General features: G+C 58.3%; 39 protein-coding genes and 1 pseudogene (1 of these 40 running past the window's edge). 11 read left to right on the top strand and 29 right to left on the bottom strand.

Annotation, left to right across the window (positions count from 1 at the left end; all coding sequences use genetic code 11):
- Nucleotides 1-203: 203 nt before the first annotated feature.
- The 5 genes from B5G09_RS07935 to B5G09_RS07955 all read left to right on the top strand — a co-directional run bounded on the left by B5G09_RS07935 (nucleotide 204) and on the right by B5G09_RS07955 (nucleotide 4,863).
- A complete protein-coding gene (locus B5G09_RS07935; RefSeq protein WP_087404767.1) occupies nucleotides 204-1,118 on the top strand; it encodes a WYL domain-containing protein in 915 nt (304 codons plus the stop codon).
- 84 nt (nucleotides 1,119-1,202) lie between these two features.
- Nucleotides 1,203-1,949: a hypothetical protein gene (locus B5G09_RS07940; RefSeq protein ID WP_087404768.1), complete on the top strand. Its 747-nt coding sequence runs from the start codon at nucleotides 1,203-1,205 to the stop codon at nucleotides 1,947-1,949.
- A 28-nt stretch (nucleotides 1,950-1,977) separates the two neighbouring features.
- Complete coding sequence (locus B5G09_RS07945) at nucleotides 1,978-3,045, top strand: hypothetical protein (protein ID WP_087404769.1); 1,068 nt, start codon at nucleotides 1,978-1,980, stop codon at nucleotides 3,043-3,045.
- Nucleotides 3,042-4,316, top strand: a complete 1,275-nt coding sequence (locus tag B5G09_RS07950) for an MBL fold metallo-hydrolase (protein ID WP_087404770.1) — start codon at nucleotides 3,042-3,044, stop codon at nucleotides 4,314-4,316. The genes B5G09_RS07945 and B5G09_RS07950 overlap by 4 nt, the downstream gene beginning before the upstream one ends.
- Before the next feature lie 79 nt (nucleotides 4,317-4,395).
- Complete coding sequence (locus B5G09_RS07955; protein WP_087404771.1) at nucleotides 4,396-4,863, top strand: WG repeat-containing protein; 468 nt, start codon at nucleotides 4,396-4,398, stop codon at nucleotides 4,861-4,863.
- A gap of 327 nt (nucleotides 4,864-5,190) precedes the next feature.
- Here the strand turns inward: B5G09_RS07955 and B5G09_RS07960 are convergent, their stop codons facing one another.
- The 5 genes from B5G09_RS07960 to B5G09_RS07980 form a co-directional block, all read right to left on the bottom strand.
- The gene (locus B5G09_RS07960) at nucleotides 5,191-8,820 is read right to left on the bottom strand and encodes a hypothetical protein (protein WP_087404772.1); all 3,630 of its coding nucleotides are present in this window, start codon (nucleotides 8,818-8,820) and stop codon (nucleotides 5,191-5,193) included.
- A 62-nt stretch (nucleotides 8,821-8,882) separates the two neighbouring features.
- Nucleotides 8,883-9,761, bottom strand: coding sequence for a hypothetical protein (locus B5G09_RS07965; protein WP_143256503.1), 879 nt, complete (start codon nucleotides 9,759-9,761; stop codon nucleotides 8,883-8,885).
- 8 nt (nucleotides 9,762-9,769) lie between these two features.
- Nucleotides 9,770-10,564: a hypothetical protein gene (locus tag B5G09_RS07970; protein WP_143256504.1), complete on the bottom strand. Its 795-nt coding sequence runs from the start codon at nucleotides 10,562-10,564 to the stop codon at nucleotides 9,770-9,772.
- A gap of 53 nt (nucleotides 10,565-10,617) precedes the next feature.
- Nucleotides 10,618-12,126 carry a hypothetical protein gene (locus B5G09_RS07975; protein ID WP_087404775.1) on the bottom strand — a complete coding sequence of 503 codons (1,509 nt, stop codon included), beginning with the start codon at nucleotides 12,124-12,126 and terminating at the stop codon, nucleotides 10,618-10,620.
- A complete protein-coding gene (locus tag B5G09_RS07980; protein WP_087404776.1) occupies nucleotides 12,093-14,897 on the bottom strand; it encodes a hypothetical protein in 2,805 nt (934 codons plus the stop codon). Before B5G09_RS07980 ends, B5G09_RS07975 begins: the two co-directional genes overlap by 34 nt.
- Nucleotides 14,898-15,122: 225 nt before the next feature.
- Between B5G09_RS07980 and B5G09_RS07985 the strand changes: the two genes are divergently transcribed.
- The 3 genes and pseudogenes from B5G09_RS07985 to B5G09_RS07995 all read left to right on the top strand — a co-directional run.
- A complete protein-coding gene (locus B5G09_RS07985; protein WP_087404777.1) occupies nucleotides 15,123-16,460 on the top strand; it encodes a hypothetical protein in 1,338 nt (445 codons plus the stop codon).
- Complete coding sequence (locus B5G09_RS07990) at nucleotides 16,457-17,008, top strand: hypothetical protein (RefSeq protein ID WP_087404778.1); 552 nt, start codon at nucleotides 16,457-16,459, stop codon at nucleotides 17,006-17,008. Before B5G09_RS07985 ends, B5G09_RS07990 begins: the two co-directional genes overlap by 4 nt.
- A 907-nt stretch (nucleotides 17,009-17,915) precedes the next feature.
- A pseudogene (locus B5G09_RS07995) lies at nucleotides 17,916-18,392 on the top strand (Arm DNA-binding domain-containing protein); the annotation flags it as partial.
- 224 nt (nucleotides 18,393-18,616) lie between these two features.
- On the opposite strand, the gene B5G09_RS08000 reads toward B5G09_RS07995, so the two are convergent.
- The 4 genes from B5G09_RS08000 to B5G09_RS08015 form a co-directional block, all read right to left on the bottom strand.
- Entirely contained in the window at nucleotides 18,617-19,258 is a 642-nt protein-coding gene (locus tag B5G09_RS08000) for a lipid-binding protein (RefSeq protein ID WP_087404779.1), read from the bottom strand.
- Nucleotides 19,259-19,288: 30 nt separating this feature from the next.
- Nucleotides 19,289-20,707 (bottom strand): SusD/RagB family nutrient-binding outer membrane lipoprotein, encoded by a 1,419-nt coding sequence (locus B5G09_RS08005; RefSeq protein ID WP_087404780.1) that lies wholly within the window; start codon nucleotides 20,705-20,707, stop codon nucleotides 19,289-19,291.
- A 34-nt stretch (nucleotides 20,708-20,741) separates the two neighbouring features.
- Entirely contained in the window at nucleotides 20,742-23,969 is a 3,228-nt protein-coding gene (locus B5G09_RS08010) for a SusC/RagA family TonB-linked outer membrane protein (RefSeq protein WP_087404781.1), read from the bottom strand.
- Between the two features lie 251 nt (nucleotides 23,970-24,220).
- Complete coding sequence (locus B5G09_RS08015) at nucleotides 24,221-25,432, bottom strand: site-specific integrase (protein WP_087404782.1); 1,212 nt, start codon at nucleotides 25,430-25,432, stop codon at nucleotides 24,221-24,223.
- Nucleotides 25,433-25,647: 215 nt separating this feature from the next.
- Between B5G09_RS08015 and B5G09_RS08020 the strand changes: the two genes are divergently transcribed.
- From B5G09_RS08020 to B5G09_RS08030, 3 genes are all read left to right on the top strand, one after another.
- Nucleotides 25,648-26,844 (top strand): FprA family A-type flavoprotein, encoded by a 1,197-nt coding sequence (locus tag B5G09_RS08020; RefSeq protein WP_087404783.1) that lies wholly within the window; start codon nucleotides 25,648-25,650, stop codon nucleotides 26,842-26,844.
- Between the two features lie 2 nt (nucleotides 26,845-26,846).
- Nucleotides 26,847-28,160 (top strand): UDP-glucose/GDP-mannose dehydrogenase family protein, encoded by a 1,314-nt coding sequence (locus B5G09_RS08025; RefSeq protein WP_087404784.1) that lies wholly within the window; start codon nucleotides 26,847-26,849, stop codon nucleotides 28,158-28,160.
- 159 nt (nucleotides 28,161-28,319) lie between these two features.
- Complete coding sequence (locus tag B5G09_RS08030; protein ID WP_087404785.1) at nucleotides 28,320-29,498, top strand: multidrug effflux MFS transporter; 1,179 nt, start codon at nucleotides 28,320-28,322, stop codon at nucleotides 29,496-29,498.
- A 247-nt stretch (nucleotides 29,499-29,745) separates the two neighbouring features.
- On the opposite strand, the gene B5G09_RS08035 is transcribed toward B5G09_RS08030, so the two are convergent.
- The 20 genes from B5G09_RS08035 to B5G09_RS08130 form a co-directional block, all read right to left on the bottom strand.
- A complete protein-coding gene (locus B5G09_RS08035) occupies nucleotides 29,746-30,195 on the bottom strand; it encodes a YhcH/YjgK/YiaL family protein (protein ID WP_087404786.1) in 450 nt (149 codons plus the stop codon).
- A gap of 49 nt (nucleotides 30,196-30,244) precedes the next feature.
- Nucleotides 30,245-31,393: an endonuclease/exonuclease/phosphatase family protein gene (locus tag B5G09_RS08040; protein ID WP_087404787.1), complete on the bottom strand. Its 1,149-nt coding sequence runs from the start codon at nucleotides 31,391-31,393 to the stop codon at nucleotides 30,245-30,247.
- A 3-nt stretch (nucleotides 31,394-31,396) separates the two neighbouring features.
- Complete coding sequence (locus tag B5G09_RS08045; RefSeq protein ID WP_087311007.1) at nucleotides 31,397-32,011, bottom strand: rhomboid family intramembrane serine protease; 615 nt, start codon at nucleotides 32,009-32,011, stop codon at nucleotides 31,397-31,399.
- Nucleotides 32,012-32,054: 43 nt separating this feature from the next.
- Entirely contained in the window at nucleotides 32,055-34,103 is a 2,049-nt protein-coding gene (mutL, locus tag B5G09_RS08050; protein ID WP_087404788.1) for a DNA mismatch repair endonuclease MutL, read from the bottom strand.
- Between the two features lie 23 nt (nucleotides 34,104-34,126).
- Nucleotides 34,127-34,579 (bottom strand): hypothetical protein, encoded by a 453-nt coding sequence (locus B5G09_RS08055; protein ID WP_087404789.1) that lies wholly within the window; start codon nucleotides 34,577-34,579, stop codon nucleotides 34,127-34,129.
- Between the two features lie 342 nt (nucleotides 34,580-34,921).
- A complete protein-coding gene (gene dnaJ / locus B5G09_RS08060) occupies nucleotides 34,922-36,091 on the bottom strand; it encodes a molecular chaperone DnaJ (protein ID WP_087311004.1) in 1,170 nt (389 codons plus the stop codon).
- 4 nt (nucleotides 36,092-36,095) lie between these two features.
- Nucleotides 36,096-36,740: a nucleotide exchange factor GrpE gene (locus B5G09_RS08065; protein WP_087404790.1), complete on the bottom strand. Its 645-nt coding sequence runs from the start codon at nucleotides 36,738-36,740 to the stop codon at nucleotides 36,096-36,098.
- Nucleotides 36,741-36,795: 55 nt separating this feature from the next.
- Nucleotides 36,796-37,509 (bottom strand): SAM-dependent methyltransferase, encoded by a 714-nt coding sequence (locus B5G09_RS08070; RefSeq protein ID WP_087404791.1) that lies wholly within the window; start codon nucleotides 37,507-37,509, stop codon nucleotides 36,796-36,798.
- Between the two features lie 20 nt (nucleotides 37,510-37,529).
- Nucleotides 37,530-39,899 carry an alanine racemase gene (alr, locus tag B5G09_RS08075; RefSeq protein WP_087404792.1) on the bottom strand — a complete coding sequence of 790 codons (2,370 nt, stop codon included), beginning with the start codon at nucleotides 39,897-39,899 and terminating at the stop codon, nucleotides 37,530-37,532.
- A 251-nt stretch (nucleotides 39,900-40,150) separates the two neighbouring features.
- Entirely contained in the window at nucleotides 40,151-41,524 is a 1,374-nt protein-coding gene (locus B5G09_RS08080; RefSeq protein ID WP_087404793.1) for an MFS transporter, read from the bottom strand.
- An 85-nt stretch (nucleotides 41,525-41,609) separates the two neighbouring features.
- Nucleotides 41,610-42,524, bottom strand: a complete 915-nt coding sequence (locus B5G09_RS08085; RefSeq protein WP_087404794.1) for a glycerophosphodiester phosphodiesterase family protein — start codon at nucleotides 42,522-42,524, stop codon at nucleotides 41,610-41,612.
- Nucleotides 42,525-42,590: 66 nt separating this feature from the next.
- Nucleotides 42,591-44,624 (bottom strand): endonuclease/exonuclease/phosphatase family protein, encoded by a 2,034-nt coding sequence (locus B5G09_RS08090; protein ID WP_087404795.1) that lies wholly within the window; start codon nucleotides 44,622-44,624, stop codon nucleotides 42,591-42,593.
- Nucleotides 44,625-44,644: 20 nt separating this feature from the next.
- Nucleotides 44,645-46,504 (bottom strand): PKD domain-containing protein, encoded by a 1,860-nt coding sequence (locus B5G09_RS08095; RefSeq protein WP_087404796.1) that lies wholly within the window; start codon nucleotides 46,502-46,504, stop codon nucleotides 44,645-44,647.
- 25 nt (nucleotides 46,505-46,529) lie between these two features.
- On the bottom strand, nucleotides 46,530-47,954 hold the full coding sequence (locus B5G09_RS08100; protein ID WP_087404797.1) for a glycerophosphodiester phosphodiesterase family protein: 1,425 nt from the start codon (nucleotides 47,952-47,954) through the stop codon (nucleotides 46,530-46,532).
- A gap of 11 nt (nucleotides 47,955-47,965) precedes the next feature.
- Entirely contained in the window at nucleotides 47,966-49,426 is a 1,461-nt protein-coding gene (locus B5G09_RS08105; RefSeq protein ID WP_087311025.1) for a RagB/SusD family nutrient uptake outer membrane protein, read from the bottom strand.
- Nucleotides 49,427-49,439: 13 nt separating this feature from the next.
- Nucleotides 49,440-52,997 carry a TonB-dependent receptor gene (locus B5G09_RS08110; RefSeq protein ID WP_206384430.1) on the bottom strand — a complete coding sequence of 1,186 codons (3,558 nt, stop codon included), beginning with the start codon at nucleotides 52,995-52,997 and terminating at the stop codon, nucleotides 49,440-49,442.
- A gap of 107 nt (nucleotides 52,998-53,104) precedes the next feature.
- The gene (locus B5G09_RS08115; RefSeq protein WP_206384431.1) at nucleotides 53,105-54,088 is read right to left on the bottom strand and encodes a FecR domain-containing protein; all 984 of its coding nucleotides are present in this window, start codon (nucleotides 54,086-54,088) and stop codon (nucleotides 53,105-53,107) included.
- Between the two features lie 215 nt (nucleotides 54,089-54,303).
- Nucleotides 54,304-54,864, bottom strand: a complete 561-nt coding sequence (locus B5G09_RS08120) for an RNA polymerase sigma-70 factor (RefSeq protein ID WP_087404798.1) — start codon at nucleotides 54,862-54,864, stop codon at nucleotides 54,304-54,306.
- Between the two features lie 149 nt (nucleotides 54,865-55,013).
- The gene (locus B5G09_RS08125; protein ID WP_087404799.1) at nucleotides 55,014-57,506 is read right to left on the bottom strand and encodes a Smr/MutS family protein; all 2,493 of its coding nucleotides are present in this window, start codon (nucleotides 57,504-57,506) and stop codon (nucleotides 55,014-55,016) included.
- A gap of 143 nt (nucleotides 57,507-57,649) precedes the next feature.
- Nucleotides 57,650-57,671: the end of an MlaD family protein gene (locus B5G09_RS08130; RefSeq protein WP_087404800.1), read on the bottom strand. Its footprint extends 980 nt past the window's final position; the window shows 22 of its 1,002 coding nt (coding positions 981-1,002); the start codon falls outside the window, past its right edge — the gene reads right to left on this strand; it ends in the stop codon at nucleotides 57,650-57,652.

Raw genomic sequence — 57,671 nt, forward strand, 5'->3', positions numbered from 1 at the left:
GTTTCAAACCGATGGTATAAGTATCTGTCGTATTGTCATTTTCCATATCTTAAAGATACGCAAAACAGATGGATTTACAAAGAGATTCGAGCGCTATTTATGCTGTTTTTCAAAGAAATGGCATACAATGGGAAAAATTCCAACCATGTGCAATATTTCGGCATATACTCTTGCTACCTTTGTAACAGAAAAAGACAAACACCATGGCATCCAATCTCTTCAAAAGGTACATCTGGCTGGCCGACACGATTCATCGCTATGGCCCCATCACGCTGGCCGAGATCCGTGCCCGCTGGCAGCGCAGCGCGCTCTATGACGGCCGTCCGCTGGCACGGCGGACCTTCCACACCCACCGCGACGCGGTCGAGGAGCTGTTCGATATCTCGATTGTCTGCGACGAACACACCAACCGTTACTCCATTGCCAACAGCGAGGACCTCAACTCGCACAACATCACAAACTGGTTGCTGGACAGTTTTGCCGTCAGGCAGTCGCTGCGCGAGGCCCGCACGCTGCACAACCGCGTGCTGGTCGAGGAGGTTCCCTCGGCCCGGGGGCATCTTCCCGAACTGCTCGACGCCATGCGCGAGAACCGGCAGGTGGTCGTTACCTATCAGCCCTTCACGGGGGACGAGGCTTTCGACCTCCGTCTTCGGCCGCTTTTCGTCAAGCTCCGCGACCGGCGCTGGTACCTCTACGCCAACAAGCCCGACAATGCGAAGATCAAGCTCTATGCGCTGGACCGCATGGTGAAGATCCGCGTGACCGAAGATCGCTTTATGCCGCCCGAGGAACTGGATCCGGCCAGCTACCTGGCCGGCGCCTTCGGCGTGGCGGTCTACGACGACATCCGCCCCTGCACAATCCGGGTCCGGGTCACGGGCGACGGCGTCAAGTATCTCCGCACGCTGCCCCTCCACGCTTCGCAGCAGGAGGTCGAGACGCATGACGACTATGCCATCTTCGAATTTCACGTGGCACCGACGCCGGAGTTTTACCAGGCCATGTTAAACTGCCACTGCAATTTCGAGGTGCTCTCGCCGGGCAATGTACGGGAAGAGATGCGGCGCATCATCCATACTATCGGAGCCTGCTACGACCACGTTTTCGACAAATGATTTTCAGCCTGTCAACACTATCGGCTGCCACATTTCTCTCATCCAGAACCTATACCAGACCTGGAATCTTTAACGGCAAGAATTATGACTGACAAGAAAAAACAATACGCTCAAAAAACAGCGACTTCATTTCGGACGTTCAGCCAGCGGGCCGATGCTCCGAAAACAGCAGAGGCCGTCATCCCGATCGATATCGTCGACCGACAGGGCCGAAACTACACGCTGCGGAATGCCGAGGGATTGCAACTCCGGATCGACGAATCGTTAATCGTAGACAACGGATTGCATATCGATGCGCAAGCAGGGAAACTGCTCGTCCCCGAATCACTCGTCCGGGGCTGGTTTGAACCGATTCGCCGAGAGCAACAGAAGCGGGAAGAGCAACGGCTCCAGGACCTCTTTGCCAAATCGGTGCCGCTTATCTGGCGCCAGCGTGAACGGATTCTTGCCGATCCGCAACTCTTCGGAGCCCGCACGCCGATGCGCATCCGCATGGCCTATGTATCGATGAGGGATTCAGGGCCCTATCCACTGGGCGTAGTGGTCCGAGCATGGACCGAATACGAGGAACGCTACACGCGCGTATGCCCGAAATGCGGCGGACGGATGCTGATCTACTCCGTCTCGGGGTCACCGCTGAGCGGCCGCAGCAGCCATTCGGCCACCTGCACCGCATGCGGTTGCCAACAACACCATGTCGACGAAGGCAGTTTCGGGAGTCTAGCCTCACCGATCATGCGTATTGCCAGCGAGTATCGGGATCTGCCGAAGGGCGATGCTCTGTCGTTCGAAGAGGCCATGGCACTTCTCAACAAAAGAAAATCTCTATGATAATTGTATCTTTATAAAAAAGATTCTTATGAAAAGTAAAGTAGATGACCGTAAATCGTCCATTCAGAAAGAGATAGAAGTCCAGATCCTAAATGTTCTGAGGAATCGAATTACATGTAGCGGAACGAAGAATCGAATCATCTTCACTGATTATATCGATTTTTTAGTCGACAGCAAGACCAAAAAACTATCCATGGCTATCCATGAAAAAAAGTTTTATTACAAAGGGAAGACTGTAAAAACAAAATACGGTTATGAAATGAACCCAGTCTGCCAAAACATGCAGACGGATTATGCCTCATTCGAAGCCTGGGCTCTCTGTCTCAAATATTGGCTTTCGGACCAGATTGAAACAGTCAGTCTAAGATGGGATGAGCCGCAGCACATCGATGTGGTCCGACAACGTCACTACAACCGGTTTCTCTATCGGGTTCTCAAAATGCAGGAACACTTCGAATGGTTCAGCATTGAAGCAGAAAATACTCCGGCAGTACGGAACTTCCAGACTGAACTTGAAAGCGGCAACCTGTACCTCAATATTCCCCGCAACGAGACATCAACGCCACAAAAGGAGTCATCCGAAGCAACCATCGAAAGAAGTTTCATCTCCCGAAAAGAGTTGTTCAAGGGTGTGGATTTCGACGCATGCGGCAATCAATTGCCGGTAGGGGTTTTCAGGGATTCGGTTTCCAACACAAATGCCCTGTTTACCGGAGGAAAAAGTGCCATTGACTTGTGGGCAATCCGTTCCGATGAATTGTGGATTTTTGAATTGAAATACCGAAATAAAAAAATCGGCATTCTGACCGAGTTGCTTTTTCATCTGTGGCTCATGGAGGATCTTTGTCTGAATCATACAATCCATTACGGCCCGAACACTGACAAGACAACCATGCCCCGAAACTTCGACAAATTCTATGACAGGACAAACGGCGACATTGCGGCTATCCACGGAGTTCTGCTGATTGATGAATTGCATCCAGCCATTTCTCCGGATCTTCTTGCTTTTATCAATCGTGAAGACAGGAATAAACGGAGTACGATCCACGCCCAATATTACAAATACCAATCCGACAAAAAGATCATACTGCTATGACCATCACCATCCACCGCGGAACACACGAAATCGGGGGCAGCTGTGTCGAGATACGGACCCGGCAGGCAAAAATTCTGCTCGATCTGGGTCTGCCGCTCGATTTCGACTCCCGGCCCCAGGAGCAGCAGGAACTAATCCGCCGCGAGGCCCTCGAATGGGCTCAGGATGCCGATGCCATCTTCATCAGCCACTACCATGCCGACCACCACGGCCTGTTGCCCGACACGCACCAGGATGTGGCCATCTATGCTACGGCCGGGACGGCGGCCATGATGCACGTCACCGAGGTGATCCATGGCCGCGGCGATGCCGACTATCTGCACCATATCAACGTCCTCTCCAAGGAGGCGGACGACCGGAAGTTCGAACCGGTAACCGTGGGCGATATCCGCATTACACCCTATACGGTCGATCACGCCGCCTACGATGCCTGCGCCTTCCTGATCGAAGCCGAAGGCCGGCGAATCCTCTACAGCGGGGACATCCGCCGCCACGGGGTGAAAGGTTTTCTCTATCACAACCTGCCCCGGAAGGTCGACTGCCTGCTGCTCGAGGGGACCAATCTGGCCACCGAAAAGGAGTGTATGAGCGAAGCGGAGATTTGCGAACGTTTCAAGGAGCAGTTCCGCACCGATGCCGACAAGTTGCACTACATCTGGTGCTCGGGGCAGAACATCGACCGGATCGTCCAGATCTACAAGGCGGCGCTCGTCTGTTCGCGCAAACTGATTGTGGATACCTACGTCGCCTATGTGCTGGAAGCGGTCCACCGTTTCAAGTCGTCGATCCCGTCGCCGCTCTCTCCATTCGAAGGGCACGATGTCTTCCGGTATTTCTGTTTGCCCGCTCAATTGAAACGGCTCGAAGAGGCCGGAGATCCGGAGATTGTGGAGCGTCTGAAGGCACTTTCGACGGTCGACACAAAAGACCTCGGACGCAATCCGGGCAAATATGCCTGGCTCATCCGCCCTTCCATGCTGTACTACATGCAGAAGTACAGCCACACGCCATCGGTCGTAGTTACCTCGATCTGGGAGGGATACGAGAGAAACGAACCTGCATTCATGGATTGGATCCGGGAGCGGGGTTTTGCCAATCCGCACATCCATACCAGCGGCCATGCCGATGCGAAATCGTTGCAATCGATTGTACGGCATGTCGATCCCGGGCTGTTGATCCCGATTCATACCACTGTTCCGGAACGCTTCGCCTCGCTCTTCCCCGACCGGATGATTCGCTGTCCGCAGGACAATGAATCGATCGAGCTGTAGTCTCTTTTCTCCAGATTCAGCCCTGTTGTGCCGCCATTCCGCACAGCAGGGCTTTTACTTTGCCGAAAAGGCAAGGTATATGGGAATCAGATACTACTGCAAGAACGGCAAAACGGGATTTCAGACCTCGGGCGAATGCCACCTTACGAAGGCGTGCTGGGACGAAGCCTGGCTACTGGACGATACGGGCCGGGCATTGGTGTGTGACAGAGAGGGATATGCGCTGCTGCGCATCCGCAGCGGGCGACTTATTCGCCTGGATTGTGACCGTGCGGCACCCTATGGCGACACCTTGCTGCGCATCCGCCGCAACGGGAAATACGGACTGGTGGATTTCGAGGGCCGCACCATCATTCCTCCACGGTACGATGTGCTGACCAACCACCATGCGCAGTTCAACATCATCGGTCGCCGAGGCCGCTACGGATTGCTCAACCGGCAGGGCGGATGGGCACAACCGCTCCGCTTCGACGTGATTCTGCCCGTCAACCAGCGGGGAAACGACCGCCTGGCCTGTATCCGACGACACAAGGTGGTGTTTTTGTGAGATAAACCATCTTCTTTCAATTCATTCTTTCCACTCGATAGCGACAAGCCCCGGACTTGGCGGGGTCGGATGCAAGGCCGTTGCCGTAGAATTTGTTTTGCAGTTAACGAGCAGTTGTTCCTTGTTGCGCATGCATAGCTGATACTTCTTATACTTACGGAGTATCTCCTATGAAATATTGTGCATATTGCTAATCATCTGACACTCCTTGCAATCCTCGGAAATCGCTTTTTCGACAGCCGTGTGACCTCTGAATTGTACCGGGGCAAGAAGAAAAAATCTACGTATAGCAGAACCGATGCTATGGCAGAGGGTTGATAGTGTTTGTTAATCCTCAACACCTTCAGCCAGTCGACGTTTTCGGCTGAATATAAGTTTAACATTAGTCTCTTCCGAATGGTCGATGTTCAGGACAACAACACCTACATAGTCGTTTTCGAAGCGCTCCGCCCATGCCTGAATGTCGGCATTGGGATTCCAGCTCACCTCGTCCAGGGGAATCATTCCGATCATTCCCGAAGAGTGTTGTACCTTCACTCCCGTCTCGTTAGCCCCCAATACGAGTACAGACGTCTCGTCTCCAGGTTTTTTGAAGTCCAGCAAGTCGTAGATCCCATTGGGATATAGACTTAACACACTGCCCTTGAACAGACAGGTGTCCATATCGATCGACGAGACGACGCAGGCAATCGTCTCACCCTCTTTGTAGAGATGCTTTAACGAAACCACGTTTTGCGGAATGATATCATGCTTCAGAATGCTTCCGGTCAGTACTCCCCAGTGAACAAAGAGTCGGGAGTTCGTGAGTCCGCAGATGACACATGTGATCTTGAGGGATCCCTTCTCAAGCCTTCTCTGCAACAACTCGGCCTGCGTCTTGATCACCTTCTGATTGCAATGTAGCATGCCCTGCTTAACACCAACGACCGGGAGGTATATGCCTCCCTGCTCGGCAATAGTGGTTTTTATCTCGTCCAAGCTCTGAGTCGCATCCTCACTGCACAGAATGGCGGGGACGTTGTATTTGTCAAGCAGTTGGAGATCAACAGACGAAGCTCTGTTCAGAGTGAACCACCGCATTTCAGGATGTTCGGCCGCATCGATCGCGGCGGGGCCACTTTCAGGTCGGGGCAGACACGCCTTGATACTCGCCTTGATCTTCATGGTGTTTGTGTTGGCACTCGTCACCTTGATCCGAACGGTAGCTCCAATCTCGTAAGGCCGTTTGTCCAGCGAACAGGGTTCCCATGTGACCTCTCCGTGGGGCACGATTGCCACCCACTCGTAAAAGGCGACGTAACAGGCATGGCTGTGTCGTTCCCGGTAGGATTTGATAGTGGCCGTATATTCCAGGTCAAGCTCCGGCTTCGAACATGGGGTTCTCTTTTCGGCCAGTCGTAGTTGAAATCGTTGCTGCGGGACAAGCCATTGCAACAGCCCGTCGTTCAGGCATTGCTCTTCGCTGTAATAGTCGCTCAAATCAAGTCCCTCCCATACGCCCAATTCATCGGCACCAAGAGGCATGATTATACCGTCGAGACTGACATAAAGGTGCCTTTTGCCCACTCTCTGGACAACCAGGCTTTGGAAACTCTGATCCTCAACGGCCTTCTTCCATCGCTTCTCGATGTCGGCGTGAAGCCCAATCCAGTCAGCATCCAGATACGGCTGCTCGAGATTCTCGGGGGTAGAAAGGCCAACGGCAATAAGCGACCCTATAGGCAGATACTCCTCTATGATCGATGTGCCAGATAACAGATGGAACCACGAAGCCTTCTCCCACGGAAGCAGCGCCTTGATCTGGTACTGCTCTAGGATATAGCCCTTCTGATTGTAACCGACGACCTCCATCTGGTAGACGCCGCTGATCCGGTCGTTCTGCAGCAGATTACATTGAGGCAGCAACTGCTGGCGATCGAGGATGATGGTATCGTCGTCGATGTCGACCACACGTGCGTCGAAAACACAATCCTTGATCATCTCGAAATTCTTCAACGGTTTGATATCGCACCAGTTCCACGACGAGATGGGAATTTGATAGTTCTTGCGCAAATACGAAGGTCTTACGGGCTCCACGAGGTAGTACGCCCCATCGTCAGAGACTCCGCACAGGCGCAGCGTGATATTTCTTCCGATGATCAACTCCTCGGCCTCTACCATCATGCAGAAGTCCGTCTCCCCGTAGGAGGTGTCCGGAATCAGCAACAAGGTCTCTCCGGCCTGCCAGCCCTGAACGGCGGCAACGGCGATGGTGCCATCCTCGCCCTTAACCACCCAATCGCGGTGGCGCTTGTTTTGTCGCGTGTGCTGCCTGATGAGTGTATAGGCGCTGGCTGCACGGGAACAATGGTTGTTGAGCTCATACTCGTCGCCATTCTTGATGATCGACCAGGAGGATTCGACTGGAAAGATCGTATCGAGCGGGGCACACATGTTTAGCGGAATATGCAACTGGTGCTCAGTGGAAAGCTGTACCTCCTTCGAATCGACAAAAAACAATACGGTATGAGTGCTGGTGTCGACCGATAGCACGTACCCCATATACCTCTTGGAGGAGGACTCCGATCGGTTTGTAACCGTATTGTTTTCACTATAGTCGGGCTTGCATATCAGGGCATTTAGATCGTCCACCTGGCCCGTGTAGACCACTCGCGATACCGGTCCGTTTTTCAGCTCATCCGGATTGCAGGTCAGCACGACGTCATAGTAAAGAACCCGCGGATTCTGCTTCGACATGGGGGTAGATATCTGTATGGGGTTCAGCGCCAGCAGTTGACTGTAGTCGGCGCTGCATGCAATCTGTTCAAACTTGCAGCGGCCTACTGCCGATCGTCCGAACCCACTTTGGGTTGGGCCGACAAAAACTGGGATATTGGGGCCGTAGAGCTTCATAAGGTTTGTGAGTAGATGCGACTCAGCCCTCGATGCCTCCATGATCGCTTGATGGCCGTTACTGTCGGTGCACAACCAGAGAGTAGGCGTAATATGCATGCTCAACGACATTCTTCGCACCATCGTGATAGGCTCCTTGTAGAGCTTGGGCTGAGCTGTAACGATCAGCCGGCAATTTCTCTCGTCAACCTCCACGATCATGAGATAGGGGGCCTCCTGCAACATCTCCGGCGTCTCAGATTTGATCTGTATGCATGTCAGTTTGTTCCAGGTCATGGCGTCGTTCTCATCACGCTCCACCTCGTGTGTGTCAATCATTGTTCCGGGTTGCAGGCTGAGCAGTGCGACTTGCTGTTTGAATGCACCCACGGAGGATACCTCAAGCTGATCGCCGGTGATGCGCTCCAGACAGAATTCCATGTAGGAGAACATATTCTGGCGGATACTCTCCACCTCAAGGTCTGACATACAGTGGTATGCCACAGGATATCCGTTTCGCGTGGTCATGTAGGCCCAACCGTTGCTGATGACACATATCTTCAGATCTATCAGCTCCCCGATTTTACCGCGAAGATTCGTCAGTTGCTGCTGTAGGGCACTCTTTATGTCGAAATATACCGTGCGTTTACGGAGCTTGACCTTGGCCGGAACCTGATATTCCGTGGTGAATATGCGCGACTGGGCATATTTGATCATGGCGCAGGGGGTGTTCTTGTCCAATGCGATACCTGCATATTGTGGCGAAGTAATGTAGGTACCGGTGTCATCATCCAGACGCGCGTATGGGGAGACCGTCACCATCGAACAGAGCTCTCTGTCCTGCACATTATGAGCCTCGTAATTGGTGCTCACGCGCCCTTCGATCTGAGGGCTGAAGCCAAGGAGGCGCAGTCGGCTGTTCTGAATGTTCCCCGACTCACCCAGAATATAGTCAAAGGTAAACTGCGCCGGGAAACCCAGGGGCAGGTAGGTGAAAATTTTCGGCCCCAAACTCTGCAGATCAACCTGATTGCGAAATACGGTTCCACCCCACTCCCAGTTGTCGAAAGCCGCCCACAGAAGCATGGGGGGGGGAGTTTTGAGATGAGTAGCAGCAGACAATGCCCGTGACAGTTTGCAGCTCGGCTTTAGGCAGTTTGGTCGGGTTTTTGTAGCGAAACACAGCGGCCATGCGCGAGGGGGGGGGTGGTCGATATTCTCCATATGAATGAGGAGCCTTGTGTCTTTGTGGACGACTCTTCCTCTGAATTCTCTTGTGTAATCGTTTGGCGTTTGTCTACCCACAGGCGCACGTTTGTCCCCGTCTCCAGCTTCTTTCGGGTGAGATACGTGGGGTACCAAGACAGACTGTAGATACCAGGCAATACCTCTCCGCCTATCTCCAGCGTGTTACAGGACCTCTCCTTGCCTGTTCGTTTATCGATTAATGTCGACAAACTATGTATCTTGGCATTGATGGTCACTTTACCGGCCATGCTCCGAATGTCAGCCTCATATTGGGCTTGACGGGCTTTCGCCTTGATGATCGGAGCTCTCTTATTGACCCGGTATAGTGTGCGAACCACACGACACTCGATAGTGCCGAACTCCTCTTTCGTTACGGCGGCCATAATGCGGTCTCCGGTCTCGAGCGGCCACCATTCATACTCCGAGTTATAATAACGCAGGGGGATGATGAACCGCAGAATTCCCCACGATTCATCGTCGGGGCGGAGCACAACCCCATCAGGAGTGAAGGCCTCGACGGTCATGGTGTATCCATTGGGATTGCTCTGGTTTTGTATGACGTTGATTACCCGACGGGTCTGTGTCATCAAGTTCCTGAATGTCTGCTCGAATGACGAGGGTTTCTGCTCGATCTCCACATATTTGAACATCAGAGGCCATTTTCTGGTTTGTGGATATTGGGCACGAAGCGTCTCATCCGAGGTGGAGTATTGTGCTGCACCCCAGTTGATCTCACCCGATTCGTTCAACTGAATAAGTATCGTTCTGTCGTTGTTCATATGGATCGTTATAAGACTTGGATATATCGGGCCTCGTTCTGAGACTCTTCGTTAAGAACCGGAAAGAAGCTGACTGTGACACCCTTTTTCAGATAGTTCTTATACTCTGCTTTAGGGATAATGAGGTATCTTCTGCTTAAGGGCTCCAACACCTCGTAGCGCATCGTATGCGGATTGAAAGTGATACGTCCCTGAGCGAAGCCCCACAGTACTTGCGCTCCGATCTGTTTGACCATCTCGCGGTCAAGGGGTAGAAGCCACTTGTTGCACCGGATGACAATCATCCCCTTTTTGAGCTCCTCCGTCACATCGTTAAGGCACGAGAGCTGACCCAGCCTGGGACCCATGTTGAAGAGACGCGTACCCTCTTCAGTATACTTGACATCGGGGGTGAACAGCTGGACTTCGGTCTGGTCGATGTCTCTAATATAGCAGAGCTTGATCTGCGGGCTGACACTGAAATACTGTCTTCGGTTGATGTAACACCTTGCCAGGTCCACAAGCTGATGCTTTGCCCAGCAGAAATGTTGCGCTTCCGGCGTGAGTTCGCGCTCCGCAGTCCACTCCCGAAGCAACAGGGGCACAATGCTGGCGTGGTACAGTTGGGGTATGCTCATGTTGATTATTGAGCTCAATGATTTGTAGCTGACCGCGATGGGCTCAGTGCTCTCGCGGCTTGCATAGAACCTGATATCACCGCGCGGATTCTTTGTCCAGATATGTTTCACGACCGGATCCACAAGGATATAGCAATACTTGACCTGCTCCTCAGTATCCTCGCTCTTTACCCATTTCACCTCCATGCGTGAGGGCATCTCATCCGTGGCATAGTAGCGAATCTCCTTCGGAAAACAGGTCATGGGGTGCGCAGGACAAAATTCCCGTTCTTGTGTAAGGCATACACCGGAATCAAATCCACCGTAATTGGGTAGGAGCAATCTTTCCAGAACTCAGGCACCGGGTTTCTGACAGCATGATACCACACGACGTCGATCTTCTGCGAAATTATCTGCCCTTCGGTGTATTGCATGGGGACACATGGCGGAAGGTCCGCAGGAGTAAACGGAGAGATCTTGATGATGTACTGGTAGAATACTGATGACTTGTTGGTGAGAGATTTGGCACTCTGGGCCTGTTTCCCCTTTTGGGTATTGCGCGTCATCATGTATATGGTACGCCGGAAGGTCTTGATGACCTCCTTCGGTATCTGATCCACCGAATCCTGACCGGGCATGATTCTGCTCACGGACACAACGATTGCATACTCCGTCAAATCACTCCAGCGAAGAATATTTCCAGCCTGCAGCTCATTGGCCGAGGCCACGTAGTGGCCTTCATGGTCGCATCCGAGATAGATCAGGTTCTTGAGGCGGGTTGTCGATGCGCGACTCTCGGTGGAGGGCATCGACAGCGCGATGCCATTCGAGTTCTGCTCGAGCGATTTTCTATGGTGGAAAGAGAGTTGACCGTCGCTGGGAATTGAATCGAAGGGCTCAAATTTTACTCCATACAAACCTCCCTCGTCCGAGACGGGATGAAGCACAAGGAGTCGCATGTTGGGGTTGACAGGACGGATGTTGATCCCAACAATTGTACCCGTGTAACCATACCAGTTGATCTTGGGCGACGCCTTGATCTTTTCGCGAGTGGAGGGCTGACACAGTTGGTTGATCCAGTCGGGGTCATCGATGCGGATGACCACCTGCGGGTTGTTGAACTTCTCGAACAGGTAGATATAGGGTATCTTGGTGTCGACACCCTCGATCTCAATGCCAATTGATCCTTGCTTACGCCGCGGAGCGTTGTTCGGAAGATTGATGGTAAACTCTACCATGTGGGTCATGGGGTGTTCTTCCTTCACGTCCTGCACCCAGAACCATTGATCGATCCCCTTAATCCGGCAGAACTTGTGTTCGGGCATCTCACTGATGCACTCCGAGGCTACCATAAAGGTCTGTCGGTCGGGCTGGGAGTAGAGTGTGTACTGTATCGAGCGGCGGTTGCGACCGATGTCTACCGAGACTGGCCGCAGGTAGTCGTTTCTGATGCCGATGACGGGCTCCGACCATTGCTGCATGCGCAGATTCTCCTGCTCGCGAATCTTGATCTGACACGCATATATGCGCTGATCGTAAATCTGTTCGGCGATATCCTTCCGGATATCCTCCATGGGAATTTTATCAAGCATCTTGCAGATCTCGAGATGCGCACGCTTGTCTTTCATGTTTTCCGACACCACATTCCACAGGATATTCTCTACTCCGGGCGTGGTGGCCGCTCCGTTGCGCAACAAGTGAATAAAGAGTGTGTGGAACAACGAATTGTTGATCTTCAGAAAGGCAAGATTGAACGTGAGAATCCGCAACGCATCGGGGTGTGACTTTTTTTCATCAACTTCAGTATGACCGTCGTGTCCAATTGTGTCGATACATCGGGGTCATATTGTTGGGCCAGTGCCAGCGAATCCATAGAGGCAATAGCCATGTTCGTATAGTAGGCTATGGTTTCCCGGCAGATGCTCTTAGGCAGCGACGGAATTTTGTTAATCAAATCCTCGCGTTCTTCGTCGTTCATCTTCTTGACTATGATGTCGCGGATATAGCGGCGCCATAATGCAAGGGTGTTCTCCATCTTCCACCGCATGATCCATTCAGCCTGCTTAAGCAGAAAAAAGCAGACCTTGGAGGGTTTGCTGCTCTGGAAGATAAGCGCGCGCGACATGACATTGTAGTTGGGCCCTGCCAGGCCGTTCTCTTCTGATCCCGGAAGTCGATCTTGCTGGGAGATTAGCCAGAAGCGCATCCAGTAGGGTTCAAAGACTTTGTTGGTAAGATAGGTCGTTCCCGAGTATGCAATTCCCTTGAAGAGTGCTTCCAATTGGGCTTCACCTTCGGACAAGGAGATATCTGCCTGACGGTATATCTCCATCAGGGAGTTGAGATACGACTGGACGAGATAGCGTGGGCGTAATCTGTAGACCAGTGAACTGTCCGTCGTATGGAAGTCGTCACCTTGCGGCAAATGGATACCGATACTCGAGGTCGCCATAGCCAGATCGCACAGATGTGGATTAGGCATGGGGAGGGTGTTGCCTTCAAATATGAGTTTCCCTGATTGGGTCATGCGGATGTTGGACTGTGCCTTGCTATCGTTTGCAATGCCCAAACTGAGCAGGTGAACCGTGATCAAGGTTCTCATGATGCCCGTCTCAACCGGCTTGATGGGAGGAATATCGTCGAGCAGTTCCATGAGTTCGAAGATCTTTTGCGCCGAATTGAGATTCTCCTGTATGAACGGGTGCGTGATGATAATTCTCTGCCAGGCGTTGGGATCCTGGCTTTTGAACGCCTCAATTAGTTCCGTGCGCAGATTAAGAATCTGCTTCAGGTCGGATTGATATTGCTTGATAAAATTTCGGTCGAGCAGCGAACTTCGCTCCTCGGGATCGAGGTTGGGATTGGTGATGATTCTCTGCTCAACCAGTCTGTAAAGACGGGTCTGGTTCAGTGACAAGGCGATATTCTGGGGATTATCCTCGAAAAGATCGATCAGCATCATGACCGAAAACGGATGGTATACCATGTCGGAACCATGCACCGAGGCGGTGATCTCGCGATAGAGTTGGTCAGTGTGATCGACCCCACTGATATGGGTGGAGGCCAAATTCATCAATGCACGCACCTGCTCGATGGTCAATGGCATGATTTTGAAGCATTGAAAATTCATCGAATCGATCAACTCTCTATTGCTTTCATACGCATCGGGTTGTATACCGGCTATGTACTGGCATAAGGGGTACCGGTTCATGAGGTCAGCCAATCGCATAATCTGATCCTTGTTGGCAGTATCGAGCGCATCGATAAAGAAGACAGCCGACCCCTTTTCGAGCAGCTGATACAGACGCTCGACAGCCGCATGGCGTTGGCGTGAAGTCAGAATCAGGGTGTCCTCTCCGGTGATCTCGAATTCGAGTTTGGAGAGCAGGTCGGTGCACTGTTGCATCTCCGGACTGTCCATCGGCAGATAAAAGGGCAGCAGGCGAGGCTGTCCTCGCAGAATCATACGGTAGAACATCACGCTTTTCCCCGTACCAGCGCTACCGATGACAAGTTTGCGGGGGTAAACCTGATCTCCGATCAGCAGGTCAGGGCCTTCGTCTACTTGTGCGGCATTGTTTTCGTCGGTGTATTCAAGCTGCAGTTCGGGCAGATCGTAGGTCAAGCGGGGATAGCGATGGATGCCGGTACCCCAGAAGGCCTTTTTCAGTCGCTCACCGGTCGTTTGGCGCAGCTTGTCCATGTACAGACGAGTGAGCACCTCGCGACCGACGTGCTGCTCATCCTCGTCAATTGATTGGGGCGACCATTCATCCCAGTCCTCGCTCTTGCAGATGACTGCCGTCAGCTCATCGTAGAATCGCTCGACGATTTTCAGGATGAAGATAGCCGATCCGTAGTGCATTCGCCGGCTGTATTGAAACAACTCAGCCAGATCGGAAGGAGGACTATACACCGACTGATCCGCGTGGGTTGATTTGTTTCTGAACTGCTTCCAGGTCTGAAAGAAGTGTTGTTCATGACTCCCTTGGGGGATCAGGTAGTTGAGTTCGTCGGTTGGGGCATCGGAACGAAACGGTTTCCAGAAGAAGTTGTTGAATATCTCCTTCTGGAGTTCACACCGCGTGCTTTTCGTGCGGAGTAGCTCCGCAACCATTCGGCAGAATGAATCGAGCGCGTTGAGGCGAGCGTGCACAAAATCGGCATATAATCTGATCCTCTGCTCGCAAGCATCGATCTGGAGTCCGTCTATTTCGGGCTCTAACGTCTCAAAGATAGTCCATATATTGGCTCCAATATTCGAGCCCAACACCGTACGGGAGCATAACAACTTGGTTAGAATGGTCAGTTCGTATCCGGTGTGCTGGCCCTCGGAGAAGAAATAGCTGAAGTCCTCGACGAAAAACTGGTTGTTCCTGGACAGGGTAAGCCGGTTTCGCGCCTCCCCATTCTCAACCACCACCGAGCTATGGGCAACAGGGATAGCCCGGATGAACTGCTGCAATCGCAAAAGCAGATGTCGTATGGTCTCAAATTCCGAATCGGTCAGATGAGATATACTCAAAAAAGAGGTATCCATGTATAAAAGGAGTATTAAGATTCAAGTAACGTAATTGTTACAATATACGAAAAATTGTTTAATATTCCTCAAGAATTTTTATTTAACATGTCAGGTTCGGTCGCAATCGGGGGCGCATAACGGCTGTAAAAAAGACGAATAGCGAAGGTTCGCAGATTATGCACTCATTGCTTTGAATTGTTCATTTCATTTACTATTTTTACTTGACTAACCCTAATACGAACAATGGAAATCAAACCTCAGATAGGCTATGCACACACATATCTGTGTGGCCATCTCAAGACCCGGAAAAGCGCTGACGAAGTTGCGGCTTGTGATGCCCGATGGACCCGTGTGATTATGACGACGGAGGAATATCAGGCAACGAGCAATATCTATTACGAAAGTTTCGTGGACTCCCTCGTTGAGGTGAAGGGTCGAAAACAGCAGGACTTTTACAAGGGAACGGCTTACCTCAGAATGGATGTGAAGACTCCATGCACCCTCCATGATGATAGATTTGGCGAACAAGGATGGACATTCGAATTGTGTGCCCTCCATCTGTTCTTCTTTCCCTACAACATCTGCCTCTTTGCCATAGAGATCGAGGAGCAAGCCGGGAGTGACCCCGATAAACTTTCCTATGCGCACGGTCTGCTTCGTGAGACGAATGATTATGAGCAATATGATGCGAAGAGCAAATCGTGGGTTCTGAGTCTCAATGCCCCCGGGTATACCAAAGCTATTGAACCGCTTCTGCATGTCTGTGGGGTATCTGGTGGAGAGGGAGCGACTTCAGAGTCGCGTTACGCAAATCTGACCTGTACGGGGAATAAGTTGAAAGCGTTTCAGATTTTCGGAGTGAGCGAGCTTTCCGACAGTCTGCTCTACGAACTGGGCTCCACGAGTCCCGTGGGATGTGTCGACGATAGCTCTAACAGCTATTCACCCGCTCCGAGCTATTATGAGAAAATCATGGCCGAGAATACGATTTCGGTCTTCAAGAACTGGAAGGCGCTGGCTCTGCTCGACAGTCTGACGGTAATTCAATTAGGGGGTACAGAGCGTCGCATGTGGCTCTGGCGCGAAAGCTACTTCCGGCTGATTTACATCCACGCCTACTATCAGAAGACACTGCTTTTCGTTGTCAACAATCTTTTTCGCTCCGATGCCGCAAATGGCGAGTGTACGAGTATTCTGCAACAGATGAAACAGCAGGAGCATTGGTATGCATTCTCCAATATTTCGTATAATTTCTTGCCTCAAATGATTTATAAGGCAATTGATTCGAGTCTGGAGATTGCCTCCGAGCGCACTCAGCTTCATCACTATCTGGTCCAGGAAGCAGAACGACAAGAGGCGTTGAATGAGCGCCGCGTGGGCAAGCTCCTTTCCGTATTGACCGTATTGACCGTGCTCTCCGCGCTGTATGACGGCACGACACTGATCTGCGAAACGCTTGGTTTTGCAACGGGAGGTCATGCCTATCGTTGGGTGCTGACGGCTCTGTGTGGAATTGTCGTGTTGATTTTCGGATGGTGGCTATGTTCATACTATACCGCTAAAAATCAAAGAAGATCATGAAAAAGATTCTGTTCGATGAAAATGCTGTTTATCATACTCTTACCCATTTTGAGGCTTTGGACGACAAAGTTCGGGCGCAATTGCACTCAGCGGGATTCGACGATGAGTCAATTGATGCCCAACTGCGGGCCGCCGGATCGAAGTTTTTTGTGTCGTTTGCCAGGTCGCCTCAAATGGTCGTAGAGAAGTTGATCGGGATGTTTCCTCGGAGATTTGAACATGCATCGGTCGATGTGGATGGTCGTGTGAGGCTCTCGTTTGATTGCAAGGAGAATATCGGAACCCAAAAGATTATCGACGAAACGGAGTTGATGGTAGAGGAGCGGCTGACCATTCGAGAGGAGAAGCGTGGCGGATACTGTGTGCGAACAGTGCAGACAGACCGGATGATTCCAACGCGGATATGCCAACTGATTCTAACGATCAACGATGGAGATGTCGAGACCGGTTATCTCTGCTCCCTATTTCCCGGAGAGCTGGCTCCGCCACTCTTTTCTCCGGAGGGCGGACTCGATCCCTATTGGAAGACGCATCTCTTTATCCGATAGGGAGTTATTCCTTCAGAAGCTTTGCAACGTGGACACTGTTCTTATCTCTCATATCTAATATATCTGCATGTTTTATCAAATTTCCAATACAGTTTGGTATAGTGTTGTGGCATTTTGATCTCGGAGCGGCTCAATATCTTGGACACATTCTCTACACACCTTGTTGGTTAAGCACACGGATGTATGCGTAAGAGCGACGCGCAATATGCATAAACGATGATCTGGTTGTTTTTGCAGTCCGACAGCCCCCAAAACGGCTGTTACATGTATGAGGAGAAGTTGGTCGCGTCTTCCGATCCGGATATCGCAGCCGTATGATATTCGCGAGCGACATCAAGCAGCAGCCGATTGGGGCAGAAAAATCTGGAAGAATTTTACCGAAAAAAGAGCTTGAGGGACTCTTATTTTAGAGGACTCCAAGCCCCAAATGGCAAACAACAACCATAAGATGCCGTCAGAAAACAACTAAAATTATTCGATTCCTTTTCGAGGTGGAGCAAAACGGAGGACATCTGTTTGTTTCTCAAAATAAAAGGTTATCTTTGCATCGCAGTAGGAAATCGACCCCGTAAAACCCTGCAAAATGGTGTGGTTTTTCGGTGGAGCAACCGCGGGAGACAGTCCCTTTTGCCGAAATACAATTCAAAGATATACAGACACTTGATCGCATAGTTCGATTCCTGGTGGTACCACTTTGAAGAGAAGCAGAAAGTTGCAAAACCCTGATTTCGTTTGGAAATCAGGGTTTCCTCTTTTTGCCGGCAGCGCAAAAAACAGCGGTTTTCGGCACCTTTGGGTGGAGCAATCGGTGGAGATGGAAACCACCCCATTTATCTCCACCGAATTCGCGCTTTTCTCGCTGAACTGCAATATTTTGCATGACAATAAATTGAGTCGGATTTCCTACATTTGTCGAACCAGTCCTCCCGGTCTTTTCTTCCTCAAGAAGACCAGGCTGCTGAAAAACGGAGAGGCCTCCGTCTGCATGCGCATCACCGTCAACGGAACGCGTGTCGAGAACAACATCCGCAAGAGCATCGACCCGGCCCTGTGAAGTCAGGCCAAGGAGGCGGCACGCGGCAAGAGCCGCCGCGCCTGCGACCTGAACACCTATATCGAGGAGGCCCGCATCAAGTTGTATCAAATCTTTTGCGAACTGGAGCAGCAGAACCGCCCCGTCACGGCTCACCTGCTGCAGGAGCTCTTCTTCGGGCAGAAGAAGCCGGAAGAGGTCCGCACGTTATTGGGGACCATGCAGGAGCACAACGACCAGTGCCGGGCGTTGGTTGGGACTGATTATGCGCTGGTTACGGTCCGTCGCTACGGGAGTTGCCGGCGTTATCTGGCCAAGTTGATCCGCCAGCGCTACGGGAAGGAGGATCTGTCGGACGAAAAGAGAACCAGACCGGACAAACAGACGAACGACACCCCTTCCGGCATCGGCCTCAGCCGAAACGCATGCCCTAGCGAAATCCTTCGAAATACCGCATTCTGACGCCATGCCGAGGCAGCCCCGTTCCGCAAAAAAGGAGAGGGCCCTCAACCATGAGAGCCCTCTTCCGAAAAAATGAATCTAGAAATTCACTCTTGACAGAAAGTGAGTGTGTTTCATTCCGAATCAGAAGAAAAATTGTTGTCGATGAAGTCGGAATAATCCTGCATGTCCTCATTCCAACCGGTATTCTTCATCCCCTTGACCACATACTGTTCCGTCAAGCCGTCGGGATTCGTGCGGCTGTAGTTGAATTCGATGGCGTCGGCCTTGTATCCCGTCTTCGTATCTACGCCATCCTTGACCACCTTGCCGCCGGTCACCGTCACCGTATATCCATCCACGTCTACAAAGCCCATATATCCCGCCGTATAATAGCCCTGGGCAACATAAATATTATGGCAGGTGCGCGGTTGCGAGGCCTCCACGGCCGAGCCGGAGAAACTCAGGTCCGCCGGATTGCACGTCAGCTTGAACTGCAGCGCATCCAGATACCTGGGATCGCCAGTGATCCGATAGTCGCAATCGGAGATGGTCATCCACATGGCATTCGACTCGTTGTAGGTCGTATTTGTTACCAGAATGTCGAATACCGTCACGGGCGTCTGCAGATCGCTCGCCTCGTAGGCGAAGCAGATCCACTGCCCGTCGAAATCCGCCACGGCAGTCATCTCGGGCTCCTCCACCTCGTAGGTTTCGCAGGAGACAAAACCTGCGGCAAGAGCTCCGATAGCCAGCATTTTCAATATCTTTTTCATAATTCGTCGTTCTTGATTGGGTTTCGGAATCTATTTCTTGTGCCACCACATCTTGGCATTCAACGGCTCGACCTCCGGTGAGTTGGGGTTATAATCCGTTGATGTGTAGGGATAGAGGAAGCGGTAGGGATAGTCGCCCAGTACACCCTTCGAATCCGTGATTGTCGTGCCGCGCGTCGGATAGCCCGTACGGTTCAGGTCGAACCACGACTCGATAGGCATGCAGCGGACGTTGGCCGCCCACTTCTGGTTGATGATCTGCTCGACCATCGCCTCCGTTCCGGCAACCATATCGAAGGCATAATCGCCGGCGATGAAATCATCGGCTCCCGTGCAGCCACACCGTGTAAAGGCTGCCTTGATCGCCGCATCGTAGTTGTTCTTTGCCTCCGAGGCATTTCCCAGCCGGGCATAGGCCTCGGCCTTGAGGAAATAGGCCTCGTCGATCGTGGCAAAATAGACCGGATCCTGAGCTCCGAGCTGCAGCCGCGTTGCCTCGGCCGGCGTGGGCAGCGTACCGTAAGATACTCCGAGGAACTTGCCGTCGTCGGTTGTCTCGTAATAGTATGCCAGTCGCGGATCGCTCTCCGAAAGAACTCCCAGAATATCCTTGCAGCAACGGATGTTCTGATCCGTATTCAACTGGCGGCGGTCGCTCTCATAGAGAGGATTTGAACGGTCGGCCTCGTTGGCGAAGTTGTCGAACGCCGCATCCTTCGTATCGAGCAGCTTGTTCTCCGTCAGCAGCGCCTCGATCTTGGAGCGGTTGGTGTCGAAATCGCGGAGCAGCACCCGCAGGTAGAGCGTATTGGCAAACTTCATCCACTGCTCCACATCGCCGCCGAAGATCATGTCGGAGGTCGAGGAGGTGTTGGCCGATTCGTCGGCGGCAATCTTCGCGGTATCCATGGCCCGGATCTCCTCAAGCAGGCCGATGATGACCTGCTGCATCTTCTCTCCCGAGTCGAAATGGGGCGTCGTGTTGGTCTCGGCTGCAAGATACCCTTCCGTATAGGCAACCTCGTCGTAGAGGCTCGTCAGCAGGTAGAGGTTGTAGACCAGCATCGTCTTGGCTTCGAGTTCGAAGTTCGAGGCGTTCGATTCGCCGGCGCACTGCGTCAGGATCTCCTTGATCGTCGGCAGCACCCGCACGTAGAGGTAAGACCACGGGAAGGTGAAGTACGACGACTGCGTATTGAGGTTGTAGTCCATGATCGTCGTATACTGGTTGGTATTCTTGTTCTGCACCACGTACTGCGACCAGAACAACCCCACCAGCGTAAGTTCATAGCCCACCTTGTCGGCCGTTTCGAGTGCGACGGTCGGCAGCAGCGAGGTCTTGTCCGCATTGCTGACATAGTTCGGATTCTCGTTGATATCCAGCCAGTCCCGACATCCGCTCAGCGTCGTCGATACGAGCAGGAGTAATATGACTGTGATTCTTTTCATAACGATGACTTCTTAAATGGGTTAAATGGGACGTTTAGAAGATGATTTTGATGCTGCCTCCGAAGGTTCGCGTCGTCGGGGCCGAATAGTACTCGCCGAACTGCGAGGTGAGGTCGTTGCCGTAGTTGGTCATGTCCGGGTCGATGATTCCCTGATTGGGGGTCCACATCAGCAGGTTGCGGCCCACCAGCGAGACGTCGATGCCCGACAGCCACTTCACCCCGGCAAACCACTTGCGCGGAAGACGGTACGTGAGGTTCACCTCGCGCAGCTTCAGATAGGTCTTGTCGACCAGAGCGTCGCGATAACGCTCTGCGTTGGTGTTCGAGTACCAGTAGTTGCTTATGTTGTAGTATCCGGTAACGGGAATGTTGTTCTCATGATACTCCCCGTCGGAGCCCTTGTAGACCGCATCGGGAACCACGAACGAATCGCGCATGTTGTAGAGCGTCTGCTCGGCGTTGCCGTTGAAGTAGATGATGCTCTGCGTAGCCGAGTACATCTTGCCGCCGTAACGCCAGTCGAACGAGAAGCCCAGCGAGAGATCCCGCCAGCGAACCGTATTGTTGAAGCCCATCGTGAACTTCGGATCGGCGTAACCGATGATCTCGGTCTCGGTCGCCGAAAGCTCGGGATAACCCGTCGTGGCATTGACGATCGTCTTGCCGTAGTAGGGGCTCGAGGCATCCTGTACGGTCTGGGTCTTGTAGTAGGTCCACGTGCCGAGCGGTTCGCCCACGATAGCCTTCAGCTGGGCACCGGTTGTCAGGCCGTAGATCGTCGTCTCCTTGACGTCGTCCCAGAGCTCCTTCACCTCGTTCTTGTTCTTCGAGAAGGTATAGGTGAAGTTCCACTCCCAGTCCTTCGTCCGTACGGGAACGATACCCACCGTCAGCTCGACACCGCGGTTCTGGATCAGACCCACGTTGCGCACCTGCGACGTATAGCCCGATTCGGGAGCCAGCGTAGCCGAGATGATCTGGTTCTTGGTCTTCTTGTCGTAGTAAGCCACGTCGAAGTTGAGTCGGTTCTCGAACAGACGGATGTCAGCGCCGACCTCCCATTCGGTGGAGATCTCCGGCTTGAGTGCCGATGCCGGCATGATCGTCGACCGCAGCAGGCCTGAATAGCCGTTGAGCGGGAACTTCAGATCGCCGAAGCCGCCCGTGGCGCTGCCCAGCAGATAGTAGCTCGACGTGTGGTAGGGCGAGGCGTCGTTACCGGTCTGGCCATAGCCGCCGCGCAACTTGAGGAAGCTCAGCACGTCGTTGCGAATCGACGGGAAGAGGTCGGTCAGCACCACCGAAACGTTCGCGCCCCAGTAGAAGAACGAGTTGTCGTCGATAGGCAGCGTCGACGACCAGTCGTTACGTGCCGAGAGGGTCAGGTAGATGCCGTCGCGCCACCCCAGATCGGCCTGCGCATAGAGTCCGATCAGACGCCGCCGCTCGAAGTGGGAACTTGCAACGGGCGTTGCACCGCTCGTGTTGTCGAAACTCGGCCACGATTCAACAGCCAGGCCCGACAGGGTCCCCTCCACGTAGGAGGCCGTACGCTGGTTGAGATTCCAGCCTGCCGCAGCGTGCAGCGACCAGTCGCGCCCGAAACGGTAATCGGCATTCAACAGCACGTTGGCGTCGATCTGATTGTTCTTGCGGGCGATCTCCTGATAGGAACCCGGCTCGACCGAACCACCCTCGGTCTCCGTATAGGAGCCCGGCAGATACTGCCACAGGTCGTTGTAATACTTCTCGTTCGAGTTGACAAAGTCGCCGCCCAGACGTCCGATCAGCTGCAGACCCTTGGTCAGCTGCAGACCCAGCTCGATGTTGCCGTAGACGCGGTCATCCTGGTAGGTCGAATAGTTGTGGTCCAACGTCCACCACGGATTCTGCGCATAGGGCGTATAGAAGTTGTTGGCGTCGTTGTAGACGCTGTTGTAGTCCTTCAGGTCGGCATAGTCGACATCGACCGGATACTGCAGAATATTCTGATAGATGGTCGAACCGTTCATACCCTGGCCGGTCATGGCATTGCGTACGTCCTTGCGCACGTAGGAAATACCATAGTTCAGCCACGCCAGACCGCCCTTGATCTGCGTGTTGCCGCGGAACGAAATGGTGTTGCGCTTGTAGTAGTCGTTGTTGCCGGGCAGAACGCCGTTCGAATGGGTGTTGCCGTAGGAGACCATGAAGCCGCTGTTCTGCGTTCCGCCCTGTACGGTAATCGTATTGTTCATCTCGAAGCCCGTATCATAGAAGTTCTTGAGCGAGTTTTTCGCATGGGAGAAGGGCTTCATCGACATCTCGGCGCCTTCGTACCACGAGGCTCCCGGACGCCAGTAGTGCATACGGCCGTCGAGCAGGTTGCCCCACGAACCGTTCTCCGTCGGCGAGAAGTTGCCGAAATAGCCGCCGTCGTAGTCGTAGTACCAGCCCTGGCCGAACTTCGACTGCAGCTGCGGGATGCGCAGCACGGTGCTGGCCATGAACGATCCGTCGTAGGTAACCGTCACATCCTCGTTCTGACGACCGCGCTTGGTGGTGATGATGATCACGCCGTTACCGGCCCGCGAACCGTAGAGAGCCGTAGCCGAGGCACCCTTGAGGACGGTGATCGATTCGATCTCCTCGGGGTTGATATCGCCGGCCTGGTTGCCGAAGTCGATCGAGTTGTTCAGATCCTGCGTTCCCATCGTCTCATTGGAGATGGGCACGCCGTCGACCACATAGAGAGGCTGGTTGCTGCCCGAGAGCGACGAATAACCGCGTACGATGACCTTCTGCGAGGTACCCGCACCTCCCGACGAGGAGATCTGCATACCGGCGACCTTGCCGATCAGTCCCGACATGGCATCCGAAGCATGTCCCTTGGCGATTTCGTCGGACTTGATCGTCGAGGAGGCATAACCCAGCGTTCGCTCCTGGCGCGTAAGGCCCAAAGCCGTAATCACGACATTATCCAGACCGATGGCATCGTCCTGCAGGACTACATCGATCGTCGTACGATCGTTGATCGGAATCGTCTGCGACTGCATACCGATAAACGAGAACTGCAGTGTCGTTCCCTTACGCACGTCCAGGGTATACTGACCCTCGGCATTCGTACTGGTTCCGATGTGCATACCTTCCACAACAACCGTCACACCCGCTATCGGTTTCCCATCGGATGAGGTAACCGTACCGGAGACTTTCCGATTTTGAGCCGTTGCCAACAGGCTACAACTCAAAACGGCCATAAAGAGTAGTACAAGTTTTCTCATAGACCTAAATTTGAGTTAATAATTAGTATTGTCTCTTTTTAAGAGAAGAATTTGTATTGGCAAATATAGGTAAAAAAAGGTTAGAAACAACAAATCATATTACAATTTTAAACAATTCAGGCGTAAAATTCATCATCGTCCGACGAAATTAATATGTAATATGAATATTTTCAGGCAATTATACTGATGACAAATCGATTACAATCAGTAATAATATCTCTTAAAAAGAGATTGAATCATTAGTCAAGAACTCAGATTTCGAGCAAATCTATAACCAAACGATTGGCGCGGTCCACCTCCCCCGTATCCAGTGAGGCCAAATAGATGCGTGTGGTCGTTTCCGAGTCATGCCCCATGCCTTCGCTGATAACCGACAGCGGAATCTCCCGGCTCCGCGCAACACTGGCCCAGGTATGCCGGGCGCAATAGAGTGTCAGCGGAATCGGCAAATTGAGAAGATTGCCCAGCCGTTTCAGATTCCGGTTGATCAAATGTCCCCGGTTCTTGTATTGATTCCGTCCGTCCGGGAAACCGCTCCGGAAGACCGGCAGCAGATAATCCGGATGCCGCAAGGGATATTTGTCGACGATCGCCTGCATGCAGGGTTCCCAACGGATCCGCAGCAGCTGGCCGGTCTTCTGCCTGCGGTAGACCAGCACGCCGTCCTGCAGGTTCGAACGCTTCAGATAGGCCATATCCACGAAGGACATGCCCCGCAGGTAGAAGCTCAGCAGAAACAGATCCCGGGCATAATCCAGGTGGGGATCCGACCGCAGATCCAACATCCGCAGACGCCGCAGGGATTCCAGCGTAATGGCCCGTTTGACGGTCTTGTCGACCCCCGTATAGACATGCCGGAAGGGATAGCGCTGCGGAGTGAGGTTCTTCTCCACGGCCCGGTTGTAGACCGCCCGCAGAATCCGCATGTAGAAAGACGAGGTGTTCCGGCTCACTCCCGAACGCCGCAGATCGGCCTCGTAGGCCTCGATCAGATCGTCGTCGATGGCTGCAAGTGGAATATCCTGTTGATGGCGGAAACGGGCGAAACTCCGCAGCGCCGCCGTATAGGTTTCACTCGTGCGCATACGGTTCAGTTCCCGGAGTTGAAGAATCAGCCGCTGCATGAAGTCGAACAGCATGTCGGACTGCGGCGAACCGAGTGCGGCCGACAACGGTTCCCTTCCACAGCCGGTCACGTCTTGTCCGAACGTGGACAACATGCGCTGGAACCGTTCCAGATCGGACCGGATCTGCCGCTGCACGTCGGCCAGGTACTCCCGTCGTTCGGAATCGGCGGCGGATTCGATGCGGCAGCATCCCCTTCCGGCATCCCACTCGGACGGGAAAAGCCGGAATCCGGTTCGCATCCGCTCGATACGTCCGTCGTGAACAACCTGATAAAATAGATGCCCCATCCGGCCTGCTACGGTCGAGGCCCGGAATTTCACTTTTACTGTTGCCATAACATAACTGGATATAATAGGTTTGAAAAACCCCGAAGATAAGACTTTCATCCCACTCCCGGCCCCTTCCGAGGATGCGGCCCTGCAGTCCCGGCATGCAACAATACCCCGGGCCGGGGCCGAAACCGTACGGATTTTGAGAATGCCCGCAAAAACAACGAGTTGTTTTGCGTTTTTTTTCGTACCTTTGCGGCAAAAATTTAACATACCCTTTTATGGCAATTACTGAAATTGTTCCCGGCATTCACTATGTCGGCGTCAACGACCGCACGACAACCCGTTTCGAGGGTCTCTGGTCGCTCCCGCAAGGGGTTTCCTACAACGCATATCTGGTCGTGGGCGAGAAGATCGCCCTGATCGACACCGTCGAGGAGGCATTCGGCAGCCGTCTCGAAGCCAACATCCGCGAAGTGATCGGCGACCGCCGGATCGACTACCTGGTCATCAACCACATGGAACCCGACCACTCGTCGTCGATCGCCACCCTGCGCCGCATCTACCCCGACCTGCAGCTCGTCGCTAATGCCAAGGCCCTGCAGATGGTCGAGGGATACTACGGCGTGAAGGGAAACGCCATCGAGGTCAAGGAGGGCTCGACACTCGATCTGGGCGATGGCAAGAGCCTTTCGTTCCACATGATCCCGATGGTCCACTGGCCCGAGACGATGGTCACGTGGTGTGCCGAAGAGCAGACCCTCTTCTCGGGGGATGCCATGGGTACGTTCGGAGCCCTCGACGGCGGAATCACCGACTCGCAGGTCGACGCCGAGCGCTATTGGGACGAGATGCGCCGCTATTACGCCTGCATCGTCGGCAAATACGGAGCTCCGGTGCAGAAGGCCCTGCAGAAACTCGCGACGCTGCCCGTGCGGACGATCTGCCCGACCCACGGTCCCGTCTGGCAGCAGCACATCGGCCGCGTGCTGGATCTCTACGACCGCATGAGCCGCTACGAGGGTGAGCCGGGCGTGGTGATCGCCTACGCCTCGATGTACGGCAACACCGAACAACTGGCCGAGCGCATCGCCCGGGAACTGGTGGCCGCAGGCGTCCGCAACATCCGCCTCTACAACCTCTCGTATGCCGATCCGTCGGTCGTGCTGCGTGACGTCTTCCGCTTCGACACGCTGCTCGTCGGCGGCCCGACCTACAACGGCGGACTCTTCCCGCCCGTGGGCGAACTGCTCGACAAACTGGCCGCACGCTGCATCCCGCAGCGCCGCTTCGGCTGGTTCGGGTCGTTCAACTGGGCCGGAGCCTCGGTACGTCTGCTGGGTGAATTCGCCCAGAAGATGAAGTGGGAGACACTGTGCGACCCCGTCGAGATGCGGCAGGGCTTCGGCGAGAAGATGTTCGACGCCTGCCACGCACTGGCCTGCAACGTCGCCGAAAAACTCCGCAACAAGGCCTGAGGATGAAAATCGCCATCGTCGGAACGGGATACGTCGGACTGGTGTCGGGGGCCTGCTTTGCGGAGATGGGCCTCGACATCACCTGCGTGGACACCGACCGCGGAAAGATCGAAGCGCTTCGCAGCGGACAGATCCCGATCTACGAACCGGGGCTGGAGGAGCTGGTGCGCCGCAACACCGCAGCCGGACGGCTCCACTTCACGACCGATCTGGCGGAGTGTCTCGACCGCGTCGAGGTGGTCTTCTCGGCGGTCGGAACCCCGCCGGGAGCCGACGGCAGCGCCGATCTGAGCCAGGTGATGAGCGTCGCACGCACCTTCGGACAGCACATCAACCGCTACACGCTGCTCGTCACGAAGAGCACCGTTCCCGTAGGCACGGCCGACCGCATCCGCACGATCATCCGCGAAGAGCTGGACCGACGCGGCTGCCAGGTGCCCTTCGACGTCGCCTCGAACCCCGAATTTCTGAAGGAGGGGGCCGCCATCAAGGATTTCATGTCACCCGACCGCGTGGTGGTGGGGGTCGACAGCCAGCGGGCCCGCGACCTGATGGCCCGTCTCTACCGACCCTTCCTGATCAACAACTTCCGCGTGCTGTTCATGGACATCGCCTCGGCCGAGATGACCAAATACGCCGCCAACGCCATGCTGGCCACCCGCATCTCGTTCATGAACGAGATCGCCAACCTCTGTGACCGCGTGGGGGCCGATGTCGGGATGGTCCGCAAGGGGATCGGCTCCGACACCCGGATCGGCAACAAATTTCTCTATCCGGGATGCGGCTACGGCGGTTCGTGCTTCCCGAAGGATGTCAAGGCACTGGCCGCCACGGCCCGCCAACACGGCTACACGATGCAGGTCATCGAAGCGGTCGAACGGGTCAACGAGGCGCAGAAGAGCGTTGTCTTCGAGAAGCTGCACGCCGCGCTGGGCGATCTGCACGGATGTCGCGTGGCCATCTGGGGGGTCGCCTTCAAGCCCGAGACGGACGATATCCGCGAAGCCCCGGCCACGGAGGTCATCACGCGTCTGGTCGGCGCCGGTGCCGAGGTGCGGATCTGCGATCCGGTGGCCGTGACGGAGTTCCTCCGCCGGCGGAGCGATCTGGAGGTGCTCCCGGCCCGGACGATGTACGAAGCAGCCATGGGGGCCGATGCCGTGGCGCTGCTCACCGAGTGGAAGGAGTTCCGCATGCCCGACTGGGGCCGCCTGCGCGAGATGATGCGCGGCGATGTGGTGGTCGACGGACGCAACATCTACGACAGGGAGGAGGTCCGGGCCGCCGGATTCCGCTACTTCGGTATCGGCAAATAGCCCGACAGAGAGAGCTTTCCCCCACCCTGGAAGGAGGATTTCGGAGACGACGTGTTCCGGAATCCTCCTTCTTGTTCCGAAATGCGACAAAACCGGGCAACAAACGACTACTCGCACCGGGAAAATCCAGTGTACTTTTGCAACGAAAATTTGTACGGAATGAACAACAACAGCAAACTCTTTCTGCTCGTTCTGCTGGGTATGCTTACGGCGTTCGGCCCCTTTGTGACGGACATGTACCTGCCGACGCTCCCCGCCATGACGGGCTATTTCCACACCTCGTCGTCGCTCGTGCAGATGGGCCTGACGACCAGCATGATCGGCCTGGCCGTCGGACAGCTGCTCTTCGGCCCGCTGAGCGACAAGTACGGACGCCGCCGCCCGCTGCTGGCGGCCATGGGGCTCTTCATTGCCGCCACGCTGCTCTGCCTGTTCGCCACCGACATCAGTCAGTTCATCGCCCTGCGTCTGCTGCAGGGCGTGGCCGGAGCCGGCGGCATCGTCATCTCACGCTCGGTAGCCACGGACCGCTTCGCCGGCCAGGATCTGGCCCGCATGCTGGCCCTGATCGGTGCCGTGAACGGCGTGGCCCCGGTCGTGGCCCCGATCGTCGGCGGTACGCTCAGCGACTCGATCGGCTGGCGGGGCATCTTCTGCATCCTGCTCGCGCTGGGTGTCGTCCTTCTTGCCGGCAGCTATCGCCTGCGCGAATCGCTGCCGCTGGAGCGCCGCAGCCGGGTCGGCTGGGGCGATCTGCTGCACGGCTTCGCCACCGTCCTCCGCAACCGCCGCTACCGCGCCTACACGCTCCAGCTCGGATTCGCACAGGGCGTCCTCTTCGCCTACATCGCCTCGTCACCCTTCATCGTCCAGCAGCACTACGGCTTCTCGGCCTTCGAATTCAGTATCTGCTTCGCCATCAACGCCATCTCGATCGGTACGGCTGCTGCCCTCTCGGTGAAGTTCCGCTCGCCCGAACGCTGTACGCGCACGGGCTGCCGGGGCATGATCCTCTTCGCCGCAGCCGAAGCCGTTGCGCTGGCAACGGGTTGCGGATTCTGGACCTACGAGATGCTGCTCTTTGCACTGCTCTTCACCATGGGCCTCACCTTCACCTCCTCGACGGCACTGGCCATGGAGGCCGCCCGCGAACAGGCCGGAACAGGTTCGGCTCTGCTGGGAGCCGTCTGCTTCGCCTTCGGAGGTGTGGTCTCGCCGCTTGTCGGCATGGGCGACACGCTCCTCTCGACGGGTACGGTCTTCGTGGTCTGCGCCCTCTGCTCGTGGCTCTGCATCCGCTTCGGAGTGCGCCACTCGTCCCGCCCCGCCGTGGCCTGACCCTCCGGAGGAGGAAGCGGAAAGCAGACCCGGTGCCCGTCCGATACGGCCCTACACCCATCCGATATGGCCCTACACCCGTCCGATGCCGCCCGGTACCCGCCTCTGATACGGACCGACTCCCGCTCTTCCACAGCCACCTTCCCCCACCCATACAAAAAACCCTGCTGCCCGAAGACAGCAGGGTTTTTCATGAGCGTTTTTCCATCAGAAGGGACGGAACCAGCCCCTTCCCGCCCGCGCGGAACTACAGGCGCACCTTGACGATGATCTTGCGCACCGTCCCCTCGCCCACCATCGGAGCGTGTCCGTCCTCGGGGAAGAGCACCGTAAACTGGCCCGGACGAAGCGTATAGTAGGTCTGGGGCTCATCGTCGAAGAGCTGAATGTCCTTCTCCTTGTTGAACTCCGACTGCGGTTTGCAGAGATCCTTGCGCTCGCTCCAGCCGAACGATTCACACGTGCCGCTGACGAGCACCTGGATATCGATATACTCGTTGTGCACCTCGAGTTTGGCATCCTTCTTCAGTTTGAGCGGGCGCTCCTGGACGTTGACGTAGATATCCCGGCCGTCGAGCTCGTGAATACCGGGTTCCACCTTCGTCCAGTCGGTCGAGGCGATCAGTTCGAAGGCCTTCTTCATGCGCGGATGTACGCCGTAGTAGAGTGCGCTGTTTTTCAAAGAATCCAGAATCATAGTTTTCTATTTTTAGGGTTATCTTGCAATTCAGGGTTATCGGGCCCGCTCAGTCCTCCTCCGATTTCTTCATCCGCACCAGCACCGGATGGTGGTCCGAATAATCTACGGGAATGGTTTCGTAGGTGATCGGTTCCAGACCGCCGCACAGCACATAGTCGATGCGCAGCGTGTTGTAGAAGCCGCGGAACGTATGCGAATAGCCCGATCCGCAACTGCGGAAGGCGTCGCGCAGTCCGCGGGCCATCTTGCGGTAGACGTACGAAACGGGCGTATCGTTGAAATCACCGCAGACCAGGATCCGCGTGCGGGTGTCGTCGATCACGCGGGCGATGCTGTCGACCTGTGCGGCGCGCAGCACGCTGTTGTCACGCAGGCGGTCGACGATGCTGCGGATCTTCGTCTCGCGGGCCGTATCCGAGAGGAAGCGGTGCTCGGTGATGTAGCGGTTGTCCGAGGCATTGATGGCCGTCGAGCGGAGGTGGTTGTTGAAGACGCGCACCGTGTCCTCGCCCACCAGCAGGTCGACCCACACCGACGAGGCGGGAGTCAGCACCGTACCCGAGCGCAGGATCCGGAACTTGCTCAGCACCGCCAGCGGAGCCTCGTAGGCCGAATCGGGGGCCGACGTACGCCCGAAGCCGGCACTTTCGTAACGTTCATCCAGCAGCGCGAACTTCTCCGAACGCGCCGCCAGCCGGGCATTGAACTCCTGCAGGCAGATCACGTCGGGATCCTGTTCGTCGATCAGCCGCAGGATGTCGTCAACGCTGCTATGGCCGTTTTCGCCGTAGAAACTGCGGACGTTGTAGGTCATCACCTTGAAGGTTCCGCGGTCGAAATCCTCCGTCTGTTCGTACGTGCGCCGGATCTCGGGGCGCCAGAAGAGCGAGACCTTGAACAGACCGATCACAACGATCAGAATCATCACGCCGGCCCTCAGCCAGCGCCAGCGGATGATCCAGTAGAGCATCAGAATGACACCAGCCACATAGGTGATCGGTGCCGCGAGTCCCAGCACCGGAAAGAACCACACGCGGGCCGGATCGACATAGGGGACCAGATAGGTCAGCACCAGCGCCACGGCCACCACGGCCGAGAGCAGCGTCATCGCGCCATCCAACAGCCAGACGATCCAGCTGCGGCGTCGTTTTGCGGCCGGCCGCTCGCCGTAACCGCTGTAGTACTCGGAGGCCATCTTTCAGAAACGGATCATACCGCGGCGTTTCCACCACTGGAGCATCAGATATCCCCACAACATGCCGCCGACATGGGCGAAGTGGGCCACGTTGCCTACACCTCTCCATCCGAGGAAGAGCTCCAGGACGGCGTAGATGATTACGAACCATTTGGCCTTCATCGGGATGGGCGGGATGAGCAGCATGATCACGGCATTGGGATACATCACGCCGAAGGCCAGCAGCAGTCCCATCACGGCCCCCGACGCACCGACCAGAGCCATCGGCTGACCCATGGCCACGGTGATGGCGGCCTGAATCAGCGCCGCACCCACGCCGCAGACCATGTAGTAGATCAGGAAGCGTCGCGAACCCAGATCATACTCCAGCGTACGTCCGAACATCCACAGTGCGAACATGTTGAAAAAGACATGTTCGAAATTGGCGTGGAGGAACATGTAGGTGATGAACTGGTAGGTATGGAATTCATAGCCCAGCATCCGCGGGCCGATCTGAAGTGCTCCGTAATGGTTCAGGAAGCGGTAGGCCTCGGGGATGAGCGCCATCGCCAGGTAGATCAGAGCGTTGATGATAATCAGGTTCTTGACTACCGGTGGGGTCTGGAAATAACGGTTCATGAACGAATTCAAATTTTTGCAAATGTAACTTTTTTCCGCCGGATTATCCCAGTCGGGCCCGCAAATCTTCGGGGGTGATCTCGGTGATGAGGGCCTTGCCCGAGGGCGAGAAGCTGATGTTGCCCGTCCCGGCCAGACGGTCGAGCAACGCCTGCGCCTCCTCGCGCGAGAGGTTGCGCACGATGCTCTTCGATCCCGAGAGGGCCATGGCTGCGGCGATCTTCTCGCGGCGCACGTCGGCCAGCGACACGGGTGTGGCGAAGGCCTGCAGCAGGTCGAACAGCAGCTGATCGACCGAATCGGCAGGCATGTCGGCCGGCGTACCCTTCACCTCGACGGTACCGCCGCCGCGAAAGTCGATGTCGAAACCCAGGGCGGCCAGATCGACGGCATTCTCCTCCATAAGGCGGTACTCCTCCTGCGAAAGGACGAGCCGTTCGGGGAAGAGCAGCTGCTCGCTGACGGCCGAACCGTGGCCCAGCATGCGCAGATACTCCTCATAGAGGATCCGTTCGCGGGCCCGGCGTACGTCAACCACGACGAAACGGCCGCCGATCAACGCGGCAATGAACCCGCCCGGCAGCGGCATCGCATCCGAGAACTGCACGCCTTCCGCCAACTCCAGCTGCTGCTGGCGGGGTTCCGCCGACGAGGGGATGAACTCCAGCGAACTCTCTCCGAGGGAGGCTGCATCCGCCCCATCGCCGACCGGGGCTCCCGAAGCCACGATCTCGAAATCCGCGGCCGCCAGTCCATCCGGCGAGAGGAACTCGTCCGAGGGTTCCGGCTGAAAATCGCTCGACGATTCGAAATCGTCAAACTCGTCGGACTGGGCCGCAGCCAGCGCCCCGCCGCCCAGGAACGACGGAACACGTCCCGCACCCCCCGATATCGGTTTGGACGGGGCATCCGCCCCGTTGTAGGGGACGTCGAAGCCCGTAAAGTCGACCGTCGGTTCGGGAGCCGACGGATCGATATACTCCTCGCGGAAGGGGTTGTAATCCAGATTCGACATGGCGGCCGGTTCGCTGTAGACGGCCCCCTTCTGCAGCACGGGGATCTCCATCGACCGCTCGCGGTCGAAATCCATCATCGGCACGGCGCCCGTCTTGGCCAGCGTCTCGCGCACGGCGGCGTTGACGATCTGCCAGACGGCATCCTCGTCGGCAAAGCGGATCTCGGTCTTCTGCGGATGGACATTCACGTCGATACGCGCGGGGTCGATCGTCAGGAAGAGGAAATACGAGGGTTGGCAACTCTCCGGAATCAGCTTTTCATACCCCTTCAGGATGGCGCTTCCCAGATAGGTGCTCTTGAAGAAGCGGCCGTTGACGAAGAGATACTGCTCCGTATTGCGCTTCTTGGCCGCCGCAGGGCGTCCGATGAAGCCTTCGAGGCGGGCAATCGAGGTATCGGCCTCGACCTCCAGCAGATTCTGCTTGATGTGGCGTCCCACCACATCGACGATCCGCCCGGCCAGCGACGCCGGCTGCAGGTTGTAGACCGGAGCGTCGTTGGAGTAGAGTTCGAAGCTCACCTGCGGATAACAGAGCGCAATGCGCTGGAATTCGGCGCGGATCTGCGACGCCGACGTGGTACTCTTGTCCAGGAAACGCCGCCGGGCCGGTACGTTGTAGAAGAGGTTGCGCACGTAGAACTGCGACCCCACGGGGCACATCACCGCCGTCTGCGAGACGAACTGTCCGCCGTTGATTTCGGTCTGCGTACCCATCTCGTCGCCCTCCTGCCGCGTGCGGAGTTCGACCTGCGACACGGCGGCAATCGAGGCCAGCGCCTCGCCGCGGAATCCGAACGTATGCAGCGCATAGATATCCTCGACCTCCTTGATTTTGCTCGTGGCATGGCGGTCGAAGGCCATGCGCGCATCAATGGGCGACATGCCGCAGCCGTCGTCGACGATCTGAATGAGCTCCTTGCCGCCGTCGCGGAAATTGACCTTCACGGTCCGGGCCCCCGCATCGAGCGAGTTCTCCATCATCTCCTTGACCACCGACGAAGGCCGGTTGACCACCTCGCCCGCCGCAATCTGGTTGGCGACCACTTCGGGCAACAGTCTGATTTTGTCTGCCATTTACTCTCTCACGGATTACACGATTACTCCTCCGCCTGCTTCTCCGCCGTCTCGGCGGCCGGAGCCTCCGGCTTCTGATAGTCGTTCGGGACGACGACAATCGGCGCATAGGGGTTGAACTCCCCCTCGGCCTGAGCCGCCGGTACGGGCCGCGCCACGGGCCGCTGCATCTGCAGCATCCAGTTGACCAGCCGCGGATAGAGCAGATAGATGAACAGCAGCATCAGGGCCATCGCCCCGGCGATCTTGAAGATGCGCGTCCGGCCCCGATCCCCGGTTCCGGCATGGCGGGCCGCACGCGCCTCACGCTGCGTACGGATATACTGTCCCGGGCGGTATTCGCGGCCGGCATCCTCGGCGCGTTCGCCGCGCAACTCGGCGCGACGCTGTTCACGGGCCTCCTTTTCGGGGTCGTAATAGCGCGGAATATAGTTGAACTTGTTCGCGTGTTTCTTGAAGGGGGTAAAGCCTAACATGGTCGTCCTCTTTTTCGGTAAAGATACGAATATCTTTGCAAATTATTGCATGTTTTTTTCACAGATTCGGATCCCGGGCTCGCCGTGCAGGCGGATCCACAGGCACCGCAAACGGCCCGAATACCCGCACATCCGGGCCGGTCTCCCCACGAGCAGCCCGGAGCTTCGCCCATACGGCCCCGAACCTTCGGCACCAAGCAGCCCGGCTCTCACACAGACGAGCCTCAAAAAGAGCCGGGGAGGCGCCGCCGGCCCCGCATCCACAGTTCCTCCGTCACGAGAAAGCCCCTCCCGAGGGAGGGGTTTTCGTCCCGACGAGCATCCAAAGCGCCCTTCCGCCCGTCAGCGGAAGAAGCTCTTCATGCGTTCGAATATGTTCTGATTCCTGGTCGATTCGGCGCGCTGGAACGAGGGCTGGGCTGCCAGCTGCTCGACCAGCCGTTTCTCTTCGGCCGATAGTTTCGAGGGAATGGTGATGTCCACGACGATCAGTTCGTCGCCGCGGCCGTAGCCGTTCACCTCGGGCAGGCCCTTGCCGGCCAACCGCAGCACCTTGCCGGCGTGCGTACCCGGAGCGATCTTGATCTTGGCCCGTCCGTCGACGGTCGGGACCTCGACCGTGCCGCCCAGCAGCGCCGTGGTCACCGTGATGTTCAGGTTGTGGATCAGATCGTTGCCGTCGCGGACCAGTTCCGGATTGGGCTCCTCCTCGATCACGACCTGCAGGTCGCCGTTCACGCCGCCCTGGCGCGCGGCATTGCCCTTGCCCGTCACCGTGAGGACCATTCCCTCGCCCACTCCGGCCGGGATCTTGATCTCAACAATCTCCTGACCGCGCAGCGTGCCTTCGCCCTTGCACTTGTCGCAGGGCGAGGTGATCACCTTGCCCGTGCCGCCGCACGTCGGGCAGACACCCTGCGTCTGCATCCTTCCGAAGAAGGTGTTCTCCACGCGCGTGACGTAACCCGTACCGTTGCAGGCCGAGCAGGTCGAGTAGGAGTTGGCATCCCTGGCACCCGTACCGCCGCACTTGTCGCAGGCTATGGTCTTGTTGATCTTGAGCTTCTTGGTGACGCCCGAGGCGATCTCGGCCAGCGTCAGCTTGACCCGCACGCGGATATCCGAACCGCGGTTGACGCGCCGGCTGCCACCCGCCGACGACGAACGGAATCCGCCGCCGAAGTGGCCGCCGAAGATGTCGCCGAACTGCGAGAAGATATCCTCCATCGAGAAACCTCCGCCGCTGAATCCGCCGAAACCGCCGGCACCGCCGCCTGCCGCACCGTTCATTCCGGCATGGCCGAACTGATCGTAGCGGGCCCTCTTTTCGGGGTTCGACAGCACGTCATAGGCCTCGGCGGCCTCCTTGAACTTCTCTTCGGCCTCCTTGTCCCCGGGGTTCTTGTCCGGGTGATACTTGATGGCGGCCTTACGATAGGCCTTCTTTATCTCGTCGGCGTTGGCGTTCCGCGCCACACCGAGCACTTCATAGTAATCTCTTTTCTCTGCCATGGCATTATTCTCCTACGACAACTTTGGCAAAGCGAAGCACCTTGTCGCCCAGCAGGTAACCCGTCTGCACGACGTCGATGACCTTGCCCTTCATCTCCTCACCGGCCGCGAATTTGGCCACCGCCTCCGCGATGTCGGCATCGAACTCCTTATCCTTCAACTCCATCTCCGTAACGCCCCGTTGGCGCAGCGCCTCGGTGAACTTCTGCGAGATGAGCCGCACGCCCTGACGCAGCGCCTCCAGATCGTCGCTCTTCTCCATGGCCGCCATGGCGCGCTGCACGTCATCGCGCACCGGCAGCATGGCCAGCAGCACGTCGCGGCCGCCCGTCTGGACGAGCTCCATCTTCTCCTTGAGGGTCCGTTTGCGGTAGTTGTCGAATTCGGCCTGCAGCCGCAGGAACTTGTCCTTCCACTCGGCCACGGCAACCTCAATGGCCCGGGCCGCCTCGTCGGATGCCTCCTCGGCAGCGTCCAGTTCCGGATCGGAGTCCTTGGCCTTGGCCGCGTCTGCCATTTTGGCACTCTCCGCAGCGGCCGCGTCTGCCATTTTGGCATCCGAAGCCTCGTCGTGCGAAGGATTTCCAGCGTCCGGAGCGACTTTCTTGTCGCTCTTAACGTCTTCATTATAAACCTTTTGCTCTTTCATATCTCGTATTTTTTTCAGTTTCCGGATAATCTTTCGCACAAATTGCATACCAACGCTAACCGATGATGAAGATAGCCGGGCGTTTGTTCAATTCGGGCAGCGGGCCGCGGCGCCACTCCCCGACCGTGCGGGTTATGACCGACTCCGAAGGGGCCGTCAGATCAACGGCTACCGTCAGCCGCGTCTCCTGAGCGAGCGTCTGCAACAGCTCGCCGAACAGCTTCGCGTTGCGGTACGGCGCTTCGATGAAGAGCTGCGACTGCCCCTCCGCATGGGCCCGGCGCTCGAAGAAGCGGATGGCACGGCTTCGTTCGGCCGGCTTGACGGGCAGATAGCCGTTGAAGGCGAACGACTGCCCGTTCAACCCCGAGGCCATCACCGCGAGGAGGATCGACGAGGGACCCACGAGCGGCACCACGCGGATGCCGCGCCGGTGGCACGCCTCGACCACCAGCGCCCCGGGATCGGCCACGCCCGGCACCCCGGCTTCGGAGATCACCCCGGCCGAGCGTCCGGCGGCGATCGGCGCCACCAGCTCCTCGACCTCACGGCCGGCCACCGTATGTTCGTTCAGTTCGCGGAACTCCAGCCCGTCGATCGGCCGTGCGATGCCGGCCCGCGAGAGGAAACGCCGCGCCGTGCGCGTATTCTCGACGATGAAGTAGTCCAGCGCGTCCATCACCGCGCGGTTGGCCGCGGGCAGGATGTCCCACGGATCGGTCTGGTCCGAAATCGGACACGGAATCAGGTAGAGGGTTCCGGCAGTCATACGTTGCGTTGAAATGGGGGTTACTCCTTGAGGTAGATGCGTTTGACCCGGCCCGAGACCGAGGTCATGATTTCGTAGGGGATCGTATCCAGCACGCGGGCCATCGTCTCGAGATCGTTGCCTGCGGCGGCCGAGAAGACGACGGCCTCGTCGCCCTCCTCCACCCCGGGGATCTCCGTGATGTCGATCATGCAGCTGTCCATGCAGACCCGCCCGACGATCGGAGCCGGCTGCCCGGCCACGAGCATCGACCAGCGTCCACACCCCAGGTGACGATCCAGGCCGTCGGCATAACCGATCGGAACGGTGGCCGTAACCGTCGGACGCGTCAGCCGTCCGGCCCGCCCGTAACCGACCGTATCGCCCGCCTCAAGGTGTTTGATCTGCACGATGCGGGTCTTCAGCGTCGAGACGGGACGCAGCGCGGCGTTGTGCTGCCACCCGAAGCCGTAGAGCCCCAGTCCCAGGCGGCACATGTCGAACTGCGCCTCGGGGAAACGCTCGATGGCCGCCGAGTTGGCCGTATGACGGATGACAGGATAGGGCAGCGCCTCGATCAACGCCGTGCTCATGCGGTCGAAGCGCTCGATCTGCGCCCGGGTGTAGGTATCCTCCTCGGGCATGTCGGCGCAATTGAGGTGCGAGAAGATCGTGGCCACCTTGACCTCCGACATCCCCTGCAGCCGTTCGCACAGCGCCGGGATCTCCTCCTCCATGAAGCCCAGCCGGTGCATCCCCGTGTCGAGCTTCAGGTGGATCGGATAGCGGAGCTCGCCGGCGTGCGTCACGGCATCGGCAAAGTCACGCAGCGAGTGAAAGCTGTAGATTTCGGGTTCGAGGCGGTTGGCGATCATCAGGTCGAAGCTGTCGGCGTCGGCATTCAGCACCACGATCGGCATCGAGATGCCCCGCTCGCGCAGCAGCACCCCTTCGTCGGCAAAGGCCACGGCCAGATAGTCGACCCCCTGGTGCTGCAACATCTGCGCCACCTCGAAGTCGCCCGTGCCGTACGATCCGGCCTTGACCATGGCCACGAGTTTCGTCCGGAAATCGAGTTTCGAGCGGAAATAGTTGAGATTATGGATCATGGCGTCGAGGTCGACCTCCAATACCGTCGTATGGCTCTTGAGCGAGAGCGCGTGGGCCAGCTTCTCGAAGCGGAAGTCGCGGGCCCCCTTGAGCAGCACGGCGCGGCCGGCCACCGCTTCGCGGCCGAGGCGTGCGATGCACTCGTCGGTCGAGGCGTAGAAGAGCTTCGCGCAGTCGAAGAGCGAGGCATAGCGCTTCAGCCTGGGACCGATGCCGACCAGCGTGTCGATGCCCGCCCGCGAGACCATGCCGGCCACGCGGCTGTAGAGTTCGTCGTCCGAAAGGCCGCTCTGCGCGATGTCCGACAGCACGAGGGTCGTCGGCCGCGTGAGGGCCACGCTGTGGAGGTAGTCCAGCGCCAGGGCCAGCGAATTGAGATCGAGGTTGTAGGCGTCGTTGATCAGCACCGAGTCGTTGATGCCGTCCTTCACCTCGAGGCGCATGGCCACCTCCGGGGCGCTGGAGAACGACGGTGCCGGAAAGCCCATCGCCGTGCAAAAGGCCTCGACGATCTGGGCGTTGCGACGCGAAGCCTCGTTGCCGATCACCGCCTCGGGAACCTGCGGCGCCGAGGCCGCATCGTAGAGCCGGCGGTCGGCGAAATGCGTGGCAATGAGATGCCCCAGCGGTTCGTAGTAACTGTGGTAGACGATGACCCGGGCGCGGTGGGCCAGCACCATCTTTTCGAGACACTTCTGTTCGAAATTGAGGAAATTCTCCTGGTGGGCGTCGCCGATCGAGGTGAAAACCACCACGTCGGGACGGATGATGCGCTCCAGGCGCTCCATCTCGCCGGGCTGCGAAATGCCCGCCTCGATCAGCGCCAGCTGCTCGTCGCCCTCGATCATCAGCACCGACAGCGGCACGCCCAGCTGCGAATTGTAGCTCTTCGGCGAGCGGTAGCACTTCATGCCCGCGGGCAGCTCCTCGGCGATCCACTCCTTGATAACCGTCTTGCCGTTCGAGCCGGTGATCCCGACGACCGTTCCCTTGAAATGGGCGCGGTGGTAGGCGGCCAGGCTCTGCAGCGCCGCGATGGCATTCTTGACCACCACGTACCCGGCCCCGGGCAGCTCCTCGACGGCGTGTTCGACCAGAAACGAGCGCACGCCGCGGCCATACATCTGAGCAACGTAATCGTGCGAGTCGTGATTGGCACCGCACATGGCGACGAAAATCGGGTTGCAACCCAGTTCGCACGAAAGCGAACGGCTGTCCGTGACGACCGACTGCACCTCGTGGTCTTCGCCCGAGAAGCGGCCGCCGACGACGGCAGCGATCTGCGAAAGTTTGTAATTCATAAAATACCGATTGTTAGCGGCATCGGCCTTTCCGGTGCTGACAGTTCGCTTCGCCGGACGCTCCGTGACGGAGGGCTCACAGCCCCGGGTCGGTCCGGCGCCTGCGCAAGCGGGTCGGGGCTCGGCGTCCCGGCGTTGCAAAGGTAGCCAATTTTGTCGGAAATGCAAGGTTGCGCCTCTCCTTTCGACACAACGAAGCGGGCTGCGGAATTCGCTCCGCAGCCCGCCCGAAATCCGGTCCGGACCTCCTCTCAGCGTCGCGACCTGCGGGCCACAAAGAGGGCCAGGATGAACGACAGGGCCGAGGCGGCGATCCAGAAGACCGCGGCCGTGGAGAAGTCGTAGCGCGTCACGCCGTCGACAACCTCCCTGCCCGAGTCGATGAGCCAGCCGCTGATGATGTCCTGCAGACCGGCGCCGACGTAACTGGCCATGCCGACGATTCCGAGGGCGGCACCCGTGGCCTCGCGCGGCACGATGTCGATGGCCATCAGCCCTCCGAGGAAGCAGATCAGCACGCCGATGGCCATGCCGAAAAACACCATCGAGAGCAGATTGACGAACATTCCGTTGCCCGAGTAGAGGAACAGCGCCAGGGCCAGCGTGTTCAGCACGCCGAAGCCGAAGGCCAGCACATTCCGCCGCCCGTGGAAGAGACGGTCGGAGAGCCACCCCGAGAAGACCGTTCCGAGGATGCCCAGCAGGGCGTTGACCGAGATGACCTGCGTGGCCGCAGCCAGCGAATAGCCCTTGGCTTCCTGCAGGAAGAGCACGCCCCAGCCGTTGATGGCGTAGCGGCTCACGTACATGAAGGCGCTCGAGAGGGCCAGCACCCAGACCAGCGGATTGCGGATTGCCGAACGCTGCAGTTCGCTGGTCGAGGCGTGGTGATGGCTCTCTTCGGCCGTCTCCTCGCCGGTCAGCACGCCGATCGGGGGCAGCCCCTTCGATTCGGGCGTGTCGTGGAGCAGGCAGACGATGATCACCACGCCGATGACGCCGGCCAGGGACGATCCGACGAATCCCCACTGCCAGCCGCAGATCCCCACGACGGCCCCCACGAAGAGGAACGAGAGGAATTCGCCGAGGTTGTGGCTGGCCGAGAAGAAGCCGTAGAAGGTGCCGCGGATCGAGAGCGGATACCAGCGCGAGAGGGCAATGATGGCCGGAGGGGCCCCCATCGACTGGGCCCAGCCGTTCAGGCCCCACATCACGGCGAAGACCACGAAGAGGGTCATGTTGCCCACCATGCCGCCGCCGTTGGCCAGTCCCAGCAGCCCGACCAGCAGATTGGCCACGGCCGAGACGCAGAGTCCGGCGGCCATGAAGCGTTTGATGTTGCTGTGGTCGGCCAGGAAGCCGTTGACGAACTTGCCGATGGCGTAGGCGAAGAGCAGCGCCGAACCGATCAGACCCAATTGCGAGGCATCGAGCGCCCCGCTCTCGAGGATCGGCTGCTTGACCACGTTCAGACTCGTGCGGCAGACGTAGTAGAGACTGTAACCCACCGTTCCGGCGATGAAACTCTGCAGCCGCAGCTTGCGGTAGAGCCGCATGCGGGCCTCGTCGTCGCCGGCAAAGGGCGCCGACGGCTCGCTTTTGCGGAAATAGGATAAAATGGACATGTTGTTTCAGGTAGTTTCGGTCAGTCGTGTTCGCAAGGTCCGGCAGAGAGGCGCCGGTCGGCACCCCTCCGTCAGACCGTCTGATTTACGGGCGGCGCCCCCTGGCGCTCAGATAGTCGATCAGCAGCTGCGGGCGATCGGTCTGGATGATCGAGGCCCCCATGTCGAGCAGCGCGCCGTAGACGGCATCCTCTTCGCCGCTGAAAGCCCGGTCATCGTCCAGCCCGCCGCAGAGCGACGGCCACAGCGAATTGACCCACAGACGCGACCCCCCGGCCACGATCCGGTGCATGCAGGAGTCCACCGCAGGGGTAAACTCGTCCCAGCAAACCTCGTAGGCCAGCGGCTGGACCGTCTGCCGACGATAGGACTCGAAGAGTTCTCGGCCCCCGGGTTTGAGGATATCGATGATCGGCATGTACATCATGTTGTGCGGATACTCGGCGAACTTCGCGGCCACGACTTCGGCCGGGCGTTTGCCCTTGATCAGCAGCTGGTCCGTCACCCCGAGCTCCTCGGCTATGGCCAGCGCCAGATCGTAGTATTCATACCCCTGGTCGATGTTGACCACGATGCGGTCCTTGCAGACGGCGAGCGCCTCGCGCAGGGTCGGCATCCGCCACGAGGTCTTCACGTTGTGACCGGTCCGCAGCACACAGCGCTGAATGGAGTCGTAGGTGATGTCGCAGACCCGGCCCTTGCCGCTGGTCGTGCGGTCGATCGTGTGGTCGTGGCACAGCACCAGCACGCTGTCCCGCGTGAGTTTGAGGTCCAGCTCCATGATGTCGACCCCCATTCTGATCACCGACTCGATGGCCGGGATCGAATTCTCGGGCCAGTTGCGCCAGTCGCCGCGATGCGAGGCCACCAGTACGTATTTCGAGGTCGGGTCGTGGAGTTCGGCCAAAATCCGGTCGACGTGGCTGCCTGCCGGCTCCGGCTGCGGGGCGCACGCACCGAGCCACAGCAGCGCGCCCAATCCAAATAACAAACGTTTCATGTTGACAAAGATACGAAAAACAGGCGGAAAAGCCCTCCTTTCGGAACGCTTTTCCGCCGATACATACTATTTCAGAACGGGATAGGTATCCGAAGCCACCCACTCGCGCAGGCTCACCACGGGTTTGGTCGGGAGCGTGCCGTCGGGCAGCTGGTCATAGAGTTCGGCTCCGGTGTTGAGCGCCTCGACCAGCGATGCGCACTCCTTGCCGGACGAAGGCACCGTCACGGCCCCGGACTTCATCTCGTCGAGGCTCAGCAGCGCACCGACACTCTCGGCCCAGACCGAACCGTCCTTCTTCGAGTCGTTGCCCACGATCCAGTCGGCATTCTTCTGTCCCGACGGGCAGGCCTCGTTGCCGTAGACATTCCAGACGTTGCCCTTCTTGTTGTAGCCCACCGACGAGGCGTAGGAGTCGTTCTGCGTAACGTCGGCCAGTGTCGCATAGCAGTTGATGACGAAGCTGTCGTCGCTGACGATGCCGACGATACCGCCCAGGTTGTTGTTGTTCGAGGCGATGCGTTCGATCCAGCTGTAGCAGTTGATCACGTAGTTGCCCACGCCGTCCGAGCCCTTGGAGATCTGGCCGGCGATACCGCCCAGATTCTCGCCCTTGGCTCCGGAGTTCAGATCGACGGCCTCGATCGAACCGCCGCGATTGCCGCAGTTGACGATCACGCCCTGATTCTGGCCAGCGATGCCGCCCAGAACGGAGGCCACCCCCGTGCCGACAATCCGGCCCCGGAAGGTGACGCCGTCGATCACGCCGCGGTTCGTGCCGACCACGCCGCCGGCCGTCTTGAAGGCCGTCGAGAGCGAGAGATCCTCCACGTTGAGATCGTGGATCCGGCCGTCACTGGCGCCGAACAGACCGAAGGAGGAGCCCGAAGCGGTCATCGTCACGTTGCGGATCGTGTGTCCGCGGCCGTCGAACTCACCCTGGAAATAGATCGTCGAGGCCGCATAGGAGATCGGGAGGAGACTCTGTCCCTTGAAGTCGATATCGGCCGTCAGGGCATAGAAGTGGGTCGTCAGATAGGTGGCGTCGGCCTCCGCGCCGTTGATCGACTCGGCCACGGCGTTCCAGTCGGCCGTGGAGTTGATCTGCCAGGGGTCGGACTCCGTACCGGCACCCTCGATCTGAGGAGCCTCCGGGGCATCGTAGTCGAAGTCGACCTGGATGGTCACCGGGCAGTGGTCCGAGGGGTAGATGCCGCCGTAGACCGAGTTGTCGACCCGGTAGCTCTTCAGAGCGAGCGGACCGCGCGTGTAGATGTAGTCGATGCGGGCCGTCGAGACCGAGAGGTCGGTCGAGGTCTTGTGACCGTTGAAGGTCCCCACCGGACCGCTCACGAAGCGGGCGTCGACCGTCTGATAGGCGTCGTTCCAGTGGGTGCGGAAGGTTGCCGAGGCGGCATCGTCCGGCGTGGCGTTCATGTCGCCCACCAGCACCGAGGGCATGCCCGGTTTGTTGTACATCTGTTCACGCTCGACGATCAGCTTGGCGGCCTCCGAGCGGGCCATGTCGGCCAGCGGCAGGTGGGTCACCGTCAGCAGGAACTGCTTCCCGTAGCGTTTGTCGGTCACCACGGCACAGCAGGCGATGCGGTGGTAGCCCAGCTCGTCCCAGCCGTAGCTCATCTCGTCGGGCGTCTCCGAGAGCCAGTAGTAGTGCTGGTCACTGAGCGTGAAGCGGTCCGGGTCGTAGGCGATGCCGAGAGCCTCACCGCTCTTGCCGTCCTGCGAATCGCGTCCGACGAACCACCACTCGTAGTTGCCGCCCTTGGCGGCCACCAGCTTCGGCAGCTCGGACTGAATCGTGGCGTTGGCCTCCTGGAATCCGAAGATGTCCCAGTCGTTGTTGACGATCGACTGCGCCAGCACATCGCGGCGGTTCGTCCAAAGGTAGTCACCCGTACCCTTGTTCGAGATCCAGAGGTTGTAGGTTCCCAGCCGCACGGTCTGCTCCGTCACGTCGGGCTGGGCGGGCGTCGTATTCTCCTCGTAATAGTCGTGGTTGAGCACCGTGGGGAAATCCTCGGCGCAACCCGCCGTCAGGCAGAACGTCGCGCACAGAGGAAGAATCAGGTATTTTTTCATATCGGTTTGTTTTTCGGTTGTTACTTCTGGTAGTTGATGTGGCGGGCGTTGCGGCCGTACTGCGACCAGGCCGAATCGGCTGCGGAGTTCACGCCCGGCAGTGCCACGGCGTAGACCTTGAGCTTGCCGGCGGTGGTATCCTTGCCCAGCACATAGGCGTAGCCCCACTCGGCGATCGAAACCGAACCCTCGAAGCTGTCGGCAATCTGCTCATTGCAGACCACCTCACCCTCGGCCGAGAGAACCACGTAATGACCGCTGAGCGTGACGACATGCACCTGACCGAGGTTGTCGACGGCCGGGATACTGCGGCTCTGCGCATCGAGCGTATAGGACCAGCGCGTAGCGCCATTCGTCGTATTGAGGGCATAGACCACCGAAGGCGTCACGGCATCGGCCACGATGTAAAGGGTCTGACCGTCGGCGCTCAGCGAGGCTCCCGTCTGTTCGAAACCGCCGTCGAGAGCCGCGCTCCACTTGGGCGTCTTGGCCGAGGAGGCCGTCAGATTCGTACAGTCGAAAGCGGCCAGATTCCACGTGCCTCCGCTACCCTCCTTGATCTTGCCGGGCAGATAGACGCAGTTGTCGGCGCCGACACAGGGCTGGCAGCGACCGGCCGAAAGCGTCTTGCTCGGAGCAAAGGTGTTGGAGGTCGGAACCGGCGACCAGACGAACTGATCATCGGGAACCATGATTCCGTAACCGTATTCGGACGTATTGGTAAAGACCACAACACCGTTCTTCAGGATGACGGTTCCCGATGTGGCGCCGCCGTTTGCAGGCGTTGCGTGGGCGGTATTCTGTCCCGAAGCCTTGTCGAAACCGCGGATGGCGCCGTTCGTACCACGGCTGCCGACCACCATCAGACTCGGAGTGATGCAGGGGGTCGAGTAGGCGATGCGGGCTCCCGAAGCATAGGCCGTCTGGTTCTTCCAGCGCACCGTACCCGTCGCGCCGTCGAAGGCGTAGACCGTCGGAACGGGATCCGTGCCGTAGGCGTGAGCCGCCCAGTAGAGCGTACCGTCGCTGTCCACCGAGGCATAGGCGATCTCCTGGGTCAGCGATACCTGGTCCTGCGCCGCGGCGTCATACTCCCAGGCCACGTCGCCGTTGGCATCGAGAGCCACGAGCTTGCCGTCGCCCGTCACGGCGTAGATGTAGCCCAGATCGCTCACCGTCACGACATTGGCCGTGCAGAGCGCCTCGGCCGAAGCCACCGCCGTACTCCACAGCAGGGTGAAGTCCGCAACGTCGCCCGAACGGACGTTGACCGACTTGGTGACGCTGCTTTCGCCGCCGCGGTCGTCGGTCACCGTCAGCGTCACGCGGAACATGCCCGCCGAGGTGAAGGTGTACGAGGGGCTTTCGGCCGTGGAGGTCGAACCGTCGGGAAGCGTCCACTTGCGGGAGACGATCTGGCCGTCCGAGTCGGTCGAACGGTCGGTGAAGGTCACCTCGTCGCCCACGTTGACCATCATCGGGGCATAGGCAAAGTCGGCCGTCGGCAGCACGTTGTCGGCCAGTACCTTGATGATCTTCTTCACCGTGGCGCGGTTGCCGTCGGCGCCCCAGGCCGTCAGGGTGACGGTATACTCGCCGGCCGTCTTGTAGACCACCGGATCGGGCTGGGCCTCTTCGCTCCAGTTGCCCTCGCCGGCGAATCCGAAGTGCCAGAAATAGTCGGTCACGGTGGTACCCTCGACCGTGGTGGTATTGGTAAAGGTCACCGGGGTGATTCCGGCCACGATTTCACCCTCGGGGAGGGTGAAATCGGTGTTGATGACCGAGTCATATACGGTATTCATGTCGTCGTTGCTCTCCGAGCAGGCACCCGGCGCCAGGAGCGACACGACGCTCAACAGGAAAATGATTCGTTTCATGATCTTGGTTTTGTCGTTTTAAGGTTTAGCGTTTGCCCCTGCCGCGCAGGTATTCGTCCATTTGGGCAGGATAGTCGCACTGGATCATCCGCACACCGGCCGTCACGAAGCTCTCCATGAGCGTCGTATTGCCGTTGTGGAAGTTTTCGCCGTCGGCGTCGAGCAGGTTCGTCACCGACAGCGCCCGGGCGTTGATCGCCGCAATCCACGACGGGGTGACATACCCGGTCGAGGTCTGCACCATCCAGGTGTTTTCGTAGGCGGTCATCAGCGTCAGCGCCGACTCCTTGTTGGCGTGCGGGGCGAGGATTCCGGGCACCTCCTGCTGCGAGAGCCAGTCGGCGCGGTCGGTATTGTCCGAGATGTAGAACTGCACGCGGTCGAGGCATCCGCAGCGGCGCACCACGTCGTAGACCTTCTCGATGTTCACGTCGCTCTCCATGCACTTGTCGAGGTTGAACCACACCTTGCCGCGGAACTCCAGCAGGACCTCCTCCAGCGTGGGGATCTTCTCCCCGGAGACCTTTCCGTCGGAGGTTTTCAGACGGAACTGCCCGAGCTCCTCGAGCGTATAGTCGGCCACCATGCCCTTGCCCGAATAGTAGCTGTTATAGTCGGTGAAGCGGCTCAGGTAATTGTCGTGCAGACAGATGACCTCGCCGTCGCGGGTGATCTGAACGTCGGTTTCGATAAAGTCCACACACCCCGACTCGACACAGGCCCGGAAGGCAGCCATCGAGTTGGGCGGCAGGTTGTAGCCGTTCTGCGTGTTGCCGCGGTGGGCCATGATCCACATCTTCGAGCGGTCGAAGTTGCGGCACGCCCAGCTCAGCGACAGCCCCTCGACCTCGACCTCGTGCTGCAGCGACTCGCTGCGGCCGTCGCCGTAGGTGATCGAGGCCCGGACGGTGAAGTTCCCGTCGCGTTGGAAGGCGTGCGTGAGGATCTCCGAGGCCGAGGCGGTCGACTGCGGATCGCTGTCGTCGCCGAAGTCCCAGTCGACACGCTCGACACCGGCCAGATGGTTGAGCGAGAAGCTCACCTCCTCCATGCGGGCCGGGAAGTCGTTGCTGACGACCATTCCAGCCTCGGTGTTATTCACCGTCAGCGACTTCGAGAGTTCGGTCATCGGACCCGAGAGATGGGTCACGGCCGCCTTCACGACATACTCTCCGGCCTTGGCATAGGCGTGTTCGACCGGTGTGGAGACTCCGCCCGAGGCGGTTTTCCCGTCGCCGAACATCCACAGCACGCTGCGGACATTCGCCACGTCGCCCCCGAGCGAGAAACTCACCGTCTGTTCGACAGCCGGCGCTTCGGGCGTCCAGCAGATCTCCAGCTCCGAGGTCTTTTCGGGCGCAGCGGCATCCTCATCCCCGCTTCCACACGCCGGGAGGATCAAACCCGCCATCCCGGCCACCAGCCACAGTCCCAGTTTCAGCAATTTCATTTTTCCGTGTTTTAGTCGACGTTGTAACCCGGATTCTGATAGAGCCCGTCGGGATTAAGCACCCGCTCGTTGTAGGGAATGGGCAGCAGCAGATCCTTGACTGAAAAGTTGGAATTGATGGCGTTGTAGTGCTCGATGAGCTCCTGGTTCGTGTACATGCGGCGCACATCCTGCCAGCGCAGGCCCTCCTGCATGAACTCGAAGAGGCGTTCGTCGTAGATTCCCTGCCGCAGGTCGCTGCCCGACCAGTCGCCCAGACCGGCGCGCTTGCGCACCATGTTCAGATAGGTCTTGGCCTGCTCGGCCTGATCCTGCCAGTAATAGGCCTCGGCCAGCATCAGCGCCACGTCGGCATAACGCAGCACGATCCAGTTGTTGCCGCCGTAACCGTTGGCGCCGCACTCCAGATCGGCATACTTCATCGTGTGGTAATAGGTCACGCCGGCTACGGTCGTCGACCGCAGGTAGTTGCGACGCACGTCCTTCTCGTCGAACGAAGCGTAGACCTCCGGCGTGGTCATGTTGTGCATCTGACCGATCTTGTAGGAGGTGATGCCCGTGGTACTGGGTCCGAACTGATAGTTCCAGATCGAGCCCAGATCGGCGTTGCCCTGCACGAAGTTGACCTGGAAGAGGCTTTCGGGGCAGGATTTCTGCGTCGAGAGGTCCCAGAGCTGGTTGTAGGGGATGTCGGCCAGCTCGCTGAAGGGGCGCATGCCCCAGACCTGCCCCAGCTTGTCGATGGCCGTGGTGAGGAACTGCGACTTCTCGGAAGCCAGATCCTCGTCGCAGGCGCACTGCAGCGCCACCTTGCCGTAGAGGGCCATTGCGGCGGCCTTGCTGGCACGACCGCATTCGGCAGCCGGCTGGAAATCGGTCAGCGGACTCTGCAGCACATAGTCCAGATCGTCGAAGATGGCCTGGTAGACCTCGCGTTTGGGACGGCGGTAGTTGTTGGCCTCGACCTCGTCCTTGGTCTCCAGACGCTTGAGCACCAGGGGCACATCACCCCACTCGGTGACCAGATGGAAGTAGGTCAGCGCCCGGATGAAGCGGGCCTCGGCCTCGTACGTATTGCGGGCCTCGGGCGTCGAGTAGCTCACGTCGTCGAGGTGGGCCAGCAGCGTATTGGCGCGCGAGATGCTCTTGAAGAGTTGCGTGTAGCGGTTGTAGACATACTGGTTCTCCTCGGTGAGGGTGTAGTTGTAAAACTGGTAGGGAATACCGCTGCTCGCACCGCTGTCGGTCACCACGGTGACGTGTGCGCGCACGTCGGTGAAGTAGTAGTTGTACGGATAGTAATAGCTCTGCGTAAGCGACTGGTAGACACCGTTGAGCGAGGTCTGAATATCGGCTTCCGAGGTATAGAAGTTGCCGGCCGTGGTGGCATTGGGGTCGTATTCGTCGAGGAAGCTGCACGAGGCCAATGCGGCCGAAGCGGCCAACAGGGCAAATATCTGTTTGATTTTCATGGTCATCCTGGGATTAGAAGGTAAGATTCAGTCCGATCGAGTAGATGCGCGAAAGCGGGTAGCAGCCCCAGTCAAAGCCCGGCATCAGGTTGCTGGTCTTGTAGGAGACCTCGGGGTTGTAGCCGCGATAGGGCGTAATGGTGAAGAGGTTGTCGCCGCTGAAGTAGATGCGGGCCGACGAGATGCGCAGCTTGTTCATCCAGCGCGAAGGCAGCGTATAGCCGAGCGTGATGTTGGCGCAGCGCAGGAACGAGGCATCCTCGACGTAGTAGGACGAGAGCTTGAGCGACGTGTTGGGCGTCGAGATACGCGAAGCGATGGGGACGTTGTTGCGTCCGGGCTGCTCGTCCGAGATGTAGCGGTCGGCCACGATGGCGTACTGGTTGCCCGAACCCTCCATGTTGTAGAGGTAGTAGTCCTGGAAGTTGATCACCTCGCCGCCGTACGAGTAGACGAAGCTGGCGCTGAAGTCGAGTCCCTTCCACGAGAGGTTGGTCGAGAAGCCGCCCGTGAAGTCGGGATAGGCGTCGCCGATGATGGTCTTGTCGTCGGTGGTGATCATGCCGTCGCCGTTGACATCCTCCCAGATGGCGTTGCCGTACGACAGGGCGTCGAGCGAATAGGAGGAGACGGCCGGGCCCTTGAGCTGGTAGCCCTCGGGGAACTTGTTGCCGTTCTGGAGATAGACCTCGCGGTCGAGCAGCGCATTGGCGTAATCGGCCTTCGACATGATGCCGATGGCGTTGTAGCCATAGAACGAACCGATCGGATAACCCTCCTTGGTGATGTGCGAACCGACGGAGCGCTCCGTGGTGGAGATGATGTCGTCCAGACCGCCCATGCTGACCACCTTGTTGCGGTTGACCGAGATGTTGGTGCTGACGTTCCACTTGACCTTGCCGGTCAGCAGACGGGCGTCGAGCTGCAGGTCGAAACCGCGGTTGCGGATCTTGGCCGAGGTGAGGTTGGTCTTCGTCGAGGTGGCACCCGAGATCGAGGAGATGGGATAGTCGTAGAGGATATCCGACGAGAAGGAGTTGTAGTAGTTACCGATGATGTTCAGGCGGCCGTCGAAGAATCCGAGGTCGAGACCGATGTTGGTCTGCGTGGTGGTCTCCCAGCCCAGGGCGGCATCGGCGAACGAACCTTCGTAGGTGGTCGACACGGGTGTTGAACCGAAGGCGTAGCTGCCCGTCGAGATCGAGGCGATGCTGGCGTAGTTGCCTATGTCGTTGTTACCGCTCTTACCCCAGCTGGCGCGCACGCGGATCGTGGCGATGTGGTCGAGGGCATCCTTCAGGAAGGGCTCGTTCGAGAGGGTCCATCCGGCCGATACCGAGGGGAAGTAGCCCCAGCGGCTGTCGACGCCGAAGCGCGACGAACCGTCGGCACGGAACGAGGCGGTGAAGGTGTAGCGGTCGTCGAAGGCGTAGTTCACACGTGCCAGGAACGACATCATCGACCAACCGGCCTTGCGCGTATCGTAGAGTTTGATGTCGGTGGCCTCGGCGCCGTGGGCCGTCACCTCGTGGATGCGGTCGTCGGCAAATCCCGTGGCCTCGACACCCAGGCGGTCGTAGGTCTTCTTCTGGAGCGTGTAGCCGGCCAGGGCGTCGAAGTGGTGACGGCCGAGCTCCTTTTTGTAGCTGAGCATGAACTCGCCCAGGCGGTCGACGTCATAGGTCGAGGTGGTGCGGGCGATGTTGTAGGGCTTCAGGGCGTCGCTGTAGGCCACGGCCGAGTCGCGTCCGAGGCTCATCGGACGATAGTAGAAGTAGCGGTAGGTGTACCACTGCTGCCCGAGGCGTGCCGAGAGCTTCAGATCGGGGATGAACTCGTAGACCAGATTGACGTTCAGGTTGTGACGCGACATCTTCTCCTGAATGTCGAGTTCGTGGGCGATGGCCAGCGGGTTTTCGGGGAAGTTGATGCCCCAGTCGTTCTTCATGGCGATCATGGCGCTGCGTGCGTAGTCACCCGACTCGTCGTAGACGGGAAGGTTGGGCAGGTACATCAGCGCACTCTGGATCACGCCGTCGTTGATCATGCGGCCCTCGGCCTGCACCACGCGGTTCCTGGCGTCGTACATCGAGTAGCTCAGGCTCACCGAGAAGCGTTTCGAGATCTGCGCATCGAGATTCAACCGGGCGTTGATGCGGTTATGGTTCGAGGGGGCGATGATACCGTCCTGATCCATGTAACCGACGCTGGCCATGTAGCGGATGGCCTTCGTGCCGCCCGTGACGGAGATGTTGTGGCGCATGATGCCGGCATTGGAGAAGAGGGCATCCTGCCAGTCGGTGTCGTACTGCGGCGTGACGGGCGTACGGGTCGTGAAGTCGTAGAACATCTCGGGGATGCCGACCTCGGCCAGCGAGAAGCCCTTACCGGCACGGACCGTATTGTCGTCATAGGGGCTCCACGAAACGCCGGCGGCCGTAGCGCGCAGCCGGTAGGAGTTGTTGCGGGCGTCGATCAGCAGATCGCGGAACTGCGTGGCGTTCAACAGATCGACCTTGTGATCGAGCTGCTGGATACCGTACGAGAAGTCGTAGCTGACGCGGGCAGCCTGCCCCTCCTTGCCGCGCTTGGTGGTGATGAGCACCACGCCCGAGGCACCGCGCGAACCGTAGATGGCGGCCGAAGCGGCATCCTTCAGGATATCGATCGATTCGATGTCGTTGGGGTTGATGAAGACATCCTCCGAGGCGGGATATCCGTCGATGACGTAGAGCGGGTCGCTGCTGGCCGACAGGGAGTTGACACCGCGCACGCGGATGGACACGCCGTCGCCCGGGGCGCCGCTGGTCTGGTGGACCTCGACGCCGGCGACCTTGCCGACGAGCGACTGTCCGACGGTGGGCGCCGTCACGGAGAGTTCACTGGCCTTGACGCTGGCGATCGAACCCGTGAAGTCACTCTTGCGCATGGGGGTGTAGCCCACGACGACCACTTCGGAGATCTGTTTGTTGTCCTCCTGGAGCGTGACGTCGATGACCGTACGCGAGCCGACCGTCTCCTCCTTCGTATCGAAACCGAGGAAGGCGAACGAAAGGGTCTGACCGGGGCGGGCCGAGATCGAATACTCGCCCGAGAGGCCGGTGACGGTACCCACGGAGGTCTCCTTGACGATGACACTGGCTCCGACGACCGGATCGCCCGCGACGGTGGTTACGCGTCCGGTGATAACGCCGCGCTGCGATTCCCGGTTTTCCGCAGCGGCTGCCGGGCGCGCCACCCGCGAAAGGAGCACGCGGTTACCCTCGATGCGGGCCTCGAGATGCTGAGGGCCGAGCACGCGGTTGACAATCGAGACGATCTCTTCGGATTCGGCCCTGACGCTGACGAGGGCCGTCAGATCGATGTCCGCATTGTTGTAGGCGAAGGTGTAGTTGCTGCGGGTTTCGATTGCGGAGAGAAACTCCTTGACCGTCACATTCCGCAGATTGATCGAGATGACGCGGGTCTGGGCCGCGGCCGTAAAGACCATACCCAGCGCCAGCATCAGCGACACGAGAAATTTCGGGACACGGGGCATACGCCCGAACGGATTGGGTCCTTCATGTTTCATAGGTAAACAGGTTTAAGTTTGGTTTGGTGGATAAGTTTCAGCATCGGGACCGCGGCCCCGTCAAAAAGGAAGGGTTCAGTTGTCTGGTTTCATGGGTCAAAAGGCGTTCATTTACGGATGGAAATATGGTGCTTGTCAATTTGCAGACAGTGATAGTGAGTCAGATTTTCGATGATGCGGAGCGTCTCATCGAGGGTTTCGGGGCGCAGCGTGAACGAGATCCGCACCGACGGGTCGACATCCGATTCGATGCGGATACGGATATTGTACCAGTGTTCGAGGTTGACGGCAATCTCCCCGAGGGTCATGTTGTCGAAGACGATCGAATCGCCGGTCCAGCTGCAATAGTTGTCGGCCACGACGTTGCGGACGGTCATCAGTCCGGTCGAGGCATCGAACGTACAGTTCTGGTCGGGGACCAGCCGGATGCGCTCCTGCGAATGGAGGTGTTCGACCTCGACGCTACCCGACTGCAGGGTGACCTCTTCGATCCCGAAGTCGTCGATATGGCTGGCCATGAAGCGCGTACCGAGCACGCGGACCTGCAGTTCGCCCATCGTCACCTCGAAGGGTGCGAGCGTATCGCGCTTCACGTCGAAGAAGGCCTCGCCGTCGAGGCGGACTCTGCGGTGGCCGTTTTCGGCGAAATCGGCCCGGTAGGCCAGGCGTGAATCGGCATTGAGCCAGACGGTCGAACCGTCGGGCAGCGTAAAGCGTCCCTTGCTGTTTTCGGCCGTCACGAGCCACGTGGTGGAGTCGGCGGCCAGGTGCTTCACGACGAAGAACTCAACGCCCATCAGCAGCACGACCACAGCGGCGGCCACGGCGGCAGCCCGTCGCGAGAGAGTGATCAGCCGCGCCTTCGGAGCCACGTGCATTTCGCGATGCAGCCGCCCGAGTTTGCGCCGATAGCTCCGCTCGTCGACGGCAAAGACCTCGGCGGGGTCGAGCCGGTCCCACTCCTCGCGCAGAACCGACTCCTTCTCCCGGGCATGCTCCTTGTCCAGGATCCAGGAGCGGAAGTGCTCCTGCACCCGGTCGGGCATCGGATGGAAGAGATAGGTGTGGATAATTTTTCGAACCAGATTCATGTTTCCACGGCATTTACATCCATAAGACGGGCAACAAGGGGGCAACCCCAGTCGGAAAATCAATTTTTTTCAACACGATGCCCACACCCCAAAATCATTCACCCCGGAATTCTGAAATCCGGGGCGAAAATAGCGTAAAAGCCAACAACAGGGATTCTGCGGACAAAATGTCACAGAAATGTCATCTCGGCGGGCAAAGGCTCCGCGAGAGGCAATCAACAGAAAAAGGCGATGATTCCGATGATTTTTTTCAATTCGGAGAGAGCCGTATGAATATGGTATTCAACGGTTTTGGTCGATATGCCGAGTTCCCGGGCGATCTCCTGGTGGGAGCGTTTCTCGTAGCGGCTCATACGGAAGACGCGCTGCCGCTGTTCGGGCATCTGCTCGACGGCCATTTCGATGATCAGCAACAGATCCTCCGAAGCGATCCGGGCGGCGAGATCTTCCGAGACCAGCTCCCCGACCGAGGGATAACTGCGCTCGTAACGGATTCGAACATGCCTGTGCTCGAAGCGGTCGAAGACGGCATTGCGGGTCATGCGGAAGAGGTAGCCGCGCAGGGATTTCACATGGCTCATACCGGTGCGGTTCTCCCAGATTTTCAGAAAGATGTCATGGGCGACATCCTCGGCTTCCGAGCGATTTTTCAGCAAACAGAAAGCAAAGGCCTCCACATGCGGAGCATACCGCAGATAGAGTTCGTCGAAGGCTCCGCAGTCGTTCTCGTCGAGTCCCTGCAGGAGGCGTTCATCGGTCTGTTCTTTCCAGTTCATTTCGAGATTAGGGATCGCACCACCGGGGAGATCCGCCCGGTTGCAAAGACGAATTTACGAAAAAAAATCCAGAAAAGAAAACGCCCGCATGCTCCCGCCCGATCACAAAGCACCGCACCGGCCCCCTCGGCGGCAGGCCGCAACCCGCCTTAGGAGAGGTCGAACGTCACGATCGTGATGCCGGCTCCACCGCGGTCGGCATGTTCGTCGACGGCCGATACCACCTCGGGAACCGTCCTCAGATAGCGGCGGATCTCCTCCTTCAGGGCGCCGGTCCCCTTGCCGTGAAGGATCGTCACCGAGCCGACGCCCAGCATCAGCGCATCGTCGACCAGATTCTGCACCGCCTCCAGCGCCTCGGCGGCCCGCATGCCACGTACATCGATATGATCCTTGAAGTTGAGCTTGCGGGCCGAGATATCGGCCGAATAGACCGTACGGGCCGTTGTCGGGCGCGTCGCTTCGCGGTACTCGTTGTTCGAGACGACGCGGAGCGCCGACTTGTCGACCGTCGTGAGGATCTGCCCGAAGGCCACTTGGGCCCGTTTGCCCTTCAGCGACTGCACCACGCCGACCATCTCCTGCCCCGCCATGCGAACCTTCGACCCGACCTCCACCTCACGCGGCTTCTCGACTGCCTGTGCCGGCTTCTCGGGGCCCTTTTCGCCCTGACGCTCGCGCCGTTCGGCACGCCGCTGACGGCGCCGCTCGATGCGCTCCATCTCGCGGGCCACCTGCTCGTCGCGCTCCGACGTATCCTCCTTCTCGACCGTCTCGCGGAAGTCGTCCAGCTCGCGGCGCGCCAGACGCGTCAGCTCCTTCTCGGCCTGTGCCTCGCGGATCGTGCGGATCGTATTCTCGATCTGCCGGTTGGCATCCGCAATGAGGCGCTGCGCCTCCTCCCTGGCCCGGCGCAGGATCTCCTGCCGCTCGGCACGGATCTTCGAGAGCTGCTCCGTGTAGGTCTGCTCCAGCTCCTCGACCTTGCGGTCCGTCAGACGGATGCGGTCGCGTTTCTGCTCCCAGTAGTGCTTGTCACGGGCGATCTCGCGCAGCTGCTTCTCGATGTTGATGTGGTCTGAACCGGCCTTTTCGCTCGCCGCACGGATGATCTCCTCCGGAAGTCCGATCTTGCGGGCGATCTCCACGGCAAACGAGCTGCCCGGCTTGCCCATCTCCAGCCTGAACAACGGGCGAATGTTCTGCACGTCGAACATCATCGCACCGTTGGCAATCCCCTCGGTATTCGACGCATAGTATTTGATGTTGGCATAGTGGGTCGTGATGACGCCGTAGCACCCCCGGGCCAGCAGCCGTTCGAGGATCGCCTCGGCAATGGCCCCGCCGATGATCGGCTCGGTTCCCGACCCGAACTCATCGATCAGCACCAGCATACGGTCCGACGCCCCGGCCAGCATGTGCTTCATGTTCAGCAGGTGGGACGAATAGGTCGACAGGTCGTTGTCCATCGACTGCTCGTCGCCGATGTCGATGTAGATGCTCTCGAAGACAGGCAGTTCGGAGATCTCCGACGCCGGGACCGGGAATCCGCACTGGAACATGTACTGCACGATGCCGGTGGTCTTCAGACAGACGGACTTTCCGCCGGCATTCGGCCCCGAGATGACCAGAATATGCTTGCGGCGGTCCAGCTGCAGGTCGAGCGGCACGATCTCGCGGCCGGCGGCGCGCAGCGTCTGCTGCAGCAGCGGGTGGCGGGCATTCTTCAGCACAAGCCGGTCGTCCATCGAGAGGATCGGCCGCACGCAGCGGTTCTCCGAGGCCCAGCGACCCTTGGCACGCAGCATGTCGATCTCGGCCAGATAGTCACCCGACGCGGCAATCAACGCGGCATCGGGACGGATTCCCTCGGTGAACTCCGTGAGGATGCGCACGATCTCGCGCCGCTCGGCGTATTCGAGTTCGCGCAGTTCGTTGTTGATCTCCACCACCTCGACGGGCTCGATGTAGAAGGTGCGTCCCGTGGCCGACTCGTCGTGGATGAAGCCCTGCAGCTTGCGCTTGTTCGAGGCCGAGACGGGGATCACGGCCCGTCCGTCGCGGATCGAGATCTGGGCGTCGCTCTCGACGATTCCAGCCCCCTTGGCGGCCGAAAGCACCGCCTGCAGCCGCTTGGCGGCGAGCCCCTCGTGCTGACGGATGGCGCTGCGGATCTCCTGCAGCGCGGGCGAGGCGTTGTCGCGCACGTTGCCGAACGGATCGACGATCGCCTCGATCTGCCGCACGATCTCGGGGAAGGCCTCGACACCCCGCGTGCGGGCATGGAGCGTCGGATAACGCTCCGCACGATTGAGGATAAAGGAGACGATGCCGCCGATGGCGCGCAGGGCGTGACCGAGAGTGACCACCTCCCCCACGTCGAGGAACGCTCCCTCGACACGCAGTTTGGCCAGGATCTGCTCGACGTCGGGATACTCTCCGCCGGGGAATTCGTGTTCCATTTCGACGATCAGGCGCATCTCGTCGGCCAGAGCCAGACGGTGTTCGATCTCGCGCGGCGAGGTCGAGAAGCCCTCGGCGGCGATCCGCTCACGGGCGGCCTGCATCGTACAACGTTCGGCGACCTGCTCCCGAAGGCGGTCGAAACCTATTTTCTGTTCGAAAGTGGCTGGATAGATCATGCGATGGATGAATCGAATAAAAACGGCCCCACGACTTGTCCGGGGCCGGAAACAGGGCTTTGTCCAGGTGATCGGCGACACACCGCGCCGCGCGGGACAACCTTTCCGCGCGATTCAAGAGCCGGGTGCTGCAGCATCTGCTCTCAGCGCAGGGCCTTCAACGAA

The organism is Alistipes sp. An54 (assembly GCF_002159375.1).
Classification (GTDB): Bacteria; Bacteroidota; Bacteroidia; order Bacteroidales; family Rikenellaceae; genus Alistipes; species Alistipes megaguti.

Bases quoted from the DNA above. Each gene is read 5' to 3' on its own strand.
- B5G09_RS07990 (WP_087404778.1), top strand. From the start codon at position 16,457: ATGAAAAAGATTCTGTTCGATGAAAATGCTGTTTATCATACTCTTACC.
- B5G09_RS08055 (WP_087404789.1), bottom strand. From the start codon at position 34,579: ATGTTAGGCTTTACCCCCTTCAAGAAACACGCGAACAAGTTCAACTAT.
- B5G09_RS08085 (WP_087404794.1), bottom strand. From the start codon at position 42,524: ATGAAACGTTTGTTATTTGGATTGGGCGCGCTGCTGTGGCTCGGTGCG.
- mutL (WP_087404788.1), bottom strand. From the start codon at position 34,103: ATGGCAGACAAAATCAGACTGTTGCCCGAAGTGGTCGCCAACCAGATT.
- B5G09_RS08040 (WP_087404787.1), bottom strand. From the start codon at position 31,393: ATGGCCTCCGAGTACTACAGCGGTTACGGCGAGCGGCCGGCCGCAAAA.
- B5G09_RS08120 (WP_087404798.1), bottom strand. From the start codon at position 54,864: ATGAACTGGAAAGAACAGACCGATGAACGCCTCCTGCAGGGACTCGAC.
- B5G09_RS08125 (WP_087404799.1), bottom strand. From the start codon at position 57,506: ATGATCTATCCAGCCACTTTCGAACAGAAAATAGGTTTCGACCGCCTT.
- B5G09_RS07980 (WP_087404776.1), bottom strand. From the start codon at position 14,897: ATGGATACCTCTTTTTTGAGTATATCTCATCTGACCGATTCGGAATTT.
- B5G09_RS08065 (WP_087404790.1), bottom strand. From the start codon at position 36,740: ATGAAAGAGCAAAAGGTTTATAATGAAGACGTTAAGAGCGACAAGAAA.
- dnaJ (WP_087311004.1), bottom strand. From the start codon at position 36,091: ATGGCAGAGAAAAGAGATTACTATGAAGTGCTCGGTGTGGCGCGGAAC.
- B5G09_RS08115 (WP_206384431.1), bottom strand. From the start codon at position 54,088: ATGAATCTGGTTCGAAAAATTATCCACACCTATCTCTTCCATCCGATG.
- B5G09_RS07940 (WP_087404768.1), top strand. From the start codon at position 1,203: ATGACTGACAAGAAAAAACAATACGCTCAAAAAACAGCGACTTCATTT.
- B5G09_RS08090 (WP_087404795.1), bottom strand. From the start codon at position 44,624: ATGAAAAAATACCTGATTCTTCCTCTGTGCGCGACGTTCTGCCTGACG.
- B5G09_RS07965 (WP_143256503.1), bottom strand. From the start codon at position 9,761: ATGAACAACGACAGAACGATACTTATTCAGTTGAACGAATCGGGTGAG.
- B5G09_RS08010 (WP_087404781.1), bottom strand. From the start codon at position 23,969: ATGAGAAAACTTGTACTACTCTTTATGGCCGTTTTGAGTTGTAGCCTG.
- B5G09_RS08000 (WP_087404779.1), bottom strand. From the start codon at position 19,258: ATGAAAAAGATATTGAAAATGCTGGCTATCGGAGCTCTTGCCGCAGGT.
- B5G09_RS08110 (WP_206384430.1), bottom strand. From the start codon at position 52,997: ATGAAACATGAAGGACCCAATCCGTTCGGGCGTATGCCCCGTGTCCCG.
- B5G09_RS07970 (WP_143256504.1), bottom strand. From the start codon at position 10,564: ATGGAGGTGAAATGGGTAAAGAGCGAGGATACTGAGGAGCAGGTCAAG.
- B5G09_RS08035 (WP_087404786.1), bottom strand. From the start codon at position 30,195: ATGATTCTGGATTCTTTGAAAAACAGCGCACTCTACTACGGCGTACAT.
- alr (WP_087404792.1), bottom strand. From the start codon at position 39,899: ATGAATTACAAACTTTCGCAGATCGCTGCCGTCGTCGGCGGCCGCTTC.
- B5G09_RS08100 (WP_087404797.1), bottom strand. From the start codon at position 47,954: ATGAAATTGCTGAAACTGGGACTGTGGCTGGTGGCCGGGATGGCGGGT.
- B5G09_RS08105 (WP_087311025.1), bottom strand. From the start codon at position 49,426: ATGAAAATCAAACAGATATTTGCCCTGTTGGCCGCTTCGGCCGCATTG.
- B5G09_RS08070 (WP_087404791.1), bottom strand. From the start codon at position 37,509: ATGACTGCCGGAACCCTCTACCTGATTCCGTGTCCGATTTCGGACCAG.
- B5G09_RS08005 (WP_087404780.1), bottom strand. From the start codon at position 20,707: ATGAAAAGAATCACAGTCATATTACTCCTGCTCGTATCGACGACGCTG.
- B5G09_RS07985 (WP_087404777.1), top strand. From the start codon at position 15,123: ATGGAAATCAAACCTCAGATAGGCTATGCACACACATATCTGTGTGGC.
- B5G09_RS08015 (WP_087404782.1), bottom strand. From the start codon at position 25,432: ATGGCAACAGTAAAAGTGAAATTCCGGGCCTCGACCGTAGCAGGCCGG.
- B5G09_RS08025 (WP_087404784.1), top strand. From the start codon at position 26,847: ATGAAAATCGCCATCGTCGGAACGGGATACGTCGGACTGGTGTCGGGG.
- B5G09_RS08095 (WP_087404796.1), bottom strand. From the start codon at position 46,504: ATGAAACGAATCATTTTCCTGTTGAGCGTCGTGTCGCTCCTGGCGCCG.
- B5G09_RS08030 (WP_087404785.1), top strand. From the start codon at position 28,320: ATGAACAACAACAGCAAACTCTTTCTGCTCGTTCTGCTGGGTATGCTT.
- B5G09_RS07960 (WP_087404772.1), bottom strand. From the start codon at position 8,820: ATGCTTCTGTGGGCGGCTTTCGACAACTGGGAGTGGGGTGGAACCGTA.
- B5G09_RS07935 (WP_087404767.1), top strand. From the start codon at position 204: ATGGCATCCAATCTCTTCAAAAGGTACATCTGGCTGGCCGACACGATT.
- B5G09_RS08080 (WP_087404793.1), bottom strand. From the start codon at position 41,524: ATGTCCATTTTATCCTATTTCCGCAAAAGCGAGCCGTCGGCGCCCTTT.
- B5G09_RS07950 (WP_087404770.1), top strand. From the start codon at position 3,042: ATGACCATCACCATCCACCGCGGAACACACGAAATCGGGGGCAGCTGT.
- B5G09_RS08020 (WP_087404783.1), top strand. From the start codon at position 25,648: ATGGCAATTACTGAAATTGTTCCCGGCATTCACTATGTCGGCGTCAAC.
- B5G09_RS08045 (WP_087311007.1), bottom strand. From the start codon at position 32,011: ATGAACCGTTATTTCCAGACCCCACCGGTAGTCAAGAACCTGATTATC.
- B5G09_RS07955 (WP_087404771.1), top strand. From the start codon at position 4,396: ATGGGAATCAGATACTACTGCAAGAACGGCAAAACGGGATTTCAGACC.
- B5G09_RS07945 (WP_087404769.1), top strand. From the start codon at position 1,978: ATGAAAAGTAAAGTAGATGACCGTAAATCGTCCATTCAGAAAGAGATA.